This window comes from Gemmatimonadaceae bacterium, assembly GCA_020852815.1.
In the GTDB taxonomy this organism is placed as follows: Bacteria; Gemmatimonadota; Gemmatimonadetes; order Gemmatimonadales; family Gemmatimonadaceae; genus SCN-70-22.
This window is the reverse complement of sequence record JADZAN010000009.1, coordinates 230,135-275,263: the sequence shown is the minus strand read 5'-3', so window position 1 is coordinate 275,263 and position 45,129 is coordinate 230,135. Positions and strand designations below refer to the sequence as shown.

Sequence of the window (45,129 nt, the reverse complement as noted above, 5' to 3'; positions counted from 1 at the left end):
CCGCCGTCCACTCGCCCCGCCCCTCGCCCGTGTACGCCCCACTCCCACCCCCCGGACCACGTCGCCACTTGACAGGTCGCTTCATATCAGAGTCACCGAGAATTTGGTTCGGTGACTCTGACCCCAATTCTCCTGACCCCGGTTTTCGCGACGGCCAGGCGGCGACGCGGCCGTTGCCTATCGGCGGCGGGAGCCGTCTGCGCTAGTCGTAAGCCATGTCTAGCCAGCGCTTTGGCACCTCTTTGGTGGCCCGTCCAATCGCAACCAATCGGGGTCAGAGTCATCGAGAATTTGGTTCGGTGACTCTGACCCCAATTCTCCTGACCCCAGCTCTCGGATGCTCTCCCCCCCGCCCCCCTACACCCTCCGCAACGCTAGCACCCCGTTCTGCCCCCCAAACCCGAACGAATTCGACAGCGCCGCGTCCACCCGCACCCCCCGCGCCACGTTCGGCACCACGTCCAGCGGGATCTCCTCGTCCGGCGTCTCGTAGTTGATGGTCGGCGGGATCACGCCGTGCCGGATGGTCAGCGCCGTCGCCGCCGCCTCGATGGCTCCCGCTGCGCCTAACGTGTGGCCAATCATCGACTTGATCGAGCTCACCAGCGGCGGCGCCCCACCAAACACCTTGAGGATCGCCTTGCACTCGCTGCGGTCGTTGGCCGGCGTCGACGTCCCATGCGCGTTCACGTACTGCACGTCGCCCGGCGCCATCCCCGCATCGCCAAGCGCCAACTGCATTGCCTTTGTTGTCCACGCCGCCTCGGGATCGGGCTGCGCCAAGCCGAACGCATCGGCCGTCGCGCCAAAGCCGGCCACCTCGCAGATGGGCTCCACCCCCCGCCCTCGCGCATGCTCCAGCGTCTCCATCACGACGATCCCCGCCCCCTCACCCATCACGAAGCCGTCGCGCGTCTTGTCGAACGGGCGGCTCGCCGTGGCCGGCGCATCGTTGCGCTTCGACAGCGCCCCCATCGCCACATAGCCGTTGAGCACGAACGGCGTGATGGTCGACTCCACCCCGCCCGCCAGCATCACGTCGGCCTGAGCGCTGCGCAGCAGCATCAGCGCCATGCCGATGGAGTGCGCCCCGGTCGCGCACGCCGAGAGCGCCGCGAAGTTGGGGCCGTGAATGCCTAACGCGATCGCCACGTTCCCCGCCGGCATGTTGGGAATGACCTTGGGAACACAGAACGGCGAGATCGCCTTCGCCCCGCGTTGCAGGAAGTCGGCGTGGTTCTCCTCGAGCGTGTTGAAGTCGCCCGCCGCCGCCCCCACGCAGCACCCCACGCGCGTGGTATCGATCGACGCGAGATCGAGCCTCGCGTCCTGCACCGCCTGCATCGACGCCGCCACCGCCATCTGCGAGTTGCGCCCCATGCGCCCCGAGAGCTTGCGGGTCATGTACGCCATCGGGTCGAAGTCGCGACACTCGGCGGCGATCTGCGTCGCATACGGCGAGGCGTCGAAGGCGGCGATCGTGCCGCCGCCGGGGGTGCCGGCGATGAGGGCGTTCCAGAACGGCTCGCGCCCAGACCCAATGGGGGTCACGACGCCGATGCCGGTGATGACAATGCGAGGAATTGCGCGCATGGACTCCGAGGATGACGACTGCCTGACGAAGTATCGCCGAGCGCGCGGGCGACTGTCCATCGGACCCCCGCCGATCGGGCGAGACGATGGCCGGAACCGCGTGTGACGGGCGAGAATTCCATCGCTGTCTCCCCACCGGCCCCGCAACCCGTCATATTCCAGCCACGCCCGCCGGTTTTCCCGCCGGCATCTCGTGCGTCTATCTACCGATGATTCGCCGACTCACCGCCCTCGCCCTGGCCCTCCCCCTCCTCCTGCTCAGCATGCAGGGCGGGGCGATGGCGTGCCTCACGGGGTCGGTCGCGCCCTCGAGTCCGGCAACTTCGTCAGCGGCGCCGACGATGCACCACGGCATGGCGATGGGAGGCGGTGCATCGCGCACCCAATCGGACGCGCCAGCGGCTGCCACCCCCGCTGGTGACACCACCCCCGCCGATCAGCACGAGAGCCCCTGCCCCGACCGCCATTCGCTGGGGAGCTGTGCCTCGATGCCGAGCTGCGCGACGATCGCCGCCCTTCCGGCGGCCGACGGCCCGTCCGCCCTGGCGGCAGAGCACGCGGTGGTCGCGGCGATTCCACTCCCGCCCCCGCGCGCCTGGGGGGCCGCACCCGAGCTCCCCCCTCCCAGAGCCTGACCTCCCACTCGGAGTGTGCCCGCTCGCGACCGCCGCGCTGAACGCGCGGTGACGATTCGCGGGAGAGTGGCGCACCCGGGCATCGCGCGCGCCGGTCGTTAGGCGCGCTGGCGCCGTGGTCCATTGCCCGGCGCGACCCTGGGAGGATCCGCACACATGCTCCGTTTCCCTCGCACTCGGGGGCCGTTCGTCATCACCTTCGGTGCCACGCTCGCCTTCCTGGCGACGGTGGCGCCCCCCTCGTGCGCCCCCGCGCAGGACTCCGCCGCCACCCCCAGCGCGCCTGGCGCCACGGTGCAGCCGCTCGGCAACTTCTACGCGCTCGCCCTGCGCGCCAACCCGCGCATTGCCGCCGCGCAGGCGCTTGCCCGCGCCGCCCAGGCGCGCGTCGCCGGCACGCGGCGCCCCAGCGACCCGCAGCTGCAACTGGGCTTCATGAACTACGCCCTCCCCGGGCTCGCCCCCATGGACCCGCTGGGGATGGTGCAGCTGCAACTCATGCAGATGATCCCGCTGGGGAACAAACTTGCCCTGGCCGGCCAGTCGGCGCAGGCGCAGGCCGCCGCCGTGGCCGCGCGTGTGGACGAGGTCAGCTGGGAGCTGCGCGCCCAGGTGGCGATGGCCTACTACGACCTGGCCGCCACCGATCGCTCGCTGGCCAGCGCACGCACCTCGCTCCGGCTGCTGCGCGACATCGCGACGACCTCCGAGGCGATGTACCGCGTGGGCGAGGGGCGCCAGGCCGACGTCCTGCGCGCCCGCGTCGAGATCGCCCGCATGGCCGAGGACACGCTGCGCATGCTGGCGATGCGCGAGACGATGCGCGCTCGCCTCAACGCGCTCGTCGACCGCGCCACCGACACCGAGGTGATCGCCGCCTTTCCGCGCTTTCCCGACTCGCTCCCCGCGCGCCCCTGGCTCGACTCCATCGCCAGCGCCACGCGCCCGATGGTGCGCGCCGGACTCGAGCAGCTGCGCGCCGCCGAAGCGGGGGAACGACTGGCGCGCAAGGAACTCATCCCCGACTTGCAGCTGGGCGTCCAGTACGGACAGCGGAGTGCCAGCGGGATGGAGGGCGGTCGCATGACGGAGCGCATGGGGAGCCTGATGATCGGCGCCTCGATCCCCGTCTTCGCCCGGTCCCGTCAGTTGCAAATGCGCGAGGAGGCGCTGGCCATGCGCCAGATGGCGCAGGCCGACCTGGCCAGCATGCGCCTCGAGACGCGCGGCAAGCTGGGTGAAGCCTACGCCGCGCTGCAGCGCGCCCGCCGCCTCGTGCAGCTGTACCGCGCCGAAATCCTTCCGCAGGCCGAAGCCGCCGTGACATCGGCGCTCGCGGCCTACCGCGGCGGAAGCGTCGACTTCATGACGCTGCTCGACAACCAGATGAACGTGAACCGCTACCGGCAGGAGCTTGCCACGCTCGACGCCGAGCAGGGCAAGGCGTGGGCCGAGCTGGAGATGCTCGCCGGCCGCGCGCTCGTCGATGCCACCTCCACGCACGGCGCCGCACCGGGAGGGCCCCGATGAGCAACTTCCGCCCAAACCACGAACAGCCGCACGCCGCACACGCCCCCTCTCACGCTTTCACCGACGCACCAGGAGCGTCGCCCATGTCAACCGACCCTCGCCCCGCCACCGCTTCGCCGCTGCGCCTCGTCCTCTACGGCGCCATCCTGGTCGCCGCCATGGCCGGCGTCTACATCGCGACGCGCGGCACGCAGGCGCCCCCGACAGCCGCAACGGGGCATGACCACGCGGCCATGTCGGGCGGCGCCGGTGCCGGCGCCACCGCCCGCCCGGTCTCGCTCGGCGACGACCAGGCGCGTCGCATCGGCGTGACCTACGCCGTGGCCACCGTGGGGCCGCTCACCAAGGAAGTCCGTACGGTGGGGCAACTCAACTTCGACGAGACGCGCCTGCAGGCCATCACGCCCAAGGTCGACGGCTGGGTCGAGCGCCTCTATGTGAACAGCACCGGGCAACCGGTTGCCGTCGGCGAGCCGCTGCTGACGATCTACTCCCCCATGCTGGTTCAGGCGCAGGAGGAACTCCTTCTCGCGAGGAAGCTCGAGCAGGAGATGTCGTCGGCCGGCAGCGACGCGCGCGGCGGCTCCACCGCGCTGCTCGAGTCGGCGCGCCGCCGCCTTGCCTTCCTCGACATCCCCGAGCGCGAGATCGCCGAGATCGAACGCAGCGCCCAGGTGCGCCGCACGCTCACGCTCTACTCTCCCGCCGGCGGCTACGTCCTGGAGAAGAACCTCGTCCCCGGGCAGCGCATCATGGCCGGCGAGGCGCTGTACCGTGTCGCCGACCTGCGCGCCGTCTGGGTCGAGGGCGAAGTGTTCGAGCAGGACCTGGCCGACGTGCGCGTGGGGCAGATGGTGCACGCCGAGTTCTCGGCGCTCCCCGGCGAGCATCGCATGGGGCGCATCTCGTTCATCTATCCCACCATCAGCGCCGACACGCGCACGGCGCGCGTGCGCGTGGTGCTGCCCAACCAGGACTTGCGCCTCAAGCCGGGGATGTACGCCACGCTGCGCATCGTTGGTGCCTCGCGCGAGCGTGTCCTCACGGTGCCGCGCGACGCGGTGCTCTCCACTGGCGAGCGCCATGTGGTCTTTGTGCGCGAGGCCAACGGGGCGCTCGCCCCGCACGAAGTCGCCATCGGCGCCTCCAACGACGACCGCATCGAGATCCTGCGCGGCATAGCGGAGGGCGAGTCGGTCGTTGCGTCGGCGACCTTCCTCGTCGACGCCGAGTCCAACCTGGGAAAGGCGTTAGGCGGCATGGGCGACATGCCGGGGATGGAGATGAACACCCCGGTGGAGAAGCTCCCCATGCAGGAAACGGGAAAGGGGGCGCGCCCCGCGGCGCCCAAGCGTGACTCCATGCCGCCCATGCCCGGCATGAAGCACGACGAGCATGCCGGCCACAAGATGCCGTAAGGAGTCGCCACCATGCTCAAGCGCATCATCCATTGGTCGGTGACCAACCCGCTCCTCGTCGTCCTGCTCACGCTGGCGGCGACGATCGGTGGTGTGGTCGCGGTGCAGCGCACGCCGCTCGAGGCGCTCCCCGACCTGTCCGACGTGCAGGTGATCGTGCAGGCCGACTACAACGAACAGGCACCACGCATCGTCGAGGACCAGGTCACATATCCCATCGCCGCCGAGATGCTCAAGGTCCCGGGGGCGAAGACGGTGCGCGGGTACTCGTTCTTCGGCGTGTCGTTCGTCTATGTCATCTTCGAGGACGGCACCGATATCTACTGGGCGCGGAGTCGCGTCCTCGAGGTCCTCAACGGCATCCAGGGGAAGCTTCCCACAACCGTCACTCCCACGTTAGGCCCCGACGCCACCGGGCTTGGCTGGATCTACCAGTACGCGCTGGAAGACACGAGCGGGCGCCTCAATCTGGCCGAGCTGCGCAGCGTGCAGGACTGGTACCTGCGCTACGCCCTGACGGCAGTGCCCGGAGTCTCCGAGGTGGCCAGCGTGGGGGGCTTCGAGAAGCAGTACCAGGTCGACATCGACCCGGCCAAGCTCCTCGCCTACGGCATCCCCGTCACCCGCGTGATGGCCGCGCTGCAATCCGCCAATAGTGACGTCGGCGCAATGACGATGGAGCTGTCCGAGCGCGAGTACATGGTGCGCGGGCTGGGCTACCTCAAGTCGCTCGCCGACATCGAGAACGTCGTCGTGGGCGCGACCGCCGCCGGGACACCAATTCGTGTGGCCGAAGTCGCGCGCGTGTCGGTGGGGCCGGCGATCCGTCGCGGCATCGCCGACCTCGACGGGCGCGGCGACGCCGTGGGCGGCATCGTCGTCATGCGCTTCGGCGAGAACGCGCTCGCCACCATCGAGCGCGTGAAGGCCAAGCTCGCCGAGGTGCAGCAGGGGCTTCCCTCCGGGGTCGTGGTACGCCCGGTGTACGATCGCAGCGACCTGATCGAGCGCGCCATCGAGACGCTCAAGGGGAAGCTCCTCGAGGAGTCGCTCATCGTTGCCCTGGTCTGCGTCGTCTTCCTCCTGCACGCGCAGTCGGCGCTCGTCGCCATCCTCACCTTGCCCGTGGGGATCTTCATGGCCTTCCTCGCCATGCGGCTGGGCGGCGTCGGTGCTGACATCATGTCGTTAGGGGGAATTGCCATAGCCATCGGCGCCATGATCGATGCGGCGATCGTGATGATCGAGAACCTCCACAAGCATCTCGAGCGCGCCGCGCCCGACGACGGGAGCGGACACTTCTCCACGCGACACCTCTCCACGTCCGATCGCTGGCGCCTGGTGGTGGAGAGCGCGCAGGAGGTCGGGCCGGCGCTCTTCTTCTCCCTCCTCATCATCACCGTCTCCTTCCTCCCCGTCTTCACACTGGAGGGACAGGAAGGGCGGATGTTCAAGCCGCTCGCCTTCACCAAGACTTTCGCCATGGCATCGGCGTCGCTCCTCTCGGTGACGCTCGTCCCGGTGGCGATGGCGCTCCTCGTGCGCGGGCGTCTCTATCGCGAACGCGCCAACCCGCTCAACCGCCTCCTCATCAGGCTCTATCGCCCCGTGATCGACACGGTGCTGCGGCACCGCGGACCGGTGATCGTCGCCAGTGCGCTGGTCGTCATCGCCACCTGGATTCCGTGGACGCGACTGGGCAGTGAGTTCATGCCCCCGCTCGACGAGGGGACGATTCTCTACATGCCGACCACGCTCCCCGGCATCCCGATTGCCCGTGCGCGCGAGATCATGCGCCAGCAGGACGCCATCCTCGCCTCCTTTCCCGAGGTGGAGCACGTGTGGGGCAAGGCGGGGCGCGCCAACACCGCGACCGATCCCGCCGGGCTCGACATGTTCGAGACGACCATCTCGCTCAAGCCGGAGGGCGCATGGCGCGCGGGGATGACCTACGACCGCCTGGTCGCTGCCATGGACTCCGCCGTTAGGCTCCCGGGGATCACCAACGCCTGGACGATGCCGATCAAGGGGCGCATCGACATGCTGGCCACGGGGATCCGCACACCGGTCGGCATCAAGGTCTTCGGCCCCGACCTCGCACAGCTCGAGCGACTGGGGCGCGAGGTGGAGGCGGCGGTGCAGATGGTCCCGGGAACACGAAGCGCCTTCGCCGAGCGTGCGGTGTCGGGCTACTACCTCGACATCGACATCGATCGCGCGGCAGCGGCGCGCCACGGCGTCAACGTCACCGACGTGCAGACTGTCATTGCCACGGCCATTGGCGGGATGACGATCACGCAGACCGTGGAGGGGCGCGAGCGTTACGGCGTGCGCGTGCGCTACCCGCAGGAGCTGCGCGACACCCCCGAGCGGTTGGCCTCGGTGCTCGTCCCGGTGAACCACGACGCCGGAGGATCCGCGGCGCCCACGGGCGGCGCGGGAATGCCGGTTGGCGTTAGGCGGACGGCGACTGGCGGCGCGATGCCCTCGCTTCCCGGTGCCATGGGGAGCCAGGTGGCCCAGGTCCCACTCGGCCAACTGGCCACCATCCGGCAGGTCGCAGGCCCCATGGTGGTGCGCACCGAGGGGGCCATGCCCACCGCGTGGGTCTATGTCGACGTGGCGGGGCGCGACGTTGGCGGATACGTCCGTGAGGCGCAACGCATGGTGCGTGACATGGTGACGCTCCCGTCCGGCTATCACCTGGTGTGGAGCGGGCAGTACGAGTACATGGAGCGCGCCAGGGAGACGATGCGCATCGTCATCCCGGCCACGCTCGCGATCATCTTCTTCCTCCTCTACTTCAACTTCCGCAACGTGGGCGAGACGCTGATCGTGATGCTCTCCCTCCCGTTCGGGATCGTTGGGGGGATCTGGCTCACCTGGTGGCTGGGCTACTCGTGGTCCGTCGCCGTCGCCATCGGCTTCATCGCGCTGGCCGGCGTGGCGGCGGAGACCGGGGTGGTGATGCTCATCTACCTCGACCACGCGTGGAGCGAGCTGCGTCGGCGTGTCGAGCGCCCCACGCTGCGCGACCTGTACGGGGCAGTGGTGGAGGGCGCGGTGGAGCGCGTGCGTCCGAAGATGATGACCGTCACGGCGATCATGGCCGGCCTCCTTCCCATCCTGTGGGGAAACGGGACCGGTGCCAGCGTCATGAAGCGCATCGCCGCACCCATGGTGGGGGGGATGGTGTCGAGCACCGTGCTCACGCTCGTCGTGATTCCGGCGGTGTGGTCGCTGTGGAAGGAGCGCGAGGTGGGGTGAGCGTGGGATGAAGTAGCGGTGGTGATGGGCGGTCACGTCAGCGGCTCCGTGAGGCAGAGCAGAACCGTCCCGTCGGCAAGGCACAGACTCCGAGGGTTCGAGGGGTACAGTATTTATGTAGTTATTGACAATGACCGCGATTTTCTACATTCTTCATATACCATGAACCCATCCCCCGGAAGCCCGGTGAAGGCCGAACTCGCCGCGCTGGTTTCGGTGGCGAAGGACGGGTTGTTGGTGATTGAGGATGCGCCGCGTGCGCTGGGTCTCACGAGTGCCGACGCGGCTTCGCGCCTGGCGCGACTGGCCAAGGCGGGGTGGTTGGCTCGTGTGCGGCGCGGACTGTACTACGTACTGCCGGTGGACGCGCCAGCGAGCGAACGCACGGCGTATCCCGACCCGTGGATCCTCGCTGCGCGAGCGTTCGTGCCGTGCTATGTCGGCGGTTGGAGCGCCGCCGAGTACTGGGGACTTACCGAGCAACTCTTTCGATCGACGTTTGTCGCGACCGCAGCCCCCATTCGATCGTGGAACCAGCGGCTGCTCGGGTTGGACTTCCATCTCGTCCGCGTGCGCCCGGAACGCCTGCTCGGCGTCAACTGCGTGTGGCGTGGTGCGTCGACGGTCGCCGTATCGAGCGTCGAACGAACGCTGGTAGACGGTTTCCGCGATCCAGCCTGGCTGGGCGGCTTCAGGCACGCGAGTGAATGCCTGCATCGATACATCGAATCCACGACTGACAAAGGAATGGCAGCGTTGCTGGGCGAACTGTCTCGCTCCGGCAATGGAGCGGCGGCGAAGCGCATCGGCTTCATTCTCGAGCACAAGGGCGCAAGCGCCGAAGTGATCGACCAACTGAGGCAAGCCGTCACCAGGGGGTTGACGCGCCTCGACCCTGCGATCCGCCAGGAGGGGCGCATCAACAAGCGTTGGGGGCTGATCATCAATGCAAGCTTCGTGTAGGGTGCCCGGATGATCAGCAGGCAGGAGATCCTGTCACGCGCACGAGAATGGGGGCTGCGGCCGGATGTGGTCGAGAAGGACTACGTCCTCGGCTGGATGCTCGCCGCCGTGGGCGCCGATCCCGAGGCGTCGGAGTCGTGGATCCTGAAGGGCGGCACCTGCGTGAAGAAGTGCTTCATCGAGACATATCGCTTCTCTGAGGACCTCGACTTCTCCCTGCGTCCCGAGGCGTCGTACGATCTCGACGCCATCACGACCATCCTGACGCGGCTCGCCGATCGCGTTGGCAAGATGAGTGGCATCGTGATGCCTCGCGACCAGGTCGTGGTGAGGCCTCGAACAGACAAGTTCGGCCGAGCGACCTTCGAGGGACGCGTGGGCTATCGCGGTCCTATGCAGGCTCCCTCGTGGCCACGCATCCTGTTCGACATCACGCAGCATGAGCCAGTACTCGAGGCGCCGGCGCTTCGCGCCGTGATCCACCCATACACGGACGCACTCCTCGAGCGGGCACTGGTGAGAACCTACGATTTCGAGGAACTCCTCGCCGAGAAGACTCGTGCTCTGTACGAACGCACGCGCCCGCGTGACCTGTACGACGTGGTCTACATCGTCTCCAATGTGGACGGAATCAATGTCGCCAAGCTTCGGCTGCTCTTTCGCTCGAAGTGCACGGTCAAGCAGATCGAGGCACCCAGCAAGAGACAGCTGATTGAGCTGATCGGCAAGTCCGCCGAGCTTCGCGCCGAATGGGAGTCGATGCTCGCGCATCAGTTGCAGGAGCTGCCGCCCATCGACGGTGTGTTGCAGCGCATCGAGAAAGCGCTTTCGTGGATGGAGGAGCGAACGACGCGAGTATTCGAAGCGCGACCTTCCGCGTTGGCGCGAATGGACGGTGTCCCGTTCACTGCCTTCAACACGGTGGCCAGCGGCGGCGTGATGGAACGATTGCGCTTCGCGGGTGCGAATCGACTCCTGGTCGAGTTCATGTACCACGGCAGGGCGCGGCGCGTCGAGCCGTACTCGTTGCGTGTGGCCGGTACCGGCAACCTGCTCCTCTACGCGCACGAAATGGCGAGTGGGATCGTCAAGTCATTCAAGGTCGCCGAGATCGTCAAGCTGCGAGTGACGCAGTCGATGTTCGTGCCGCGATACGCCATCGAACTCGGGTTCGCACCTATCGCAGGCGACGCGCTGCCGGCGATCAGGTCACCGCGAACAGGCGTGACCTACCGACCTCCCGCACGGAGTCGGGCTGGCCCTGTCTACACGTTCGAATGTCCCATCTGCGGCAAGCGCTTTCGACGCAAGAAACACGACGGCAGGCTGCGCGCGCACCTGTATCCGGATGGATACGTACAATGCGCCGGGCGCAGCGGAGTGTTTGTCGGCGTGACGTCGCCAACGCCGCCGCGCAATACCTAACCGCCAGCCGCCATCTCCCGTCCCACCTCGGCAACGACCGCCACCAGCGCCTCTACATCCCCCAGCGTCATCACCGTCGACGCCGCGAACATCCCGCGCGACGCACACACCACCCCGCGCTCCAGCAGCGCCAGGTGAAAGAGGCGCGTCCGCTCACCATCCCCTCGCTGCGCATCGAGATAGTCGCGCACCGGTCCCTGGCAGAAGTGCACGTGCGCCAGTGATCCGCTTCCGGTCACGCACGCCTCGATTCCGGCGGCGTCGAGTGCGTGCTGCATGCCACGCCGCATTGCCGCGCCCAGCAGGTCGAGGTGTGTCTGTGCGTCGTCGGTGAGAAGCTCGAGCGCCGCCAGCCCCGCCGCCATCGTGGCGGCGTTCCCGTTGAACGTTCCCGAGTGGCTCACCGTCCCGCGCGAGCGCGGGTCGAAGATGGCCATGATGTCGGCGCGACCGCCGAACGCTCCTACGGGGAGCCCGCCCCCGATGATCTTGGCGATGGTCGTCAGGTCGGGCGTGACACCGTACACCGCCTGTGCGCCCCCCCTCGCCAGCCGCAACGTGATGATCTCGTCGAAGATGAGCAGAACGCCACACTCGGCGGTCACCGCCCGCGCCCCCGCCAGGAACGCGGGCTCCGCCGGGATCACCCCCGCCGCCGTCAGGTGCGGCTCGATGATCACCGCCGCCAGTTCGTGCGCATGCGCGCGCACCGTGCGCTCGAGCGTTGCAAGGTCGTTGTAGGGCACCACCAGGACGTCGCCCACCACGCCGTCGGGCACTCCCGGCCCCTGCCCCGTCCCCTGCGGGTACGGCGCCACATCGACCCCAACGTTCACGCTCACCTGCGCCACGTCGGCCGAGCCGTGGTAGCCCCCCTCCATCTTCATCACCTTCGACTTCCCGGTGAAGGCGCGCGCCGCGCGAATGGCCCCCATCACCGCCTCGGTCCCCGAGTTGCAGAAGCGCAGCCGCTCCATGGACGGAACGCGCCGCCGGATCTCCTCCGCCAGTTGCAAGGCGGGTTCGCCCGGGAAGGGGAACGCCGTCCCGCGCACCGCCTGCGCCGCGATGGCCGCCGTCAGCTGCGGGTGTGCGTGCCCGTGGATCAGCGCCGTGAAGTTTCCCAGGAAGTCGAGATACGCATTCCCGTCCACATCCCACATCCGCGCCCCCTCGCCGCGCGCCATGAAAGGCGGGTAGGGGAGAAAGAAGGTCCCCGTGCGTGTGTCGCCGCCGGGGAACGACTCGAGCGCTCGCGCGTAGAGCGCCGCCGAGCGTGGCGTGCGTGCCGTGTAGCGTCCCTGTGCTCGGGTGAGCAGGGCGGCGCGCGAGTCGGTGCGCCGCGATGCGTCTGGCAATGGCGGCGAAGGTGTCGGCTGAGGCGCCGGCTGAGATGCCGGCTTAGATACCGGCGGAGGTGCGTCGAGCGAAGACGTCGCCTCGAGTGCGGAAGCGGGAGTCGTGGCCATGCTGCAAAGTGCTGCGCGACGCGCCGCTTGGCGAACGCGCGGCGCAAGCGTCCGGCACACGTGTCCCGTTCGGCGCCTACGCCACGGCGCCTAGGCCACCACGCCCACCCCCTCCACCGCCGCATCCTCACCCCCCGCCACCCCGCCCAACCCGGCGCGCGCGATACGTCGCCGCCGCTGCGCCCGGAGCTGGAGGCGGAGCGCTCGCATCACCAGGAGTTGCAGCTTCTCCGAGATCTCGCCCATGCGCGCCGCGAGCCTCGTTGCCTCCACCAGCTGCGACCGCGCGGAGTACGAATAGTCCGCCCGTTCCCTCGGCGTTGTCGGCACGCCCGTGCCGATCGTCACCACGTCCGACCACAGCGACACGTAGTCTTGCGGCGAGAGCTGCGTCATCTCCGTCAGCAGCATCACGAAGTCGACCGGTTCCGGCTCCGCCTCACCCAGGAATGCCGCGGCCAGCGACTCCGCCAGCGGATGCACTTCCCTGGGCGTCGGCGTTCCGTTGAGCCCGGCGGACGAAGTCGGAGAGGACATCGAGGAGGGGGAACGCGCCGGTGAGGGAGTCCTCACCAACGCCAACAGCTACCCTGGAACGTGCGCCCGAGGCGGCGGGGGAAGGTCGGGCGCGCGCGGATCTCCCCTGAGTATCGGCACGGGGAGCACCGTTAGGCATCGCGCCGCCATCGGGCATCGAGGTTTTTCCGAGCGACGGGCGCTGCCTGGCCACGGCGTGCGTACTCACGTGGCGCGGTGAGTCGCCTCTCATCCTCGACATGCGTGAGAGAAGCGAGGCAATGCCTGCCAGACCCGCGAGGTCCTGCTAGGCCCTGCTAGGCCCTGTTAGAAGGTGAGCGAGGGGAGGAGGCGCTTTCCCGCCTTGAGGAACTGCCGGAGCGCGCCACGCCCGTCCTTGCCGCGCGCTTCCTCCGCGTCGTCGCCCTGCTCGTCGGCCAGCACCGACTTCCACGCCGAACTCCACGCATCGCGCATCTCGGCCGTCGTCGCGAAGCGATCGGCGGGCTCGAAGGCCAGCCCGCGCGTGAGCCAGGCGCGCACCGGCTCCGGGACGCGCGCCGCCCACCGCGCCTCCCAGTCGATCCCCTGCTCCTGCCGCCACAACTGCAGCTCGGGGTCGTGTGCCACGAACGGGAGGTGGCCGGTGAGAGCAAAGAAAGTCACGGCCGTCAGCGCGAAGCGATCGACACCCTCGTCCTGCGGCGTGCCGCGCAGCTGCTCGGGCGCGGCGAAGGCGAGCGTCCCCGCAGCTCCACTTTCACCCGGCGCGGCGGCAATGCCGAAGTCGGCCAGGTTCCAGTGCCCGCCCTTGTCGAGGAGGATGTTTTCGGGCTTGAGGTCGCGATGCACCACGCCCGCCGCGTGCGCCGATGCAATCGCGTCGAGCAACGCGTCCAGCTCAGGTCCAACTTCCGACAGCGGGAGCGCCCCATGCGTCGTGGTGCGCGCGGCCAGCGATCCGCCGGGGTTGAGCGGCATGGTGAAGTACGCCACGCCCTGTCGCTCGGCGAACTCCAGGACGGGGATGATGCGCGGATGGGCGAGCGAGGCCAGCACGCGTGCCTCGCGGCGCAGGCGTGACACCGCCGCCTGGTCCTGCGCGATTTCCGGATGCAGCGCCTTGAGCGCCACTTCGCGATTGAGCGCCAGATCGCGCGCGCGCCACACCGACCCCGAGGCGCCGCGTCCCAGCTGTTCGAGCAGCTCGTAGTCGAGCCCAGTGGCCGAGCGCAGGAGCGCCTCCTGGCGCGCCATCACCGTTTCCGGCCCCCCCTCCAGGTCGAGCGCCGGGCGCGACAGGGCGAGCCCTGCCAGCGACGACTCCCCACCGATGGCGCGATCCAGCACCTGCAGGAGCGTCGCCACCGAGGGGAAGCGTCCGCCCGGCGCGATCGCCACGGCGCGACGCAACACCTCGCGCACCGAACGCGGGACGTGCGTGTGCGCTTCCAGGGCACCTAACGCTTCCGTGCCGTCGTCGCTCCACGTGACGCCGGTGAGCGCGGCGATGACCAGCGCCCCAAGCTGGAACTGGTCCGTCGCCGCCGTCGGGCGCCACCACATCCCGCCAGCCGCAATCTCGTCGCGCCATTCGGGGGCCGCCACCGTCCACTGCAGCGAGGGGAGCTTGCCCGGTGGGAGCGCCGCCTGCGGGAGCGCCCAGTGCCACCCCACCAGGTAGTGCTCCCCCATGCGCGACATCCACGACGCCTGCCCGTTGAGCGAACCGTGCGTCTCGCCGCGGTCGTGCAGCATGGCCAGGCAGGCGCCAATCGAGCGCAGGCGCGTCATGGCCTGCTCGATCGAGTCGGGGCCGTGCGTTTGCAGCTGCATGGCCAGCGAAACGCCGTCGATCCAGTGCCGCACGTAGCCCGGGCCGCGCGGGGCGACCTCGTTGCGCGGCCAGTAGACGTAGGTCGTCGGGATCACGCGGTGCCGGCGGTTGCCCAACAGGCGTGCCTCCGCCGTCAGCCACTCCCAGTGCCCCTCGTCGGGCGCCGTGACCAGCGACAGCGTGCGGCCCAGCGGGTCGATGACCTGCTGCGTGTGCCGGTGGTGTCCGATCCAGACACCGTCCGTCCCCCACGCCCACTCGCGCGGGAGCTGCCAGACTTGGAGGTGCTCGGGGCGCTCGGTGGTGGTGCGGTAGGGGGAGAGGTCCTGGTCGCCGAGGTCAGCCGTTCCACCCGGCGGGGGAGCCGGGGTCACCAAGGTCTGGGTGGATGCTGCTGGCTGATCTGCGTCGGTCATCACCGGGTTAGACGAGCGGGGGGTGACGGACGATACCCGGGTGAAATGGGGGCATTGTGTCGGGGATCCCGGAGGCGGGGACGGGCATCGGCGGGAGCGATCTCGACCGTGCGCGGCCACCCCGGCATCGCAACGATGGCCAGCGGCAGGCGGCCCGGACGCCCTCACTCACTTCCCGAAGGGCGCCCGGAACGACAACGCGCGTTTCGGCGTCAGGCTGCTTCGGACGCCGATACGCCCGGGGCTGCCGGCGCGGGCACCGCCGCGGCCATCGCCGCGGGTACAACCTCGACGACCGGTGCCACCGGTACCTCGACCTCGGCCTCGGCGGTGATGGCGGCGCCCCCCTTCTTCTTGAGGAAGGCCGGCGGCTTGAAGGCGGCGCGCTCTTCTTCCGTCAGGCGCAACGTCACCCGTGCCCCCACCGCCACGCGCTTCGCATGCTCCACGTCCTGCAGCGCGCGAATGCGCCCATCGGCCATCCGGTTCTGCAGGTGGCGCTGCGTCTCCCACCCCTTCGAGATCCCCGTGGGAAGACCCAGGAGCTGGTCGAACTCGTCGGGTGTGACGCCGAGTGCTTCGCGCACGCGACGGATTTCCTGGTGCGTGAGGAGTCCGTGCGTCTCGCGGATCGCCCCCATCGTCGCGAGGTAATCACCTTCCACCTGATCCGGCGCTCGACGTTCCACTTCGCACTTGCTGCAGCGCAGCACGCGCCGCTCCACCGTGGCCGTCAACCCGACCATGGATTCGGTCTTGCTGATCGTGGTGCTGGTGAAGACCCCACCGCAGCCATTGTGGCGGTCGGCGACGGGGACAAACGAGGAAATGGAGCCTGCCTGCTGGGCCAGGAGCGCAAGCGGATCGGTCATGTCGCACGGGGTGAGGGTGTACCGGCCGGAGATTGCAGCTGTCGGCCGGCGGCCGCGCCCACCATCGACATCGTGTCACGGAGCGCGCGCCACGGCCCGCAAGGTAATGCACCGGCGCGAAAGTGCGCCCCCTCGCGTCACACGCGCCGCGCATATGTGTCGCAGGTGTCGAGCACGCTGCACGCCATGTGGAGAACACGCCATGTGGACAAGTGCCGCGACTGCGCGAGGTGTGTGACATGTGCGCGCCACGTGTGCGTCACGTGCGCGCGAGGTGCGCGACGCGTGCCTAACCGGGCGTCGACCTCCTCACCGCGTCGCTGCCTTACGAGTGCACCAACCGATCGCGCCGCGCCAGCAGCTCCTCGATCGCGTCGGCCAGGTGCTCCTCGGTGATGTTGTATGCCCCGCGCGACACGCGCAGGCGATGCGCGCCGAGCATCACGTCCGCCGCGCGAAATCCCTCCGGCACCTCGAACTTGTAACACGCCAGCTCGAGCAGCAGGCCGTTGGGGTCGCGCAGGTAGATCGAGTTCATGAAGCCGCGGTCGCGCTCGTAGAACTCCACGCCATGGTCACGCAGCCGTTCTGGCGCCATGACAAACGTGGCGCGCGACACGTTGAAGGCGATGTGGTCCACACTCCCCACCTCACGCGGCGCCTTGCGCCGGGCATCCTCGCGCGCCTCGTGGGTGAAGACCGTCAGCAGCCGCCCATCGCCCGGATCGAAGTAGAGATGGCTCTCGTCCGGGGTTCCAAGGTTAGGCTGCTCGAAGATGAAGGGCATGCCGAGCACCCCTTCCCAGAAGTCGATCGCACTGCGGCGTGTGGAACCGACCAGCGTGATGTGGTGCACTCCCTGAACCTGGACCTTTGGCATGGCGACGCCCTCCCGAGGGGTGAGATGGTACGCGCGCGACGGCCAACATGACCGCGGGTGCACGCACGCGGCAAGCGCGGGCACGCACCCTTCTCACTTGCAGCGGTCGCGCGCGCATTGCGAAGCGCGCCGACCGCGACCACCATTGCCGCATGACCCGCCTCGCACCGCTCCGCACCGCCGTCATGCTCGGCGTCGTTGCGTACTCCATTCGTCCCGGCGTCATGCGCGACGCGCAGGCGCCGCTGTGGATCACCGTGTCGCGCAACATCCAGGTGAGTGCGGCACGAGCGGCGTCGCCATTCAACGAGGTCGTCATCGCCGCACATCCCCGCGACGCTGCACGTCTCATCGCGTGCGCCATGCTCGAACCGGGACCGAATCGGCGCGTGAAGTCGGCCGCGTGGATCTCCACCGACAGCGGTCGCACCTGGTCGTCGCCAACCGTGACCACTACGCATTGGGCCAACGACCCAACCTGTGCGTGGAGCGCGGCGGGGACCGCGTTCTTCCTGCACAAGGTGAACGACGGCGCGCCGACTCCTGCCGGGAGCGTCAATTCCGACTTGGATTACCTGGGCGTCGAGCGCACGCGCGATGACGGGAAGCACTGGACGCCGCTCCACCGCGGGCCGCAAACCAACGATCGCCCCTTCATGGCCATCGACGTGACCAACGATGCGCTGTATGTCGCCTACAACGGTCACGTGCACGGCGAGGCGGGGACGCACAAGAACGACGACTTCCGCAACACCGTCGCCCTCATGCGCTCCACCGATCGCGGCATCACCTTCGCGGCGCCGGCGCAGCGCGCCCTCATGGACCAGACGGCGAGCGCCGGCATCAACGCGGGAATGGACGGCATCGTCGTCCTCCCCGATCGCTCGGTGGCCGTGCTCTACACGCGCATGACGCTCGCCCAACCCGGTGGTGGCGACCCTCGCACCACCACCGGAAAGCCGACCGTCACACAGTCGACACTCATGCTCGTGCGCTCGCGCGATGGCGCCCGCACGCTCGACCCACCGCACGTCGTGGCCAACGTCACCAGCGGCTACAACCTCCCGCACGCGCGCGGGATCACCGGGACACTCGCGGTCGACGCGAGCAGCGGCCCGCATCGCGGACGGCTGTACGCCTCGTGGGCCGACTACGCCACCGGGCGCGGCGAGATTCTCGTCACCTGGTCCGACGACGCCGGCGCCACATGGTCGCCGCCGCGCCCAGTCAACGACGACGCCGGCGCACGCGCCGGCACCGGCGCACGCGCCGACAACGGCGGCGCCGACCATTCCATGGCGACCATCGCCGTCAGCCGCCACGGGGTCGTGGGCGTCCTGTGGTATGATCGTCGCGAGTTTCCGGCGGGCGATGGCTATCGTCCGCGCTTCTCCGCCTCGCGCGATGGTGGCGTCACCTGGAGCGCCAGCGTCGCGGTGGCCACGGCGCCCAACGCCGCCCGCGCGCAACGCGGTCCCGACTATCTCGCGAATGGCGGCGACACGGCGGGGCTCGCCACCTCGGCCGACGGACGCTTCCACGCGGCGTGGATCGACAACCGGACGGGGGTGCAGCAGGTGTGGACGGCGGCCATCTCCGTTCATCCCGCGCCCACGCGCTGACGATCGCCGGAACGAACGAGCGCACCCGTTTCGTGGCAGGCGCATCTGTCTCGCCAAAGAACGCCGGGCGTGGCATGTTGATGCTCGCATGCGCGACTTCTCCTGCCTCGCCCGCGCCCCGCACGCATGACCGATATCCGCGCCCAGCTCCAGGCGGCGTTAGGCGATGTCTACGCCCTCGACCGCGAATTCGGCGGGAGCGGGCGGTCGCGCATCTTCCTCGCCACCGAGATCCGCCTCGGACGCGTCGTCGTCATCAAGGTCGTCACTCCCGAGGAAGGGAGCGAGCTCTTCGCCGATCGCTTTGCCCGCGAGGTGAAGTTCGCCACGCGCCTGCAGCACGCCCACATCGTCCCGCTCCTTGGAGCCGGCGTGGCCGGTACTCTCGCCTACTACACGACGCCGTACGTGGAAGGACCGTCGCTGCGTTCGCGCATGGCGGGGGGTGAGCGGCTCCCCCTCACCGAGGCGACGCAGATCCTGCGCGACGTGGCGAGCGCCCTCGCCTACGCGCACGACCAGGGTGTCCTGCATCGCGACCTGCGTCCCGAGCACATCCTCCTTGGCGAGGGCGCCGCACTCGTCACCGACTTCGGGATCGCCAAGGCGATGAGTGCTTCGCACACCATGGAGTTCAACACCGAGTCGCTCACCACCACCAGCGAGACGCTCACCTCGGTGGGAAGCGCGTACGGCTCGCCCGCCTACATGTCGCCCGAGCAGGCTGCGGGGAGCGTCGTCGATGCGCGCTCCGATCTCTACGCCTGGGGAGTGACCGCCTACGAGATCCTGTCAGGGGCGCACCCCTTCGCCGAGTATGCAACGCCGCAGGCGCTGATGGCCGCGCACCTCACCGAGCGCCCGGTGCCGTTGGGCGAACGCGCTCCGCAGCTACCGAAGGCGCTGGTCGACATCGTGATGGCCTGTCTCGAGAAGGATGCCGACGCCCGCCCCGACAGCGCGGACGCGGTGCTCCTTGCCATCGACGGTGCGCCGGCTGCGCCCGCAGCGCCGACAGCTGCAAGCGAGGGGAAGCGGCGGCGCACCACGCGCGAGGTGACGGTCGTGGATGAGGACGCGAACGACGAGGCACGCGAGGCGCGCGCCGCCCATGACGCCATCTCGCGCCGCATGGTGGTCGCGGCCGCCATGCTCGTCATCGCGCTCCTGCTGTGGGGATGGTTCTCCCGCGCCGTCGAGAACGGTGCGCGAACGACGACGCCCTCCACGCTTCCACCGCCCCAGTGACGATGCCTGACGAGTCCCTTTCCCGCCGCGACTTTGGCAAGCGCCTTGGCGCCGCCGCGCTCTCGGCGAGGCTCGCCGACCTGTCCGACCGCGACGCCGGCGACGAGCTCTGCACTCTCACCGCCGTCGAACTCGCCGCGCGCATCCGCCGAAAGGACGTCTCGGCACGCGAGGTCCTCGACGCACATCTCGCGCGCATTGCCCGGGTGAACCCGGCTGTCAACGCCATCGTCACCCTCGTCCCCGAGATGGCGCAGCGCTGGGCGCGCGAGGCCGACGAGCGGCAGGCGCGCGGCGAGCCGTTAGGCGCCCTCCACGGGCTCCCCGTGGCGCACAAGGACCTGGTCGATACCGCCGGGATCCGCACCACACGCGGGTCGCCGCTCTTCGCCAACAACATCCCCACCGCCGACGCCCTCATCGTCCGGCGCATCCGCGCCGCCGGCGCCATCACGTTAGGCAAGACCAACACCCCGGAGTTCGGCGCCGGCTCCAACACCTTCAACCCCGTTTTTGGCGCCACCCGCAACGGCTACGACCGCACGCGCACCGTGGGCGGTTCGAGCGGGGGGGCCGCCTGTGCTCTCACCTGCCAGCTCGTCCCCATCGCCGACGGGAGCGACACCGGCGGCTCGCTGCGGAACCCCGCAGCGTGGAACAACGTCGTGGGCCTGCGTCCGTCGCCCGGGCGCGTCCCCGACGACGACGGCTCATGGTCCCCGCTCTCCACATCGGGACCGATGGCGCGCACCGTCGCCGACGTCGCGCTCTTCCTCAGCGCCATCAGCGGGCCGTATCACCCCGACCCGCTCTCGCTCTCCGACGATCCCGCCACCTTTCGCGCCCCGCTCGAACGATCGCTCAAGGGGGTGCGCATCGCCTGGTTCACCGCGATGGGCGGCATCCCGTTCGAGCCCGAGATCACGCGCGTCGTGCACGCGCAGCGCCAGCACTTCGTCGACCTCGGATGCGTGGTCGAGGACGCCGAGCCGTCGTTCGAGGGAATAGACGAGGCCTTCCCCATCCTGCGCCACCTGACCTTCCACGCCAACTATGCAAAGCTGGCGCAGGACAACCCGTCTGCCTTCAAGGAGACGGTGAAGTGGGAGATTGCCGAGGCTGAGCGGCTGCGTTCGTCGGACGTCGCGCGCGCCAATGCCCGACAAGCGCGGCTGTGGCGCGAGGTGCACCAGTTCTTCACCAGGTACGACTACTTCGTCTGCCCGGTGACGCAGGTGGAGCCGTTCGACCTCGGCACCGAGTATCCCGTCGCGGTGAACGGCGTGACGATGCCGACCTACATCGACTGGATGCGCTCGTGCTGGTACGTGACCATGACCGCGTGCCCCGCCATCTCGGTCCCGGCGGGGTTCAGCGCGCGCGGACTCCCGGTGGGGCTGCAGATCGTGGGGCAGCACCGGAACGACTGGGGCGTGCTGCAGGTGGCGCACGCGTTCGAGCAGGCGACGCAGCACGGGAGGCGGCGGCCGGCGCTCTGAGACGCGGGCGCGGGTGTTTGGGGATGCAAAGGTTTGGCGAAGGGCGCAACGCTGGAACGCGCCTCGCGTAGTCATGTTTTATTCATGATAGAGAGCCCCCTTCGGGTTCGTACGCGTCCGACCATTCCTTCGCAGGCATCGTGACATGCGGCCCACTCTCCATCGACTCGCGTCGCTCGCGACGTTCGCGCCAGTCGGTTCAGTCGCCTCGCGAGCCGCGCTAGCCTCGCGAGCCTCGCGAGCCGCGCGAGCCGCGCTGGCCTTCGTCGCTGCCCTGCTCGCGAGTGCTCCGCGCGCCGCGGGTGCTCAGGGCGCGGCGACGCGTGCCGCGGTGCAGCCGGTCTCGCTCGCCCGCGACGTGGTCGGGAAGGAGCCGGTGTCGTTCATCCCCATGGTGGGCAACTGGGTCGTTGCATCTGACGAGGGGAAGAAGGTCATCCTCGTCGACGGGCGGGCCTGGAAGAAGGGGCAGCCGGCGGGAGGGCTCGCCGACAAGGCGCGCGCCATCTACGGCGCACGCCACGAGGAGTTCATCGACAACGTGAAGGCCTTCGCCTACTTCCCCATCGCGGTGGCGAAGGACGTCCCCGACTTCACCGACGGCGAGATCTCGAGCCGCTTCAAGATGATTGCCGGAACGCTGGACCGCTGTGCAGGGATCCTGTTCGACGTGAAGCCCAACGGCGACTACCTCGCCGTGCGCTTCAATGGCACCGAGGACAACGTCGTCCTCTGGACCTTCAACGACGGCAAGCGCTCGTTTGTCAAACGGGGGACCGAAAGCCTCCCCCTGGAGATGGGCACCTGGCACGAACTCAGGACCACCGTCCACGGGACCGACTTCAAGACGTACCTCGACGGGAAGCTCGTGCTGGAGCACGCGCTCAAGGCCCCCGTCAGCGGCAAAGTGGGGCTCTGGTCCAAGACCGACAGCATGTCGGAGTTTGCCGACTTCACCGTGGCCCCCGCGGCACCCAAGCCGGCGGTGAAGCCCGAAGCGAAGCCCGAAGCGCGGCCCGAAGCGCGGCCCGAAGCGAAGCCCGAAGCGCGGCCTGAAGCGAAGCCTGCAGCACAGCCATGAGACGCGCGCTCCTGGCAACCAGCCTCGCCCTCCTCCCCGTCGCCGCGGCGGTGTTGGCTGCGCCCGCGCTCGCCCAGCGCCCCACGGCGGCACGGGCCCGGACGCCTAACGTGCGCTGCACCGTCGACACCTCGGCCGATTGGTTCCGCAAGCAACGCGCGTGGAGCGACGAATCGCGGCACGACTGGAGCAACGACGGATTGCGGGTGGCACTCCTGCACGCCGCGGGGATCGGGGGCGTCGCCGACGCTGGTGCGCTTCCGGGCTTCGAGATCGTCGGTGAGGGCGGGCCCACAGGAGGTGACGCCACGGCGCAGGCAAGCATGCTCGACTCGCTGCGTGCGCTGGCGAAGAACCGGCAGTCGCCGTGGCCGGTGCGTTCCGTGGTCGGCCCCGCCGGTGTGCGCGCCGTCTGGCTGCTCGCCGCGCGCGACTCGATCCTCGCGCGCACCGTGCTTCACCGGATGATGGAGGCCGGCCCCGACGAGTCGCCGCCGGCGGCCGTTGCCACGCTCGAGGATCGCCTGCGCCTGCAGCAGGGGCGAAAGCAGATCTACGGCACCCAGCTCATCCGCACTGCGAATGGAGGGCTCGAACCGGCCCCCATGGAAGATCCCGGGCGCGTCGACCTGAGGCGCGATGCGGCCGGACTCCCCCCAATCGCCCTGGCGCTCTGCGCCGCCCGCGCCTCCCGCTCGCCCTGACTTCGATGGTCCCCTCACCTGTTCGCTCGCTGCTCGCCGCAGCGATGGCCGCGGCATTCCTGTCGACCGGCTCAACCAGCGCGCTCGCCGCGCAGGAAACCGCCGCGCTGCGCGGCACCGTCACCGCCAGCACCACGCACGCCCCGATCGCCGACGCCCGCGTCGAGATTGCCTCGCCGCCGCGCCTAGCCGTCAGCGGGAGCAACGGCCGCTACCTCCTTCGCGCCCTCCCCGGCGGACGCTATCAGCTCCTCGTTACCGCGGTCGGGTATGCCCCGCTGCGTCGCGTCGTGGAGGTGAGGCCGGGTGAGGACGCCACGCTCGACGTCGAGCTGTCGCCCGGTTCCCTCCTCCTCTCCAGCGTGGTCACCACGGCGACCCGCACCCCCGAGGAGGCGCGCCGCATTGCCACCACGGTCAACGTCCTCACGCCGCAGCACATCGAGACCACCGCCGCGCGCGAGTCGCAGGACCTCCTGCGCGAGATTCCCGGCGTCGAACTTCCCCGCACCTCGTCGTTAGTCGGCGGCACGGCGCAGATCGTCTCCATCCGCGGCGTCGACGAAGGGCGCACGGTCGTTCTCTTCGACGGGATTCCCGTGAACGACGCATGGGGCGAGTGGATCGACTGGGGGCGCGTCCCCAAGGGGATGCTCGACCGCGTCGAGGTCCTCGAGGGCGGGCAGTCGGCGCTGTACGGCAACGGCGCCATGGGCGGCGTCATCTCCTTCTTCTCGCGCCCCATGGCCCCGGGGAGCATGCGACTCTCGGTCGACGGTGGGGAACGCGGCGGGCAGCACGTCGCCGCCGCCGCCGGCATCCCGCTCGTTGGCCCCCTCACCGCCACCGTGAGCGGCGACTACCAGTCCGGCGGGGGCTACACGCTGCTCGACCCCACCAGGCGCGGCCGCATCGACCAGCGTTCGGAGATCATCCAGCGCAACAGCTATGTGCGCCTCAACTACGCCCCCACCGCGCGCCTCAACGCCTTCGTCACCGGGCACCTCTTTGGCGACAACCGCCACACCGGCACGCCGCTCTCATACCAGGACCGCCAGCAGCAACACCTGGACGCGGGGCTCAACTGGCAGGGCGAGCACGCCGGCACGCTCGCCCTCCGCGCCTGGGACGGTCGTCAGGACGAGCACCAGCGCAGCGCCGCCATCCGCAGCAACTCGTCCACCTGTGCATCGCCCGCCACAGCGGCGCGCCAGTGCGAGGATAGCAGCGTCACCGCCGACATCCCCAGCCACGACTGGGGTGCCTCGGCCACCTGGACGCGCGCGCTTCCGATGACGCACGTCGAGTCGTTCAGCGCCGGCGCCGACTACCGGCACTACAGCGGCGCCTACGATGAGCGCAGCTTCAATACCACCTGCCCGGGCGCAAACTGCAGACAGCAGGTGCGCAAGGTCTGGTCGGGCGGCGACCAGGCGCTGAGCGGGCTCTTCGTGCAAGCCATCGCCGCGCCGGCCGCGCCGCTGCGCATCGAGCTGAGCGCCCGCCTCGACCACTGGACCAACGCCAACGGCGCGTCGGTCGACGCCGCCGCGGGCATCACGCGCTACGCCGACAGCAGCAAGACCGCCTTCTCCCCGCGACTCGGCGCGCGCTACCAGCTCACCTCCACGCTCGCCATCCACGGCGCCTACTACGAAGCCTTCCGCGCCCCGAACCTGGCCGAGCTCTATCGCAAGCAGGTGAGCAACACATCCATTACCCTCCCCAACCCGTACCTCAAGCCCGAGAAGGCGCAGGGGCGCGAGGTGGGGCTGCAGTGGCAACCCTCGCACTGGATCGAGATGAAGGGCACGTGGTACGTCGCGAACTATCGCGACTTCAACGTCCCCGTCACGCTCAGCACCACCGGCGGTGTCACCACGCGCCAGCGCCTCAACGTCACCCGCACGCGCAGCAAGGGCGGCGAGGCCTACGTCGCCCTCCGTCCGCTCCCCTCGCTCTTCCTGAGCGGGAGCGTGAACTACGACGACGCCCGCATCGCCGCGGGCCCCACCGGGACCGTCGTTGGCGCGCACGTCAACCGCGTCCCGTCGCCCAAACAGGTCGTGCGTGCCACGTGGACGTCGTCTCGCTTCGGCACCTACACCGGAATCTGGCGGCACGAGGGACACACGACCACGTTGCAGGGCGCCTGGCTCGACCCGTTCACCGTCGTGGACCTGCAAGCCAACCGCGAGATCATGCGCGGGCTCTCCGGCTTCGTCGCCCTCGAGAACGTCACCAACGAGCAATACCAGGTGAACCTCTCCGGGTCCGGCGCCAATGCGCTCATCTCGTACGGCATGCCGCGCACGCTGCGCGCCGGCTTTACCCTGCATCGCGACTGATGCCCGACGACATCCACCGCCTCGTCGTCCGCGCGCTGAGGAGGAGCTTCGGCCCGATCGAGGCGGTGCGTGACGCCTCCTTCGAGGTGAGCCGCGGCGAGGTCGTCGGCCTCCTCGGGCCTAACGGGGCCGGCAAGAGCACGATCCTCGACTGCCTCGCCGGTCTCCTCCCCGCCGACGGCGGCGAGGTGTTCGTGGATGGCGTCCCGCTCGCCGCCGAGGAACGTCACAGGGCGATGTTCTACCTTCCCGACTCGCTCGTCCCGTGGCGCGACGAGCGGGCGGGCGATGTCGTGGATGTTTTCGCCGACTTGTGGAACGTCGACGCCCGCACCCGCGACGCCTGGGCGCGAGGGGCCGCCGTTGCACTCGGCGTCGAGGAGCTGCAACGGCGCCCCATCGGCGAACTCTCCAAGGGACAGCGCAAGCGCCTCCTGCTCTCGCTGGCCCTCCTGGTCCCGCGACCGCTCGTCCTCATGGACGAACCCTTCGACGGACTGGACCTGCGCCAGGTTCGCCAGACCATCGCCCTCCTTCGCCAGACGGCGCGCGAGGGTCGCTCGCTCCTCCTCTCGATCCACGCCATGCGCGACGCCGAACGGAGCTGCGATCGATTGGTGCTGGTGAGCGACGGCCGCACCGGCGCCCGTGGGTCGTTAGGCGCGTTGCGCGCGCAGGCGGGACTTCCGGCGGGTGAGCTCGAGGACGTCTTCCTCGCGCTCACATGAGCGCGCGCTCCGCATGGCGCGCCGTGCGGGCACTGGCCCGCCATGACTGGCGCGAGCTGTGGGCGTCGCGCGCCGCGCTCCTCTTCTTCGTCGCGATGGGGCCATTGGTGGGGCACGCCTTCATCACGGCGGTGCGCGCCTACGCCGAGGTGAGCGGGTCGGCGGGTGGGGCGGCGGCGCTGTCGCAGGGGATCTCGCCGCTCGATGGAATCGTCGTCCCGACGTTCGGGGCGTACGCGCTGGCGGCCGCGCTCCTCTTCCCATTCGTCGCCATTCGTCTGGTGGCGGCCGAGAAGGAGAGCGGCGCGTTGCGCCTCGCGGTGCAGGCGCCAGTCGGCGTCGGCGTGCAGCTGGCGGTGAAGGGGGTGGTCCTCGCCGCCGCCTGGGTGGTGTCGTGGCTCCCGGCGTGCCTCGCCCTCGCGCTCTGGGCGTGGTACGGCGGGCACCTCGCCATGCCGGAGGTGATGACCGTGCTCGCCGGCCATCTCCTGCGCGGGATGCTCGTGATCGGCGTCGGCGCCATGGCGGCGGCGGTGACCGACGGGGCGGCCAGCGCCGCGGTGGTGGCGTTGGCCGTCACGTTAGGCGCCTGGGCGCTCGATTTCGCCGCACAGGTGAATGGCGGCGTGTTGGTGGCCATTGCGCGCTTCACCCCGGATGCGGCGCTCCGCCCCTTCGAGCGCGGCGAGTTGCGAGGCGATGTTTGCGTGGTGGCACTCGTCGTGTCATGCGGGCTCCTCGCCCTCGCCGCCGCGTGGCTGCATCCCGGGCGCGCGCTGCCGCGTCGTGTCGCGCGCAGTGCGGTGGTCCTTGTTGTCACGGCGCTCGCCGCCACCACCGGCCAGCGCTGGCGCGGGAGCACCGACACCAGCGAGGATCGCCGCAACTCGTTCGCCCCCGCCGACCAGCGCGCGCTCGCGGCCATCGGCGCACCGTTGCACGTGACGGTGCACCTCGCGCCGGAAGACCCGCGCCTCGCCGACCTCGAGCGCGGCGTCCTCCGCAAGCTGCAACGCAGTATGCGCCACGTCGACATCGAGTACGCGGCCTCGACCTCGACCGGGCTCTTCGAACGCCCGCGCGGCACGTACGGTGAGATCTGGTACGCACTCGGCGACAAGCGCGCCATGCAGCGCTCGTCCATCGAACGCGTGGTGCTGGAGACGATCTACGCACTGGCCGGAGTGCCGACGCCATCGGCCGAGGCCGGCGAGGCCGGCGAGGCCGGCGAGGCCGGCGAGGCCGGCGAGACGTATCCCGGGTACCCGCTGCGCGCGACGCCAGTGGGTGCGGCGTGGCTCTTCTATCTGGTGTGGCCAACGCTGGTGATCGCGCTGTGGTGGTGGCGGCGGACACGATAGGCGATGCAGTTGCGGTGATCGATGCAGTCGATGCCGCGATAGTCGAGTCGCCAGGCGAGACCACACCGCGTCGTTGACGGCGCGAGGGGCAACCGGCACTTTCGCGCGACGCGACATCGCCTCGCACGGGCTCGCCTCGCCCCCCGCCCTTCCATCCATGACGCGCCCTGCCCGTCCCCGCTCGTCGGTGCTTCGACGCCTTGTCCTCGCGATCGTGTCCTCGCTGGCGCCCGTGTTCGCGCCGGCGCTCGTCTCCTCGCTCGCCATGCGGAGCGCGTACGCGCAATCACCGTCTGCGTGGAACGTCGAGACCCCCACTGGCCCGTCGAAGACCATCTCCTTCGACGTCACCGAGGGGACGTGGATGTCGCTCTCCATCGCTCCCGATGGCCGCACGCTCCTCTTCGATCTTCTCGGCCACTTGTACGAAATGCCGATCGACGGCGGCGCGGCGAAGCGCCTGACGAGTGGGCGTTCATGGAACCTCTTCCCACGCTATTCGCCGGATGGGCGCGCGATCGCCTTCTCCTCCGACCGCGCCGGCGCCTACGACATCTGGACGCTCGACCGCGCGACCGGTGCCCTCGAGCGTGTGTCGCGCGCGTCGACGGCACGCAGCGAGAACTACTATCGCCCCACCTGGTCCATCGACGGTCGGGCGATCTATGCCACCGTCGAAGGTGATGGTGCCCCCAACCAGCTCGTCGCGCTCGATCGACAGGGCGGGAAGGTGCGACTCGTCGAGGGCGGGAATGTCCTCGGAGGCGCCGTCGCCGAGCCCGATGGGAGTGGGCTCCTGTTCGAGCGGCGCGACGCGCCGCTGTATGCGTTCGCCTTCAACCCATACGTGACCCCTACCAGCGGCGTGCGCATCGATCGCTACGATCGGCGCACGGGTGAGCTCGTGACGCGCGTCGCGCGAGCGGGCGGCGCCTTTGCCCCCGCGCTGTCGCCTAACGGGCGCGAGCTCGCGTATCTCCATCGCGCCATCGACGAGACCATCCTCATCGTGCGCGACCTCGTCACCGGTCGCGAGCGCACCCTCGCCCGCGGGGTCGACCGCGACCGCCAGCAGGGTTCGTCGACCTATGGCCCCGCTCCCGCGATGGCGTGGCATCCGGACGGCGCGCACCTCCTGATTGCCTTCGGCGGGACGATCCATCGCATCGACACGATGACTGGAGCCGACACCCAGGTTCCGTTCACCGCGCACGTGGAACGTGAGGCGTCGGAGACCATTCGCTTCCGCCATGAGGAGCCGGTCGACCGCGCCACCACGCGTGGCCACCGCTGGGGGACGCGTATCGCGGCCGGCGTCCTGTACGAGGCGTTAGGCGACTTGTGGGTGACCGACGGGCGTGCCGCGCCGCGCAACGTCACGCGCTCCGCGATGCTGGAAACGTCGCCCATCGTCGACCCCGCGAGCGGCGCCCTCTACTTCGCCGGGTGGAGCGACGACTCGCTCGGCGCCGTCTATCGCAAGGCGTCGCTCGATGCGCCCGCCGTACGCCTGACGAACGTCCCCGCGCAATACGGATCGCTTGCCCTCGCCCCCGATGGCGTGCGCCTCGCCTATGTGCGCGGCGCGCCCGGGCTTGCGGGGGGCACATGGCTTTCCAACGAAACCCAGTTCGATCTCATCGTGCGTGACACCAACGGGACCGAGCACCGCGTCACCGGTGTCAGCGGCCACGCGCTCGAGTATGCGAACATCGCGGGGAAGATCCCGCCGTCGGTCATGTGGCAGGGTGATGGCCAGGCACTCTACTTCTCCGAGTTCGAGGGAGAGAACCTCGTCCTCAAGCGCATTGCGCCTGACGGGAGCGGCGAGACGTTGCTCTATGCCCTTCCCAACGCCGTCGCCGTCGTGCCATCGGGTGACCTGTCGTGGCTCGCCGTGCGCGAGTACCAGCGCAGCTACCTCATCCCGTGGAGCCGTGCCGGCAAGGCGGTGACGCTCTCGCCGTTCGAGGGCACAGGGGCCGCCCTTCGCATCGACGCCGAAGATGGTGGCTACCTCACCTGGTCGCCCGACGCGCGCACGATTGCGTGGACGCGGGCGCGCGGGTTCTTCGAGAAGGCGGTCGCCGACATCGTCGCCGAGGCGAAGGAAGCGCGGGAGGCGCGCGGGACGCCCGAGGCGCACGGGACGCCCGAGGCGCGCGCGCCGCGACCCGCCGCGACCGCGGCCGGCGGCATCGCGGCTTCGTGGACCGGTCCGCGCGTGCCCGGCTCCACCGCGCGCCGCACCGAGTTGGGGATCGACTACGCCGTCGATCGCAACACGACGCCCATCGCCCTCACCGGCGCGCGAGTGGTGACGATGAACGCCCGGCGCGATGTCGTCGAGCGCGCCACCATCGTCCTCGTCGATGGGAAGATTGCGGCGTTAGGCACGAACGTCACGGTTCCCGTGGGGGCCAAGGTCTTCGACCTCGCCGGCGCCACCATCATCCCCGGGCTCATCGATGCGCACGCGCACCCGCATATCGAGCAGTCCACGTTGCACGTCATTGAACAGCAGCCGACATACTTCACGGCGCCGCTTGCGTATGGTGTCACCACCATGGTCGAAGTGTACGGCAACGAGTACCGCGACGCCTGGCTCAACGAGATGATTCGCAGCGGGCAGATGGTCGGGCCGCGCTACTTCACCACCGGCTCCGTCATCTACGGCGGGCGCGCCGGTGCGCGGCGCCTCATGTATCGCCCCATCGCCACGCTCGACGACGCGCGCGAGCAGCTGCGCTGGAACCGCGACTATGGCGCCATCGCCGTGAAGGACTACGTCCAGGACGTCCGCCTGCGCCGCTCGCTCACCGTTACCGCGGCGCGCGAGTTGGGGCTCAACGTCGTCTCCGAGTCGGCCGCCGACCCACAGATGAACTTCACGCAGCTCCTCGACGGGATCACGGGACTCGAGCACTCCATGGGACATCATCCGTTCTATGGCGACGTGGTGACCTTCTGGGGAAAGACCACGGCGGGGATGTCGCCCACGCTCCTCGTCGGCTACAACGTTGCGATGGGCGAGGGGTGGTACCACCAGCAGTCGAAGCTGTGGGAGGACCCCAAGCTCACGCGCTTCATCACCCCCGAACAGCTCATGCGCGTGCGCTCGCCCACCAAGCTGTGGCCGGAGGACATGGCGGTCTGGGCGATGGGCGCGGAGCTCCGGAAGCTCTATCGCAACGGGACGTCGTTGCAGCTGGGGGCGCATGGGCAGATGTTCGGCATCGACGCGCACTGGGAGCTCGACCTCTTCAAGCGCAGCGGCTTTACCCCGCAGGAGATCCTCGAGATCGCCACCATCCGCGGTGCGACGCAGCACGGTCTGGATGCCCAGCTTGGCTCCCTGGAGGTCGGCAAGCTCGCCGACCTCGTCGTCCTCGACGCCAACCCGCTGGACGACATCGGCAATGCGTCGAGGATTCGTTACGTGATGAAGAACGGCCTCCTGTTCAGCGGCGCCGACGCGTCGCGCGTGTGGCCGAATCCCAAGGCGATGGGGAAGCCGTACTTCGTGGGGCGGTGACGGGGGGGGGAGCACTGGCGCAAATTGGGGTCAGCGCAAATTGGGGTCAGAGTCACCGAGAAATTGGTTCGGTGACTCTGACCCCATTTTCGCGGACTCCGGCATCGCCCATGCCGCAAGGAGCGACGCGCCCCCCAACCGGTCGCCGAACAACGGGGCGACGCCGCTCCATCGCCAGCTGCCGAAGGAACGCCTCTCCCCCCGTCGCATCCCCGCGTTGCGTCGAGCGGCGGATCCGCGTGAGCTCGTCTTCGGGAAGTTCCTGGGTAAAGAGCGCGCGATAGGCTGCACGTCGTTCACTTGGCGTCGTGCCGAGTGCGAGCAGCACCGGATGTGCCCTGAGAAGTCGGTCCGGCGTGCCGTACGCGTTGTGGTGGTAGCTCGACCAGGAGTACTCGGCGGGCGTGCCGACCATTCCTGCGCGCACCGGGTTTCGCTCGATGTAGCGCGCACAGGCGAGCAGGTAGTGCTCGCTGTCGATCACGGATGATCGATAGCGTGACTCCCAGAGCGTCCCCGTTCGAGCGTACCTCGTATTGAAGTAGCGCACATATCGACGCCCGATGCTCTGCATGAGACGAGCTGGCGCGTCCTCGCTTTCTGGCGTGACGAGGAGATGCACGTGATTCGTCATCAGCACATAGGCGTGAATCGACACGTCGGTCGCGCGACTCACCTCGAAGAGGAAGTCGAGATAGACCATGTGATCGCGCACGGATTGGAACGTTGGCCTTCGGTCGTTGCCACGCTGGATGACATGAAGCGGTCGCCCAGGAACGACCAAGCGCGGCAGTCGCGGCATCGATGATCCTCGGCCGAGAGGTGGAAGAGCGAGACTGGCGCTGAAGTTCGCTCCCAATGCTTCGCGGGGCCGTACCATCGCATTGCGCTCAGGTGCAAAATCGCCGCACGACAGTTGGGGTCAGAGTCAGCGAGAATTTGGTTCGCTGACTCTGACCCCCTTCAAGTAGTTTCTCGATGACTCTGACCCCAATGTCGCCGATGTCGCTGACCCCGAAGTCGGCCCCCCGCCCCGCCCCCCCCAACCCTCACGAGACCGGCTTCGCCCCGAACTTCCCGAACCAGCTCTGCATGTACAGCATCGTCCGCATCCAGTTCGAGGGGCGCGACTCGGTTCCGTGCCACTCCTCCTCAAAGCGGAGCATCGTCGTCGGCACCCCCAGCAGCTTGAGCGCCGAGTAGAGCTCCTCCGACTGCGGAATCGGCGTGCGCATGTCGAGCACCCCGGTCATGAAGAGCGTCGGCGTCTTCACCTTCCCTGCATGGAAGACCGGCGACTTCTCCAGCCACTCGTTCGGTGACTCCCAAAACGGGCGATTGAAGAAGGAGTGCGCGAAAAGCGGCACGTCCGAGCCGCCGGCCATGCTCGTCCAGTTGGTGATCGGGCAGCGCACCGCGGCACCGGCGAAGCGCGTGGTATGGGTGATGACCCAACTGGTGAGGATTCCACCACCGCTGCATCCGGAGACATACAACTGCGACGCGTCGATGTATCCACGTCCCACGACGGTGTCGACGCCGGCCATCAGGTCGTCGAAGTCAGGGCCGGGATAGTTCTTGTCGATCGCCGTCATGAAGGCGTTGCCATACCCGGTCGATCCACGCGGGTTGGTGTAGAGGACCACGAATCCCGCGCCGGCGAACGCATGCCACATCGGATCGAAGCCCACGCCGTACATCCCCTGCGGCCCGCCGTGGATCTCGAGAAGCATCGGGTATCTCCGCGCCTTGTCGAAGTTGGGCGGCTTCACGATCCACCCCTGAACCTTCGTCCCGCCGCTCGAGGTATACCACACCTCCTCCACGCTGCCCAGTTGCTTGTCGGCGGTGAAGTCGGCGTTGATGTCGGTGATGCGCGCCACCTCCGCTCCCCTGGGTCCCAGCGTGATGCGCGCCACCTCGGACGGATGCGCGACATCCGTCACGGTGCCGACAAACATCCCGCTGGCGCTGCGATTGCCCAGCACGATCTGCTGCGGACCGTTTGTCACCTGGCGCACTGCGCCGCCGCCCAGCGGGGCGAAGACGAGGTTGCGCGTCCCACGATCTTCCGGCGCGAAGTACACGCCGCTCCCATCCGGTGCCCAGAGCAGTGATCCCATCCCGAACATCGCCGGGTCGCGATCGAGCGATGGCGTGATCTCGCGCGCGTTGGAGCCGTCGATGCTCATCACGTACAGGGACGTGGTGCGCATCGTCATCGTCGTGGGGCCGTGTCCCACGTACGCGACCGACCTCCCGTCAGGGGAAACGACGGGCTTGAGCCACATCCCGGGCGCCGTCGTGAGGAGCTTGGCCTCGCCCCCCATGGCGCTCACCGAGTAGATGACCCCGGCGTGCAGCATCGTGTCGGCCTGCGCCGGCCGCACGCCCTCGAACAGGATCGTCGTCCCATCCGGCGTCCAGTCCCAGTTCCCCGGGCCGAAGGCGATCCCATCGTAGCTCGCCCCCACGCCGAGGTCGGCCGGTGTCACCCGGCGCAGCGTCCCGCCGTCGGCGGGCACGGTGAAGATGTGCCGCGACCCGCCGCGCGCGAAGCCCGTGCGGTCAGTGCGATAGTGCAGCTGATCGACCACGCGCGGCGGGGCCACCCATTTGGCGTTAGGCGGCGGCGGGGGGAGTTCCACATTCCACGGCGTCTCGCTCGAGACAAACATGACAAAGCCGATCGACTTGCCATCGGGCGACCACTTGAGCATCGCCGGCGCTTCGCCCAGGCGCGTCACCTGGCTCGTGGCTCCTTCCGCATCCATCCACCGCACGAAGAGCTGCGGACCTTTTGGGTTGTCCCCCATCGCGATGTAGGCCAGTCGTGTCCCATCGGGACTCCACACCGGGTTCGACCCTTCCGCCAGGAAGCGATGCTTCGTCCCGTCGCTGTTCATGATCCACAGCGCCCCGGTCCACGCGTCGTTGACCTTGTCGATGTAGCCGCGCGTGTAGACCACCTGCTTGCCGTCGGGCGAGAGTTGCGGATCCCCCGCTTGCTCGAGGTCGAGGTAATCGGCGACGCGCATGGGGCGCGGCGTCTGCGCCTGCGCGGGGGATGCGACGCCGGCGGAGCCGGCCGCCAGCAACGTCACGACGAACCGCGCGAGGCGCCGATGCAGGGAGTGGGATTTCATGGCGGTGCGGGTGAGTGAAAGGAAGGGGGCTCCCAATCATGCAACGCCCTGCTTCGCGCCGCAGGAGGGCGGCGGCCTGCCGTGCGGCGAATCCGACGGTCTTGGCGATCCGGACGAATCGGCGGGTTGGACAGGTTGGCAGGTTGGGGTCGCGCAGGTGGGCGCGGGTTGGGGTCAGCGGGTTGGGGTCAGCGGGTTGGGGTCAGCGGGTTGGGGTCAGAGTCAGCGAGAATTTGGTTCGCTGACTCTGACCCCAATTTGCGCGATCTCCCCCGCCCCCGTCCGCCCCTAAAGATCCGTCCTCAACTTCCAAATCTCAGGGAACAGCACCGTGTCCAGCATTTTCCGCAGGTACCCCACCCCGCTCGTCCCCCCGGTCCCGCGCTTGAAGCCGATCACCCGCTCCACCGTCGTCACGTGCCGGAAACGCCACAGCCGGAAGGCGTCCTCCAGGTCCGTGAGCTCCTCCCCCAACTGGTACAGCTCCCAGTACTTCGACGGATCGCGGTAGACGACCAACCACGCCTGCTCCACTTCATCGCTCGCGACGTAGCGCCTGGTCCAGTCGCGCTCGAGATGGCCCTGCGGCACCGCGATCCCGCGCCGCGCCAGCAGCCGCAACGACTCGTCGTAGAGCGACGGCGCACGATACGCCGCCTCCACCTTGGCCAGGATGTCGGGGCGATGCGCGTGCGGACGCAGCATCGCGGCGTTCTTGTTTCCCATCATGAACTCGATGCAGCGGTACTGCCAACTCTGGAAGCCGCTCGAGTTGGCGAGAAACGGGCGAATCGCCGAGTACTCGGGCGGCGTCATCGTCGCCAGTACGTCCCACGCGTGCACCAGCTGCTCCATGATCCGGCTCACGCGCGCCAGCATCTTGAACGCGCTTCCCAGCTCGTCGCGCGCAATGCACCCCACCGCGCCCGACAGCTCATGGAGCATGAGCTTCATCCACAGTTCACTCGTCTGATGCTGGATGATGAAGAGCAACTCGTTATGGTCGGGCGAGAGCGGATGCTGCGCCGTAAGCACCGCGTCCAGCTGCAAGTAGTCGCCATACGTCATGTCGCGACTGAAATCGAGCTTGGCCCCCTCGGAGACGACGATCGTCTCCCCCTCGTCGATCGCCGTTCCGTCGCCCGCCGTCCCGTCGCTCCCCGTGGCGTCGCCCTCCGCCGCACCGTGCGGCGACGCGGCGGCGCCGGCGTCCTGCTCGTCCCCTTCGTGATGATGCGGACAGGTCATGTCACCGCCCCCTGCTGGTGGAATCGTGGATCTCGCCATTCGCCGCTCGTGAGCACCGCGTGCAGCTGCTCGACGGCATCCCAGACATCGACGAAGCGAGTGTACAGCGGCGTGAACCCAAACCGCAGGATGTCGGGAGCCCGGAAGTCGCCGATCACCCCGCGGCCAATCAGTGCCTGCATGATCGCGTACCCCCCCTCCGCGCGCGCGAACGACACCTGGCTCCCGCGCTCCCCCGCGGCGCGCGGTGTCACCAGCGAGAGCCCGTGGCCGGCGCAGCGTTCCTCCACCAGGCGCAGGAACGCTTCCGTCAGCTGCACCGACTTGGCGCGCAGCCTCGGCATCCCGCCAAGGGGCCCCGCCGCCAGCACCGTCTCCACGCCGCAGGCCAGCGCCGTGAGCGAGAGCACGGGCGGCGTCCCGCAGGCAAACCGCGCAATACCGGGGGCGGGTTGGTAGTCGGGCGTGAACGCGAACGGCGCGGCGTGCCCGAACCACCCCGACAGTGGCTGCCACAACGCCGCACGTTCCATCGCCTCGAGGTGCCGGCGATGCACCCACAGGAAGGCCGGCGCCCCTGGTCCGCCGTTGAGGTACTTGTAGCCGCACCCCACCGCGAAGTCGGCCCCCGCGCCGTTGAGGTCGACAGGCACCGCCCCCGCCGAATGCGCCAGGTCCCAGAGCGTGAGCGCCCCGCACGCCTGTGCGGCCGCCGTCACCGCCGCCATGTCGTGCATGCGCCCAGTGCGGTAGTTCACGTGCGTCAGCATCAGCACCGCCAGCTGCTCGTTGCAGTGCGCACGCACATCCCCCGGCTCCACCAGCTGCAACATGAAGCCGTGCTGCCGACACAGCGACTCGGCGATGTACAGGTCCGTCGGGAAGTTCGCACGCTCCGACACAATCGTGCGGCGCCCGGGCGAACCGTGCGCCTGCACCAGCGCCAGCGCGCTGCCCAGCACCTTGTACAGGTTGGCCGACGTCGAGTCGCCAACGAGCGTCTCGTCCGGCGCGCTACCGATGAGCGAGGCAATGTTGGCGGCCACGCGCTGCGACAGCGTCACCCACCCCGCCGTATTCCAGCTGCGAATGAGCCCAGTCCCCCACTCCTCCCGCACCGCCCGCTGCACGCGCGCCGCCGTCGCCACCGGGAGCGCGCCCAGCGAGTTCCCGTCCAGGTAGATCACCCCATCGGGGATCGTGAACTGCTCGCGCAACGGGGCCAGCGGGTCGCGCGCATCGAGCGCGAGGGCATCGGAACGATCGAGCATGGCGGGGGTCGCGTGAGGCGCGCGGGCATGGGGCACGCGCCCCCCAACTTACCCCGCGTGGAAAATTGGGGTCAGAGTCATCGAGAATTTGGTTCGGTGACTCTGACCCCAAATGCTCGCGTCGATCTCGGACGCACCCCCGCAGCCGCCCCCGCAATGCGGTGGCGCGGAGCCCACCGGGGTCCATCTGGGGAACTGGAGGAACTGGGGGCCAGGGAAATTGGGGTCAGAGTCACCGAGAAATTGGTTCGGTGACTCTGACCCCAATTTCGCTGACCCCAATTTCGCGAACCCCGATCCCCACCCCCCCTCACCGATCAATCCGCGCCTGCGCCGCCGCCGGATACCTCTCCCCCTGCACCGGGATCGCCGCCGCCGCGCGGTCAATCTCCGCCAGCTCCCCCGCCGTGAACGTCACCTCGGCGCCCCCGAGGTTCTCCTCCAGACGATGGAGCTTCGTCGTCCCCGGGATCGGGACGATCCACGGCTTCTGCGCCAGCACCCACCCCAGCGCCACCTGTGCCGGCGTCGCCCCCTTCTCACGCGCAATACGCGCGACCAGGGCGACCATCGCCTGGTTCGCGGCGCGGTTCTCCGCCGTGAAGCGCGGTACCACGTTGCGGAAGTCGGTCGCGTCGAAGGTCGTCGTGGCGTCGATGGCCCCCGTCAGGAACCCCTTGCCTAACGGCGAGAAGGGGACGAAGCCGATCCCCAACTCCTCCAGCACCGGCAGGATCGCCTCCTCCGGTTCGCGCCACCACAGCGAGTACTCGCTCTGCAGCGCCGTCACCGGCTGCACCGCATGCGCGCGGCGGATATTGCGCACCCCGCACTCGGAGAGCCCGAAGTGCTTCACCTTCCCCTCGGCGATCAGCTCGCGCACCGTCCCCGCCACATCCTCCATTGGAACGTTAGGGTCGACGCGATGCTGGTAGTAGAGGTCGATGACGTCGGTGCGCAGCCGTCGCAACGAGTCGTCTGTCATGCGACGGATCTGCGCGGGGGTCGAGTCGAGCCCCGCCTCCTTCCCCGCCTCGTCGTACCGGAAGCCGAACTTGGTCGCAATCACCACCTGGTCGCGCACCGGAGCCAGCGCCTCACCCACCACCTCCTCGTTCACGAACGGGCCGTACACCTGCGCCGTGTCGAAGAAGGTCACGCCGCGCTCCACGGCCGCGCGGATGAGGGCGATAGCCTGCGACTTCTCGGTCGGCTGCCCGTAACTCATGCTGAGCCCCATGCAGCCGTACCCGATGGCGGAGACTTGCAGCTGGCCGAGCGAGCGCGTGTGCATGGCGGCGGCGGCAACGGGTGATGACAGGTCGTGGGGCCGGCGCCGGTATAGCGCCGGCTCTCGTTAGGTACTGCGGACGCGGCGGCTGCGCCGGGCCGACACCGCGCGCGCGAGCCCCTCCAGCACGGGCGCCGTGTCGGCGAAACCGATGCAGGCATCCGTGATCGACACGCCGCGCCGCAGCGGCGCGCCCGGCTGCAACGCCTGCTTCCCCTCCTCGAGGTGACTCTCGATCATCACCCCGATGATGTGCTGGTCGCCAGCCGCAACTCGCTCGGCGAGTTCTCCGGCAATCGTCAGTTGGCGCCGGAACTGCTTCTCGCTGTTGCCGTGCGAGACGTCGATCATCACCTGCTCGCGCAGCCCTGCGGCGCGCAGCGAGGCGCAACACTCGGCCACGCTCGCCGCATCGTGGTTGGGGCGCGTGCCGCCGCGCAGGATCACGTGGCAGTCCTCGTTCCCCGTCGTCTCGAAGATCGCCGCCACCCCCAGCTTCGTCATCCCCATGAAGGCGTGCGACGAACGCGCGGCGAGGATGGCGTCGGCGGCCACCTTCACGCTCCCGTCGGTCCCGTTCTTGAACCCCACGGGACAGCTCAACCCCGAGGCGAGCTGGCGATGACTCTGGCTCTCCGTCGTGCGCGCGCCGATCGCCCCCCACGACACCAGGTCGGAGATGTATTGCGGGCTGAGGAGGTCCAGGTACTCCGTCCCGGTCGGCATGCCTAACGAGTCCAGCTCGACCAGCAGCCGCCGCGCCCGCTCCAACCCCTCGTTGATGGCGAACGTCCCATCCAGGTGCGGGTCATTGATGTAGCCCTTCCACCCCACGGTGGTGCGCGGCTTCTCGAAGTAGGCGCGCATCACGATGACGAGCTCGTCGCCGAGTGTGTCCGCCACCGCCTTGAGGCGCTGGCCATACTCCAGTGCCTGCTCGTGATCGTGAATCGAACAGGGCCCGACCACCACGAGGAGCCGGTCGTCGCGCCCATGCAGGATGTCCGCAATCGCCGCGCGTGTGCGCCCCACGAGCGCCAGCGTCTCGTCGCGAACCGTGACGCGCTCCTGCACCAGCGCCGGCACCACCAGCGGCCTGATGGCGCTGATGCGAAGGTCGTCCGTGGGAGGTGCGCCCGCCGTTCCCGTGTGGGAAACGGCGTCGTGATCGTGGGCAGTCAGAGACGAGGCGAGGTTCGGGGTCAGCGTCGAAGTCAGGTTCGCGGTCAGGTCGTTGATCATGCGCGGGATGAGCGCCGCGGCAGAGCCGCGCCACAGCCGCACCAGATCCAGCTTCCGACCGCAAGTTACACGATCGCGCTCGTCGACTCGGGGCCGATCGGCTCGCATGACGCATTGCCGTTCGCGCCCCCCGCCCGCACGCTTGTCCCGCCGCGAATCCGCGCCGCCGCCGCTTCCACACGGACGCCCCAACTGAAGGTCCCTGCCAGACGTCTCCTCCGGCCGTACCATATAGACGCCCGCCACCCGACGTCCTCGCCACGCCCTCCATGCCCTTCGCCTCACTCGTCCCCCTCGCCCTCTTCCTCGCCGCCCTGCCACCGCAAGCGCGCGACTCGCTCGACTTCATCGTCTGGAACCACGGACGCCGCGCCGGCGAGATGCAGATCGTGCGCACGAGTGGCGTCCCCGGCGCCCCCAGCGCATACGGCACATCGCCGAGCGCCGACGAATCGGTCGCCGTCCGCTACCTCCACATCGACCGCCAGCGCGGCCCCCGCATCGAGGCGACGTACCGCCTCCGCGATGGGCGTCCGGTGTGGGGTGAGCTGCGCAGCGGCGGCGCCCAGGCCGCCTCGGTCGACATCGCGGGAAAGCCGATCCCCCTCGCCGCGTCGTTCTTCGCGTTAGGCGACGGCGTCGTGCGCAGTTGGAGCGAGGGCGACACGACGGTGACGCCAGCGCCTCCCGGCGCCTGGTATCGCCCGTCGGTGATCACCCCCTACGACGATGCCGCACTCGCCGCCTGGCTCCTTCGCCAGCCGCAACGCCAGGGGCGCGTCGTCCCCGCTGCCACGGCGCGCGTCGAGATCGTCGCCGAGGCCACCGTCCCCGTGGGCGCACGCCAGGAACAAGTGCAGCTGGCGGCCATCCACGGCATCGACCTTGGACCCCTCCTCGTCTGGATCGATGCACGCGGGGCACTCGTCGCCACCGGCGCCGGCTGGTTCATCGCCGTCCGCCGCGGCGCCGAGTCGGCGCTCCCCGAGCTGCGCCGCCTCGAGCTCGCGTGGCTGGAGCAGCGCGACGCCGCCGTCGCAGCGCGCTTCGCTCCCAAACCAGCGGCAGCGACCGTCATCCGCAACGGCGACCTGTTCGACAGCGAGACCGGGCGCGTGCGAGCGCGCATGAGCGTCGTCATCACCGGCGACCGCATCACCGCCCTCGGACCCGCCGATTCCATCCAGGTCCCCGCTGGCGCCACCGTCATCGACGCCACGGGCAAGACCATCATTCCCGGGATGTGGGACATGCACACCCACGCCTCGCAGGGGAGCGTCGACGGGATGTTGCAGCTCGCGGCTGGGATCACCACCATCCGCGACATGGCGTCCGACCTCGATGTCGCCACCTCGCGCCGCGACCGCGCCGACCGCGGGACGCTCGTCGCTCCGCGCATGCTCCTCGCCGGCTTCATCGAGGGGCCGGGCAAGTGGGCCGGCCCCACGGAGATCCTCGTCCGCACCGAGGATGAGGCGCGCGCCATCGTGGCCCGCTATGATTCGTTAGGGTACCGGCAGATCAAGCTCTACAACCTCGTGCACCCCGACCTGGTCCCCGTCATCGCCGCCGAGGCACACGCGCGCGGCATGCGGCTCAGCGGGCACATCCCGCGCGGGATGACCATCCAGGCCGCCGTCCGCACCGGCTACGACGAGGTGCAACATGGCGCCTATCTCTTCTCCACCTTCTTCCAGGATTCGCTCTACTACCCGCGCATGCGCGCCTATTCGGAGGTGGCGGCCACCGTCGCGCCCACCTTCAACGTCGACGCGCCGGAGGTCACCGCGCTCATCGGCTTCCTGCGCGAGCGCGGCACCGTGTTCGATGGGACGTTCAACATCTGGCAGGATCGTTCGCGCCTGTTGCCCGATGGCACCGATCCCGTCTTTGGCCCCAGCATCGACTGGCTCCCCCCCATCGACCAGCGCTCCCTCCGCGCCGGCGGTGGTGGCGCATCGGAGTCGCTGGCGCGCGCGCAGGCCGCGTCGACGAACTATCGGCGGATGATCAAGCGCCTCTTCGACGCCGGCGTGACGCTCGTCGCCGGCACCGACAACGTCGCCGGCCTCTCGTTCCACGGGGAGCTGGAGATCTACGAGCGCGCCGGGATCCCCGCGCCTAACGTGCTGCAGATCGCGACCATCACGGCGGCGCGCGTGATGCGGCAGGAGCGCGACTACGGGAGCGTCGCGGTGGGGAAGGTCGCCGACCTCGCGATCGTGGCGGGGAAGCCCGCCGTGCGCATCACCGACCTGCGGAAGACGGAGCTCGTTGTGCGGGCGGGGCGGGTGTATCGCAGCCGGGCGCTCTATGAGGGGGCGGGGGTCAGCCAGTTTGGGTCCAGCCAACTTGGGGTCAGCCAGTTTGGGGTCAGCCAATTTGGGGTCAGAGTCACCGAGAATTTGGTTCGGTGACTCTGACCCCAATTTTAGTCTGACCTCAAATCAACAGTTCATCCCTTGCCCCCCTCCCCGCCCCCGCGCTCCCTTCTCCTCCCCATCGCCCTCATCGCCGTGGCGATGGTCTCCGTCCAGGTCGGTGCCGCCGTCGCCAAGGGGATGTTCGCCACCGTCGGCGCCCTCGGCACCGTCGCCCTCCGCGTCTCGCTCGCCGCCATGATGCTGGTGACCGTGCTTCGCCCGTGGCGAACGCGGCGCAACGCGAGAGCGTGGCGCTCGCTCCTCGTCTACGGCGCCGCCGTCGCCGGAATGAACGGCTTCTTCTACGCCTCGCTCCGCACCATCCCACTCGGCGTCTCCACCGCCATCGAGTTCACCGGCCCGCTCGCCGTGGCCATCCTCGCCTCCCACCGCGCCATCGACTTCGTGTGGGTCGCGCTCGCCGCCGGCGGGCTCGTGGCGCTCCTCCCCATCGGCGCCGGCGCCGAGATCGATCCCGTCGGCGTGAGCTACGCCATCGCCGGCGGTGTGTGCTGGGCGCTCTATATCGTCTTCGGCCGCAAGGCCGGCACCGAGCACGGACTGGAGACCACCGCCATTGGGATGGCCATCGCCGCCGTGCTCGTCTTCCCCGTCGGCGTGGCCGATGCAGGGATGGCGCTCTTCTCGTTGCACCTGCTCCCCACCGCGCTCGCCATCGCCATCCTGTCGAGCGCCCTTCCCTACACGCTGGAGATGTATGCCCTCCCGCGCGTCCCGGCCAAGACGTTCGGGACGTTGATGAGTGTGGAGCCGGCGATCAGTGCGGTCGTGGGGCTGATACTCCTCGGCGAGCAGCTGACGGCGCGCCAGTGGGCCGGGCTCGGGGCGATCGTGCTGACATCGGTGGGGACGACGATCACCGCGGCGCAGGGGGTGGGGGTGGGGGTGGGGCCGGCGCCGCAGGGGGTGGATCCGATGGTGGGGGACTTGGGGAGCTCCGAGGCGCCAGTGATCGGATCTTGATGAAGAACGACGCCTCGGCGTCCGGGAGCTCGAAGCTGTGATGGAGCTGGGTCACGGCCGTGCCCTGACGCCAGCTGTAACCCGGCGATACCCCGGCGATACCCCAGCGATACCCCAGCCGAAGAACTCGCGCGCGACTTACCGCCGGCCCGGCCTCTTCGTCTTGATGACCACGACGCCATTCGCGCCGCGAGAGCCGTAAAGCGTTAGGCTCGCCGCGTCCTTGAGCACCTTGATCGACTCGATGTCGTACGGATTGATTCCCTGCAAACTCCCGCTAGGGGATGGTTGCAGCGGCACGCCGTCGACGACGTATAGCGGAGCGTCGCTGCTATTGAAGGAAGTCGCGCCGCGCACGCGCACCATGAGGCCGCCGTCCTCAGCTCGTGTGACGGTGACGCCGGCGATGCGACCGCGCAGTACTTCCTCGATCGGCGTACTCGGGTTCCGGTCGATGTCCGCTGACGTCACCGTCGTGCTGGACTCGGGTGACGGCGCAGCGCCTCTCGCCCCCTTTGCACCCGCTGGCCCTTTTGCGCCACCGCTGGCGCACGCCGCAAGCAGGGCCATCGCAGTCAACGCGAACAGGCGTGAGTATCCGGTTGGGCAATTCATGGCAGTTGGGTTCTCTTGAGAAGCTACATCGGACGGGGGCTTGAGGCGATGTGCGGTCATGAAGAGCGGGCCACCACCCCCAGACATCCTGCATGTCCTCCTGCGGGCCTCGGACAACGAGGGCGGCATCGCGCACGAGTGGCGCCGGATGCAGCTGCCGGCACTCCCTCCCACAATCCGCGCAAGTGCGGCACTGTCGCCCCCTTAAGGACACGACAAGGACGCTTTTCACCTCTTAGGCATCACTCGCCGAGCCCCACCACGAAGGGATCGTGGCTGCCGCTCCTCGACCGGAACCCGCTGGGTAGGCGGCGACTCGGCACGCTCGAAGTGACCATCGGACCGATTGGGGTCAGAGTCACCGAACCAAATTCTCGGTGACTCTGACCCCAATGCTCACTGATCCGCAAAGCGGCGGGTCTGTTGAGTCGCTCGTCAGCCGTTACGTACGCAGGCCTCGGGGCCGTGGTGCTCGTCGTCGTCGCGGCTACGCGCTAGTCCAGCAGCCACTGCGTCGCGGAATACCACCGCAGCGCTCCCGGTAGGCTCCGCGTCGGCGGCGACTGGTCTTGCGTGACGAGGAGTGCCTCGGCGTCCGGGTACATCGCCGACGCCATTTCGAGCGCCCGCACCTCTCGCTCCCATGTGCCGTCGTCCGCGGTGTCCATGCACACTTGCACGAGGAGCGGCGGCTCACCTGGGCGTCTGGCGAAGAAGTCCACCTCGCGATCGTCGTCGACCCTGAGCCAGGTCACGGCATACTCGCGTCGTTCCAGCTCCAACAGCACCGCCGTCTCGAGCGCGCGCCCTCGGTTCGCACGCCCAGGATGTTCATACAGCGGAATGAGCCCTGGGTCGATTGGGTATGCCTTCCGCGGATTCACCATCCGCTGCTTCTCCGACGCGCTGTGCATGTCGATCACGCGCACGAGGAATGCATCCCGTAGGTTGTCGAGATACGCATGGAGCGTGTCTTTTGCGATCGGTACTCCTTGCGACTTCAGGAAGTTGTAGAACTTGTGCACCGTGAAGCTCCCCCCCGGTGCGGCGAGCAGGTGCCTCTGGAGTGCCCGCAGTGCGATCGGATTCGTGACGCGATGGCGCTCAATGACATCGCGGAGCACCATCGTGTCGACGTATCCCGTCAGCAGCCGCGCGCGGTCCCGAACGTCTGTTCCCTGCGCTTCAGGAAAGCCACCGGTCGCGAGGTAGGCGCGAAGTCGCGCTTCCAGGAAGACCCGTTCCGTCGAGTCGAGCGCGTGCCACGCCGCCGTTGGCTCCGCCTGCGCGTGTCGCAGCGCTTCGCGGAAGGAGAAGGGATGCATCAGCACGTCGAGTAGCCGTCCCCGAGCCGCCGTGGCGATCTCCTGGCTCAGCAGCTTCGCAGACGATCCGGAGACGATCACCTCGACGTTCTTCGTCTCCACGAGGCGATGGAGGAGAGATTCCCAGCCGCTGATCGTCTGTATCTCATCGAGGTACAGCGAGAGAGGACCGCTCTCGCGAAGACTCGGGAATTGTCGCGCGTGCTCTTCTATCGCCCACCCCAGGTCGAGCGCATTCATTCCGATCAGGCGTTCGTCCTCGAGTCCCAGCAGGAGTTGCGACTCCCGAGGGCGCCCGCCCGCTATGCGGTCGGCCCGGAGTTGGTGCAGGAACGAGGTCTTTCCTCCGCGTCTCACCCCGATGATCGCCAAAGGCTTTCCGGGAATCCCGGGGAGTCGAACGTCGCGCCGCGTTAGAGGACGCGGAGACTCCGTGAGCGACTCGACGAGCTTCGCGCGGAGGAGATCTGATGATATTGCCCGTTCCATAAGGACAATATCGACCTATAATGTCATTGTAACAAGGACAAATTAGGCGCAAGTTGTCCTTTTCGTAGTGACTTCATTGACAACTACGCCCCCCTGCACCCCCTCACCCACCCTCACCCCCCGCAACAAGCGCCTCGAGCTTGTCGAA

General features: G+C 68.9%; 32 protein-coding genes (1 of these 32 running past the window's edge). 17 read left to right on the top strand and 15 right to left on the bottom strand.

Translation table 11 applies throughout. The annotated features are described in order from the left end of the window. Positions 1–357: 357 nt before the first annotated feature. Positions 358–1,593, bottom strand: a complete 1,236-nt coding sequence (gene fabF / locus IT359_05340) for a beta-ketoacyl-ACP synthase II (protein MCC6928402.1) — start codon at positions 1,591–1,593, stop codon at positions 358–360. A gap of 209 nt (positions 1,594–1,802) precedes the next feature. Here fabF and IT359_05335 point away from each other — a divergent pair, with 209 nt between their 5' ends. The 6 genes from IT359_05335 (at position 1,803) to IT359_05310 (ending at position 10,831) form a co-directional block, all read left to right on the top strand. After that, positions 1,803–2,228: a hypothetical protein gene (locus IT359_05335; protein ID MCC6928401.1), complete on the top strand. Its 426-nt coding sequence runs from the start codon at positions 1,803–1,805 to the stop codon at positions 2,226–2,228. A gap of 156 nt (positions 2,229–2,384) precedes the next feature. Beyond that, positions 2,385–3,758, top strand: coding sequence for a TolC family protein (locus tag IT359_05330; protein MCC6928400.1), 1,374 nt, complete (start codon positions 2,385–2,387; stop codon positions 3,756–3,758). An 83-nt stretch (positions 3,759–3,841) separates the two neighbouring features. Then, complete coding sequence (locus tag IT359_05325; protein MCC6928399.1) at positions 3,842–5,176, top strand: efflux RND transporter periplasmic adaptor subunit; 1,335 nt, start codon at positions 3,842–3,844, stop codon at positions 5,174–5,176. 12 nt (positions 5,177–5,188) lie between these two features. Beyond that, complete coding sequence (locus IT359_05320) at positions 5,189–8,443, top strand: efflux RND transporter permease subunit (protein ID MCC6928398.1); 3,255 nt, start codon at positions 5,189–5,191, stop codon at positions 8,441–8,443. A 162-nt stretch (positions 8,444–8,605) separates the two neighbouring features. After that, positions 8,606–9,406: a type IV toxin-antitoxin system AbiEi family antitoxin domain-containing protein gene (locus tag IT359_05315; protein ID MCC6928397.1), complete on the top strand. Its 801-nt coding sequence runs from the start codon at positions 8,606–8,608 to the stop codon at positions 9,404–9,406. A 9-nt stretch (positions 9,407–9,415) separates the two neighbouring features. Continuing rightward, positions 9,416–10,831 carry a nucleotidyl transferase AbiEii/AbiGii toxin family protein gene (locus tag IT359_05310; protein MCC6928396.1) on the top strand — a complete coding sequence of 472 codons (1,416 nt, stop codon included), beginning with the start codon at positions 9,416–9,418 and terminating at the stop codon, positions 10,829–10,831. On the opposite strand, the gene IT359_05305 is transcribed toward IT359_05310, so the two are convergent. From IT359_05305 to IT359_05285, 5 genes are all read right to left on the bottom strand, one after another. Continuing rightward, positions 10,828–12,189, bottom strand: a complete 1,362-nt coding sequence (locus tag IT359_05305) for an aspartate aminotransferase family protein (protein MCC6928395.1) — start codon at positions 12,187–12,189, stop codon at positions 10,828–10,830. The two genes, IT359_05310 and IT359_05305, sit on opposite strands and share 4 nt — an antisense overlap. A 201-nt stretch (positions 12,190–12,390) precedes the next feature. Then, positions 12,391–12,837 (bottom strand): hypothetical protein, encoded by a 447-nt coding sequence (locus IT359_05300; GenBank protein MCC6928394.1) that lies wholly within the window; start codon positions 12,835–12,837, stop codon positions 12,391–12,393. Between the two features lie 306 nt (positions 12,838–13,143). Beyond that, a complete protein-coding gene (locus IT359_05295) occupies positions 13,144–15,027 on the bottom strand; it encodes a protein kinase (protein MCC6928393.1) in 1,884 nt (627 codons plus the stop codon). Positions 15,028–15,281: 254 nt separating this feature from the next. Next, positions 15,282–15,941: a hypothetical protein gene (locus IT359_05290; protein ID MCC6928392.1), complete on the bottom strand. Its 660-nt coding sequence runs from the start codon at positions 15,939–15,941 to the stop codon at positions 15,282–15,284. Between the two features lie 325 nt (positions 15,942–16,266). Beyond that, entirely contained in the window at positions 16,267–16,821 is a 555-nt protein-coding gene (locus tag IT359_05285) for a VOC family protein (GenBank protein MCC6928391.1), read from the bottom strand. Between the two features lie 152 nt (positions 16,822–16,973). Here IT359_05285 and IT359_05280 point away from each other — a divergent pair, with 152 nt between their 5' ends. The 9 genes from IT359_05280 (at position 16,974) to IT359_05240 (ending at position 30,947) form a co-directional block, all read left to right on the top strand. After that, a complete protein-coding gene (locus IT359_05280) occupies positions 16,974–18,443 on the top strand; it encodes an exo-alpha-sialidase (protein ID MCC6928390.1) in 1,470 nt (489 codons plus the stop codon). Positions 18,444–18,569: 126 nt separating this feature from the next. Beyond that, positions 18,570–19,691 carry a serine/threonine protein kinase gene (locus tag IT359_05275; protein ID MCC6928389.1) on the top strand — a complete coding sequence of 374 codons (1,122 nt, stop codon included), beginning with the start codon at positions 18,570–18,572 and terminating at the stop codon, positions 19,689–19,691. 2 nt (positions 19,692–19,693) lie between these two features. Next, entirely contained in the window at positions 19,694–21,190 is a 1,497-nt protein-coding gene (locus IT359_05270; GenBank protein MCC6928388.1) for a hypothetical protein, read from the top strand. Positions 21,191–21,521: 331 nt separating this feature from the next. Further along, the gene (locus IT359_05265) at positions 21,522–22,271 is read left to right on the top strand and encodes a hypothetical protein (GenBank protein ID MCC6928387.1); all 750 of its coding nucleotides are present in this window, start codon (positions 21,522–21,524) and stop codon (positions 22,269–22,271) included. Next, the gene (locus IT359_05260; protein ID MCC6928386.1) at positions 22,268–22,975 is read left to right on the top strand and encodes a hypothetical protein; all 708 of its coding nucleotides are present in this window, start codon (positions 22,268–22,270) and stop codon (positions 22,973–22,975) included. The genes IT359_05265 and IT359_05260 overlap by 4 nt, the downstream gene beginning before the upstream one ends. 5 nt (positions 22,976–22,980) lie before the next feature. Beyond that, positions 22,981–25,323, top strand: a complete 2,343-nt coding sequence (locus tag IT359_05255) for a TonB-dependent receptor (GenBank protein ID MCC6928385.1) — start codon at positions 22,981–22,983, stop codon at positions 25,321–25,323. After that, a complete protein-coding gene (locus IT359_05250) occupies positions 25,323–26,051 on the top strand; it encodes an ABC transporter ATP-binding protein (protein ID MCC6928384.1) in 729 nt (242 codons plus the stop codon). Before IT359_05255 ends, IT359_05250 begins: the two co-directional genes overlap by 1 nt. Beyond that, positions 26,048–27,412 (top strand): hypothetical protein, encoded by a 1,365-nt coding sequence (locus IT359_05245; GenBank protein MCC6928383.1) that lies wholly within the window; start codon positions 26,048–26,050, stop codon positions 27,410–27,412. Before IT359_05250 ends, IT359_05245 begins: the two co-directional genes overlap by 4 nt. Positions 27,413–27,569: 157 nt before the next feature. Next, the gene (locus IT359_05240) at positions 27,570–30,947 is read left to right on the top strand and encodes a PD40 domain-containing protein (GenBank protein MCC6928382.1); all 3,378 of its coding nucleotides are present in this window, start codon (positions 27,570–27,572) and stop codon (positions 30,945–30,947) included. A 52-nt stretch (positions 30,948–30,999) separates the two neighbouring features. Here IT359_05240 and IT359_05235 read toward each other — a convergent pair whose 3' ends face one another. The 6 genes from IT359_05235 to IT359_05210 all read right to left on the bottom strand — a co-directional run bounded on the left by IT359_05235 (position 31,000) and on the right by IT359_05210 (position 39,145). Further along, complete coding sequence (locus IT359_05235) at positions 31,000–31,827, bottom strand: transposase (protein ID MCC6928381.1); 828 nt, start codon at positions 31,825–31,827, stop codon at positions 31,000–31,002. A gap of 169 nt (positions 31,828–31,996) precedes the next feature. Beyond that, the gene (locus IT359_05230; protein MCC6928380.1) at positions 31,997–34,093 is read right to left on the bottom strand and encodes a S9 family peptidase; all 2,097 of its coding nucleotides are present in this window, start codon (positions 34,091–34,093) and stop codon (positions 31,997–31,999) included. A 288-nt stretch (positions 34,094–34,381) separates the two neighbouring features. After that, on the bottom strand, positions 34,382–35,341 hold the full coding sequence (gene kynA / locus IT359_05225; protein ID MCC6928379.1) for a tryptophan 2,3-dioxygenase: 960 nt from the start codon (positions 35,339–35,341) through the stop codon (positions 34,382–34,384). Further along, positions 35,338–36,612, bottom strand: coding sequence for a kynureninase (gene kynU / locus IT359_05220; GenBank protein ID MCC6928378.1), 1,275 nt, complete (start codon positions 36,610–36,612; stop codon positions 35,338–35,340). The genes kynA and kynU overlap by 4 nt, the downstream gene beginning before the upstream one ends. Positions 36,613–36,922: 310 nt before the next feature. Next, positions 36,923–37,906, bottom strand: coding sequence for an aldo/keto reductase (locus IT359_05215; GenBank protein ID MCC6928377.1), 984 nt, complete (start codon positions 37,904–37,906; stop codon positions 36,923–36,925). 63 nt (positions 37,907–37,969) lie between these two features. Next, positions 37,970–39,145: a 3-deoxy-7-phosphoheptulonate synthase gene (locus IT359_05210; GenBank protein MCC6928376.1), complete on the bottom strand. Its 1,176-nt coding sequence runs from the start codon at positions 39,143–39,145 to the stop codon at positions 37,970–37,972. Positions 39,146–39,414: 269 nt separating this feature from the next. Here IT359_05210 and IT359_05205 point away from each other — a divergent pair, with 269 nt between their 5' ends. Then, positions 39,415–41,562 carry an amidohydrolase family protein gene (locus IT359_05205; protein MCC6928375.1) on the top strand — a complete coding sequence of 716 codons (2,148 nt, stop codon included), beginning with the start codon at positions 39,415–39,417 and terminating at the stop codon, positions 41,560–41,562. Positions 41,563–41,607: 45 nt separating this feature from the next. Next, a complete protein-coding gene (locus tag IT359_05200; protein MCC6928374.1) occupies positions 41,608–42,552 on the top strand; it encodes an EamA family transporter in 945 nt (314 codons plus the stop codon). 138 nt (positions 42,553–42,690) lie between these two features. Here IT359_05200 and IT359_05195 read toward each other — a convergent pair whose 3' ends face one another. From IT359_05195 to IT359_05185, 3 genes are all read right to left on the bottom strand, one after another. Then, the gene (locus IT359_05195) at positions 42,691–43,296 is read right to left on the bottom strand and encodes a TonB-dependent receptor plug domain-containing protein (GenBank protein MCC6928373.1); all 606 of its coding nucleotides are present in this window, start codon (positions 43,294–43,296) and stop codon (positions 42,691–42,693) included. A gap of 365 nt (positions 43,297–43,661) precedes the next feature. Then, on the bottom strand, positions 43,662–44,849 hold the full coding sequence (locus tag IT359_05190; protein MCC6928372.1) for an ATP-binding protein: 1,188 nt from the start codon (positions 44,847–44,849) through the stop codon (positions 43,662–43,664). Positions 44,850–45,084: 235 nt separating this feature from the next. Beyond that, a protein-coding gene (locus IT359_05185; protein MCC6928371.1) for an SRPBCC domain-containing protein crosses the window boundary here: on the bottom strand, positions 45,085–45,129 show its 3' portion. It continues 930 nt past the right edge of the window; the window shows 45 of its 975 coding nt (coding positions 931–975); its start codon lies off the right edge, out of view; it ends in the stop codon at positions 45,085–45,087.

Bases quoted from the DNA above. Each gene is read 5' to 3' on its own strand.
- IT359_05255 (MCC6928385.1), top strand. From the start codon at position 22,981: ATGGTCCCCTCACCTGTTCGCTCGCTGCTCGCCGCAGCGATGGCCGCG.
- kynU (MCC6928378.1), bottom strand. From the start codon at position 36,612: ATGCTCGATCGTTCCGATGCCCTCGCGCTCGATGCGCGCGACCCGCTG.
- IT359_05210 (MCC6928376.1), bottom strand. From the start codon at position 39,145: ATGATCAACGACCTGACCGCGAACCTGACTTCGACGCTGACCCCGAAC.
- fabF (MCC6928402.1), bottom strand. From the start codon at position 1,593: ATGCGCGCAATTCCTCGCATTGTCATCACCGGCATCGGCGTCGTGACC.
- IT359_05250 (MCC6928384.1), top strand. From the start codon at position 25,323: ATGCCCGACGACATCCACCGCCTCGTCGTCCGCGCGCTGAGGAGGAGC.
- IT359_05330 (MCC6928400.1), top strand. From the start codon at position 2,385: ATGCTCCGTTTCCCTCGCACTCGGGGGCCGTTCGTCATCACCTTCGGT.
- IT359_05335 (MCC6928401.1), top strand. From the start codon at position 1,803: ATGATTCGCCGACTCACCGCCCTCGCCCTGGCCCTCCCCCTCCTCCTG.
- IT359_05285 (MCC6928391.1), bottom strand. From the start codon at position 16,821: ATGCCAAAGGTCCAGGTTCAGGGAGTGCACCACATCACGCTGGTCGGT.
- IT359_05245 (MCC6928383.1), top strand. From the start codon at position 26,048: ATGAGCGCGCGCTCCGCATGGCGCGCCGTGCGGGCACTGGCCCGCCAT.
- IT359_05230 (MCC6928380.1), bottom strand. From the start codon at position 34,093: ATGAAATCCCACTCCCTGCATCGGCGCCTCGCGCGGTTCGTCGTGACG.
- IT359_05300 (MCC6928394.1), bottom strand. From the start codon at position 12,837: ATGTCCTCTCCGACTTCGTCCGCCGGGCTCAACGGAACGCCGACGCCC.
- IT359_05320 (MCC6928398.1), top strand. From the start codon at position 5,189: ATGCTCAAGCGCATCATCCATTGGTCGGTGACCAACCCGCTCCTCGTC.
- IT359_05325 (MCC6928399.1), top strand. From the start codon at position 3,842: ATGTCAACCGACCCTCGCCCCGCCACCGCTTCGCCGCTGCGCCTCGTC.
- IT359_05205 (MCC6928375.1), top strand. From the start codon at position 39,415: ATGCCCTTCGCCTCACTCGTCCCCCTCGCCCTCTTCCTCGCCGCCCTG.
- IT359_05260 (MCC6928386.1), top strand. From the start codon at position 22,268: ATGAGACGCGCGCTCCTGGCAACCAGCCTCGCCCTCCTCCCCGTCGCC.
- IT359_05310 (MCC6928396.1), top strand. From the start codon at position 9,416: ATGATCAGCAGGCAGGAGATCCTGTCACGCGCACGAGAATGGGGGCTG.
- IT359_05290 (MCC6928392.1), bottom strand. From the start codon at position 15,941: ATGACCGATCCGCTTGCGCTCCTGGCCCAGCAGGCAGGCTCCATTTCC.
- IT359_05235 (MCC6928381.1), bottom strand. From the start codon at position 31,827: ATGGTACGGCCCCGCGAAGCATTGGGAGCGAACTTCAGCGCCAGTCTC.
- kynA (MCC6928379.1), bottom strand. From the start codon at position 35,341: ATGACCTGTCCGCATCATCACGAAGGGGACGAGCAGGACGCCGGCGCC.
- IT359_05240 (MCC6928382.1), top strand. From the start codon at position 27,570: ATGACGCGCCCTGCCCGTCCCCGCTCGTCGGTGCTTCGACGCCTTGTC.
- IT359_05195 (MCC6928373.1), bottom strand. From the start codon at position 43,296: ATGCCGCCCTCGTTGTCCGAGGCCCGCAGGAGGACATGCAGGATGTCT.
- IT359_05315 (MCC6928397.1), top strand. From the start codon at position 8,606: ATGAACCCATCCCCCGGAAGCCCGGTGAAGGCCGAACTCGCCGCGCTG.
- IT359_05270 (MCC6928388.1), top strand. From the start codon at position 19,694: ATGCCTGACGAGTCCCTTTCCCGCCGCGACTTTGGCAAGCGCCTTGGC.
- IT359_05215 (MCC6928377.1), bottom strand. From the start codon at position 37,906: ATGCACACGCGCTCGCTCGGCCAGCTGCAAGTCTCCGCCATCGGGTAC.
- IT359_05280 (MCC6928390.1), top strand. From the start codon at position 16,974: ATGACCCGCCTCGCACCGCTCCGCACCGCCGTCATGCTCGGCGTCGTT.
- IT359_05275 (MCC6928389.1), top strand. From the start codon at position 18,570: ATGACCGATATCCGCGCCCAGCTCCAGGCGGCGTTAGGCGATGTCTAC.